Below are 57671 nucleotides of genomic sequence, written 5' to 3'. Positions count from 1 at the left end.
CGACATGGTTACACAGGCGAAGCGCTGGATAACCGCGCCAGGGCTGACGCCATGCTCGGTGCCAGGGGCAGGCGCGGAATCAAGACCGCCTGCCAGGCGTGATACAGGTCCGGCTTACCCGGCCAGATATCGGCGCTGGGGCAATTTTGCGGATCGAGTTCGTGATGCCAGCTGCCGTTGCAGCGATCGATGAAATGTTTGTCACAGAACTCCCAGAATCGCCGGTACCAGGCTTCGTACTTCGCCTCGTCGGTGCGCTTGAGCAAGGCGCTGGCAGCGGCCGCCGCTTCGGCGTGGACCCAGTGCAGGCGATGGCGAACCACGGCGCGGTTGTCCCAATCCAGGGTGTAGACAATGCCCGGCGCACCATCGACGCCCCAGCCGTGACGGCAGTTCTGGTCGAAGAGTTTTTGCGCGTCCTGGGCCAGCCAACCCGGGGTCAGCATGCCGATCTGGACCCGTGCGGCTTCAAGGTGCAGCAGCAGTCGCGCCCATTCGAAACCGTGGCCAGGGGTGGTGCCGTAGGGTCGGAAACCATCGGCAGGATTGTCCTGGTTGTATTCGCGCAACGGCTGCCAGTGACGATCGAAATGCTCCACCACCAGGTAGTCGTTGGCGGCGGCATGGCCGTGGATCACCCGTTCGACGATGTGCAGCGCGCGGGCCAGCCAGCGTGGGTCGTCGGTGGCATCGGCCAGGGCGAGGAAGGCTTCGGTGGCGTGCATGTTGCTGTTGGCGCCGCGATAGGCCTCTTCCTCGCTCCAGTCGCGGTTGAAGGATTCGCGCAGCGCGCCCTCCTCCTCACACCAGAAATGCTCATCGATGATCCGCACCGCTTCGTCCAGCAACGCCTGGGCGCCGGGACGCTGGGCCACTACCGCGGAACTGGCCGCCAGGGCAACGAAGGCATGCAGGTAGGCCGCCTTGCCCGCGCCGTCTTCATCAGGCCGCGTCGTGGCAAACCAGCCACCGTGCTCGGCGTCGCGCAAGGGGCCGCTCAGCGCCTGGACGCCGTGGTCCACCAGCTCGGCAAACCCCGGCAGGCCCTGGATGTGGGCCATGGCGAAGCTGTGGGTCATGCGCGCAGTGTTCATGGTCTCGGCCCGGGCATCGGCCGGCAGGTGGCCGCGCTCGTCCAGGTTGCCAAAGCCGTCCGCCAGCTTCGACGCCTTGGCGAACGCCAGCAACCGCAAGCCTTCGTCGGCAAGCCATTGCTGGTGGGCAGGGGCATTCAGCCAACTGCTGAAGGCCGGTTGGAAGGTGTCCATTGGGTGGTACCTTTTTTGTTGTTTTGACGCAGGGAGTCTAAACAAGGGATGGCGAGGGGCAGGTAACGAAAGGGGCGAGTTATGTCACCGAGTTGTGACATTTCCTTTGATGATCGTTCCCACGCTCCGCGTGGGAATGCATCAACGGACGCTCCGCGTTCGGCTTTAGATGGGACGCAGAGCGTCCCGGGCTGCATTCCCACGCAGAGCGTGGGAACGATCAGTCAACAGGGCTGGCTACTCCACACTGCGAGGCAACTGCAACGTCACCCGCAACCCGCCTTCACGCAGGTTCTGCAAGCTCACTTCGCCGCCATGGCTGTGGGCGATGTTGCGGGCGATGCCCAGGCCCAGGCCATAACCCTGCTGTTGCCCGGCGAGGCGAAAGTGCGGTTCGAAAACTTGCTCCAGACGCTGTTCCGGCACGCCGGGGCCTTCGTCGTCGACGTGCAGGATGAAGGCGGTTTCATCGTCATCGATGTGCAGGTGGGCGTTCTGGCCATACTTCAAGGCGTTGTCGATCAGGTTGCCGATGCAGCGCTTGAGGGCCAGCGGCTTGCCAGGATACGGCGCCAGCGCCCGGCCATCCTGGGTCACCCGGCCGTTGCCGTTGGGCGCCAGGTAAGGTTCGACCAGGCAATCGAGCACATGGTTGAGGTCCACCGGCTCGATGTTTTCGTGGATGTCGGTGTCCTTGACGCATTGCAGCGCGCCTTTGACCAGCAGCTCCAGCTCATCCAGGTCACGACCGAACTTGGCTTGCAGGTTTTCGTCCTCCAGCAACTCGACCCGCAGCCGCAAGCGGGTGATCGGTGTGCGCAAGTCGTGGGAAATCGCGCTGAACAACTGGCTGCGTTCCGTCAGGTAACGGCTGATGCGTTCGCGCATGGCATTGAACGCGCGCCCCACCTCCACCACTTCACTGCCGCCGCCCTCGGCCACCGGCTCCACCTCGGCGCCCAGGGACATGTCCCGCGCGGCCCGGGCCAAACGCTTGAGCGGTCGGCTCTGCCAGTGCACCAGCAAGCCGATGAACAGCAACAGCAAGCTGCTGGTGAGCACGATGAAACCGACCTGTTGCGTGGGCAGGTCTTGCTCTTCGAGGCTGGTGTAGGGTTCGGGCAACAGCGAAGCGATGTACAGCCACTCCCCCGGCGCCATCTGGATTTGCGTGACCAATACCGGCGGGTTCACCGGTTCCAGGGTCAAGGCGTAGTGAGCCCACGAACGGGGCAGTTCATCGAGCTTGAGCCCGGCGTTGAAAATTCGCAGGTCGTCGGGGCTGACAAAATTCACCGAGATGTCGGCGTTACTGCCCAATGAACGGCGCAGCACATCATCCACCGCCTTGAGCACCGCCAGTTTGCGCGGTGTGATCGGCAGCACGTCCATGCCCAGGGGCTTGTCGTTGAGGGTCACGACAAACCGCGTACCGCCCATGCTGCGCAATTGGTCCAGCACCAATGGCCGGTACGCCACCGGCAGCGAACGCAAATAACTGACGCTGGCGGTCATCGAATGGGCCAGGCTGCGGGCACTGGTGACCAGGCCTTCGAGTTGGGTGGCGCGCAGTTGCGAGACCCAGATCAGGCTGGACAGGGTCTGGGCGAACAACACCACCAGCAAGGTCAGCAGCAGCATCCGGCCCAGCAACGAGCGCGGCACCGGCACGCGTCGGGCGATTTTTTTGATCCAGTCAATGACCATTGCTGGCAACCACACTGGCCGCCAGTTGATAACCGCTGCCACGCACCGTGCGAATCAGCCGCGGTGGCTTGTCGGTGTCACGCAGGCGCTGGCGCAGGCGACTGACCGCCATGTCGACGATCCGGTCCAGGGGCATCAGCTCACGACCGCGGGTCGCATTGCCGATGGTGTCGCGGTCGAGGATTTCCTGGGGGTGATCGAGAAACAACTTGAGCAGGGCGAAATCGGCACCGGAGAGAATCACTTCTTCACCGTCGGTGTGGAACAGCCGATGGCTGACCATGTCCAGCCGCCATTCATCGAAGGCCAGCACTTCGCCGCCGGAGCGCTCCTGGCCGAATTGCGCCCGACGCAGCAGCGCCTTGATGCGCGCCTGCAATTCCCGTGGGCTGAAAGGCTTGCCCAAGTAATCATCGGCGCCCAGTTCAAGACCAATGACCCGGTCGGCCTCGTCGGAACTGGCGGTGAGCATGATGATCGGCACATGGGCCTGGCGCGGGTGCTGGCGAACCCAGCGGCAAAGGCTGAAGCCGTCCTCATCAGGCAGCATCACATCAAGGATCACCAGGTCGCTCGGTGCATCGTTCAGCGCCTGGCGAAACCCGGCGCCGTCGGGTGTGGTCCGCACCTGGAAACCCGCACGGCTGAGGTAGGTGTCCAGCAGTTCGCGAATCTCCTGGTCGTCGTCGACCAACAAAATCGATTTGTTCACTGAACTCACGGGCCTCGTCCTTGTTGTTTGGATGGGGGCGATTATGCCTGATGGACATCGAGTTTTTATCGCCTGTTCGGACCTTATCGCGAGCAAGCTTTGCTCCCACAGTGCTCCCCGCAAGATCAAGCACATCTTGTGGGAGCAAGGCTTGCCCGCGATGCAAGCGACGCGGTCTTAACTTTGCTCCAACGCCACACCCGCGCCCATCAGGCCCGAGTACGGCGCGGTCACCAGCCAGACCGGAATGCCCTTGAAGTAATCGCTCATGCAGCCCTTGTCGGCGAAGCAGCGAGCGAAACCACTTTCGAGGAAGAAATCGGCAAACCTTGGGACCACACCACCGACGATGTAAACACCACCGCGCCCGCCCAGTGTCAACACATTGTTGCCGGCCACGCGCCCCAGCCAGCGGCAGAACTGCTCGAGCACTTCCAGGGCAATCGGGTCGCCGGCCAGGCCGGCGGCGGTGATGGATTCGGGGGTGTCGAGCACCGGCACATGGCCGTCCACCGCGCAAATGGCCCGGTACACCCGAGGCAAACCGCTGCCACTCAGGACGGTTTCGGCGCTGACGTGGCCGATTTCGTTGTAGATGTGCTGCCACAGCTGGGTTTCCCGCGGGCTGCTCATGGGCAGGTCGACATGGCCGCCCTCCCCCGGCAACGCCGCGAAACGACCTTCGCCCAGGTCCAGCAACGTACCAACGCCCAGGCCGGTGCCCGGGCCGATCACCACTGCCGGGCGCAACGGCTCCGGGGTGCCTTCGCACACGACCCGGTATTCATCGGGACGCAAACGGGTCATGCCCAGGGCCATGGCCGAGAAGTCGTTGACCAGCAACAGCTTCTCCACTTGCAAGGTCTGGCAGAACGCCAGGTTGCTCAGGCGCCAGTGATTGTTGGTAAAGCGAAACTCATCGCCGCTCACCGGACCGGCCACCGACAGGCACACCGAACCGATCGCGCCCGGCTTCAGGCCCAGGCCACTCAGGTACACCTGGATGGCATCTTCCGGGCAGGCATAATCCGCCGTTGCCAGCACCTGGATGTTTTCCAGGGTGTGGTTTTTCCACAGCGCAAAGCGTGCGTTGGTCCCACCGATGTCACCGACCAAAGCCAATTTCAATTAAGCGTCTCCAGGGCAGAAGTGAAGGCGCTGGCGCCCTGCTCCGCCGAGCTGAAGGCCATGCGCATGAAACCGAACAGCTCGCGACCGGTGCCGATGTTGTTGCCCAACAGGCCCTTGGCCGGCGTGCGCGCGGCGAATTCCTCGGCGTCCACCTTCAATTCCAAGGTGCCTTTGACGCCATCGACACGGATGATATCGCCCTCCTGCACCCGGGCCAACGCACCGCCGACATAAGCTTCGGGGCTGACATGAATGGCCGCCGGGATTTTTCCCGACGCGCCGGACATGCGCCCATCGGTCACCAGCGCCACTTTGAAGCCACGGTCCTGCAGCACACCGAGGAACGGCGTCATCTTGTGCAGCTCCGGCATGCCGTTGGAGCGCGGGCCCTGGAAGCGCATCACTGCGACAAAATCCTTTTCCAGCAGGCCGGCCTTGAACGCGTCCGCCAGGTCCTGTTGGTCCTGGAAGACCATGGCCGGGGCTTCGACGACCTGGTTTTCCAGGGCCACAGCCGAAACCTTCATCACGCCACGGCCCAGGTTGCCTTCCATCACCCGCAGGCCGCCCTCAGGCGAGAACGCGCGAGCCACCGGGCGCAGGATGTTTTCGTCGAGGCTTTCGATCGGGCCGTCGCGCCACACCAGCTCGCCATCCTCGAGGAACGGTTCCTGGGTGTAGCGGCTCAGGCCATGGCCGAGCACGGTGTTGACGTTTTCGTGGAGCAAACCGGCTTCCAGCAATTCACGGATCAGGAACGACATGCCGCCCGCCGCCTGGAAGTGGTTGATGTCGGCCTTGCCGTTCGGGTAGACGTGGCTCAGGGTCGGCACCACCTCGGAGAGGTCGGCCATGTCCTGCCAGGTCAGCTGGATACCCGCCGCCATGGCGATGGCCGGCATGTGCAGGGTGTGGTTGGTGGAACCGCCAGTGGCGTGCAGCGCAACGATGGAGTTGACCAGCGAGCGTTCGTCGACGATTGCGCCGATGGGCATGAAGTTGCCGCTTTGCTTGGTCATGCGCGTCACCTGGAATGCCGCTTCACGGGTCAGGGCATCGCGCAGTGGCGTATTCGGGTTGACGAACGAGGCGCCCGGCAAGTGCAGGCCCATCACTTCCATCAACAACTGGTTGGTATTGGCGGTACCGTAGAAGGTGCAGGTGCCAGGGCTGTGGTAGGACTTCATCTCCGATTCCAGCAGCTCTTCGCGGGTGGCCTTGCCTTCGGCGTAGCGCTGGCGGACGTCGGCTTTTTCCTTGTTGGAAATGCCCGAGACCATCGGCCCGCCTGGCACGAAGATCGTCGGCAAGTGACCAAAGCGCAGCGCGCCCATCATCAGACCCGGGACGATCTTGTCGCAGATGCCGAGCATCAGTGCGCCGTCAAACATGTTGTGGGACAGCGCCACCGCCGTGGAGAGCGCGATCACTTCGCGGCTCGGCAGGCTCAGTTCCATCCCCGCCTCACCCTGGGTCACGCCGTCGCACATCGCGGGCGTGCCACCGGCGAACTGGCCGACCGAGCCGATCTCGCGCAGGGCTTTCTTGATCTGTTCCGGGAAGGTTTCGTAGGGCTGGTGGGCCGAGAGCATGTCGTTATAGGACGACACGATGGCGATGTTGGCGGCGTTCATCATCCGCAGGTGGTGCTTGTCTTCGGTGCCGCAGCCAGCCACGCCGTGAGCGAAGTTGGCGCACTGCAGCTTGCCGCGCATCGGCCCGTCGCTGGCTGCACCGTGGATCAATGCAAGGTAAGCCTGACGCGTGGCGCGGCTGCGGGCGATAAGCCGTTCGGTGACCTCAAGAACGCGGGGATGCATGTGTAGAACTCCAGGCTAACGGGGTGTGGCGACCTGATTGTCTATGCTGGTCAAAAGCCCGCTGCACGCTGTGTAAAAGGCGAGGCGACAGACGGTTTCTTGACCATTCGGACCAGTTGATTCAGGTCACTCGTTGTAGATAAAACAAAATATTGCCACTAAAAAGGCTTGTTTTCTATTTTTATGCGAATAATCTTGTAATTCCAACAACAAATCGACGGCGGCGCAGTTAATGACTCTTCGAATCGCAATTAATGGTTTTGGCCGCATCGGCCGCAACGTCCTCCGTGCACTGTATACCCAAGGCTATCGCCGCGACCTGCAGATCGTCGCCATCAACGACCTGGGTGACAGTGCAATCAATGCTCATCTGCTCAAGTTCGACACCGTCCACGGCACGTTCGATGCCGATGTGCAGCACGACCACGAAAGCCTGACGGTCAATGGCGACCGCATCTCGGTCAGCGCCATCCGCAACCCGGCCGAACTGCCTTGGGCGGCTGAAAAAATCGACGTCGTGTTCGAATGCACCGGCCTGTTCACCGATCGCTCCAAGGCCGCCGCGCATATCAGCGCCGGCGCCCGCAAGGTGATCATCTCGGCCCCGGCCAAGGGTGCCGATGCTACCGTCGTGTATGGCGTGAACCACGATATCCTGCGCCAGTCCCACCAGATCATCTCCAACGCTTCGTGCACCACCAACTGCCTGGCCCCGGTGGCCCAGGTGCTGCACCGCGAGCTGGGCATCGAAAGCGGCCTGATGACCACCATCCATGCCTACACCAACGACCAGAACCTGACCGACGTCTACCACAGCGACCCGTACCGCGCCCGTTCGGCCACCCAGAACATGATCCCGAGCAAGACCGGCGCCGCCGAAGCGGTGGGCCTGGTGCTGCCGGAACTGGCCGGCAAGCTGACCGGCATGGCAGTGCGCGTACCGGTGATCAACGTGTCCCTGGTCGACCTCACCGTGCAACTCAAGCGCGAAGCGTCGGCCGAAGAAGTCAACGAACTGCTGCGCCATGCCAGCCAGCATTCGAAGATCCTCGGCTACAACACCCTGCCGCTGGTCTCCAGTGACTTCAACCACAATCCGCTGTCGTCGATCTTCGACGCCAACCACACCAAGGCCAGCGGCAAGCTGCTCAAGGTACTGGCCTGGTATGACAACGAATGGGGCTTCTCCAACCGCATGCTGGATAACTGCCTGGCGTTGTGTAACGCCGAGTAACTGACTGCTGGCCAATGTGGAGCGAGCCTGTAAGAGCAAACCTTGGGAGCAGGCCAGTGGGAGCAAACCTGTGGGAGCAAAGCTTGCTCGCGATAGCGATTTCAAAGCCAGCACAGGTGCTGCATATGACGATGTCATCGCGAGCAAGCTTTGCTCCCACAGGTTCGCTCCCCACAGGTTTGCGCTCCTCACATGGGCTCGGCGTGATGAAATGAAGGCTTGACCTGCCGAGTAGATGATAAGCATTATCATCTACTCGAACCGGATCGGGCCCTACCGTGAGTCAATCGCGCTTTCATCTCGTCTTCCTCGCCCAGCGCACGCCGCTGCTGCGCACCCTCGAGCGCATGGTCAGCAACCCCAGTACCGCCGAAGACCTGCTTCAGGAAACCTACCTGCGCGTCACCCGCGCTTTGGGCGAACGCACGGTCGAACACCTCGAGCCCTTTGTTTTCCAGACCGCCCGCAACCTGGCGCTGGACCATCTGCGTGCCCGGCGCATCCAGTCGCGGACCTTGCTCGATGACGTACCGCCGGAGGTCGTCCACAACGTCGTCGCCCCCCAGAGCAGTGCCGAGGACGCCGCCCATGCCCAACAACTGCTTGAGCGCCTGAACGTCAGCCTCCAGGCCCTGAGTTCGCGACAGCAGCAGATCTTCATTCTCAGCCGCCTGCATGGCCACAGTTACCAGCAAATCGCCGAACGCCTGGGCGTGTCCCTGAGCACCGTGCAAAAGGAACTGAAACTGATCATGGCGATCTGTGTGGGTGTGGCTGAACGTAGCCACGGCGAGCAGTGACCCGCCTCACGCTTCAGGCCATAAGCTGCGTACACGCTTGCCACTTGCTGCGTACAGCTTGTAGCTTGAGCCCGTGCCGCTAATACCGAGAACCCACTGTGACGGACAATCACCGCTCTGCCGAGCCCACTGCGACGCAGGAAACCACCCATGCCATGGAGCAGGCGCTGGACTGGCTGATCCGGCTGGACAACCCCAGCGAGGAACAGACGCGGCAGTTCGACGCCTGGCTGGCAGCCGATCCACGCCACGGCGAGGCGTTCGCCCGGGCCCAGGCGATCTGGAACGGCCCGCAGGTGATGGAAAGTGCCCGCCAACTTGCAGCCGCGCCCAAGGTCACCGCGCTGTCGCGCCTGCGCGCCCACTGGAAACCCCTGGCCACCGCCGCCGTGCTGTTTCTCGGCCTGTTCAATTTCAGCGACCTGCCCCTGCGCTTGCAGGCCGACCACCTGACCGTGGTCGGTGAGCGCCAGCGCCTGCAGTTGGAGGACGGCTCCAAAGTCCTGCTCAACACCGACTCGGCCTTCTCCAGCACGTTCAACGAACAACGGCATGTCGCGCGCCTGTACAAGGGCGAGGCATTTTTCGAAGTCCCGGGCAACCGTAACCTGCCGCTGGAAATCGATGCCGGCCCGGTCACGGCCAGCGTCAGCGACACCACATTCGCCGTGCGTTACCTCGACGGCGTGGCGCAAGTCCAGGTGCAGCGCGGCGACGTGGACCTGCGGGCCACCCGCAACGACGCCCATGTGCGGCTGTCGGCCGGCGAAAGCATCCGCATCGGCCCCAACGGCTTCGACCGCCCGGCCCGGCTCGAGGCCAACACGGACCTGGCCTGGGTCCAGGGTCGGCTGGTGTTCGAAAACCGGCCACTGAGCCAGGTACTGGCCGAGCTGCGACGCTATTACCCCGGCTGGATCATCAACAGTAACGAACAATTGGCCAACGTCGCTGTGACTGGCAATTACCGCCTCGACCAGCCGCTGGACGTGGTCCGTTCGCTGGCCCATATCACCTCGGCGCGGCTTCAGGAGTTCCCGGCGCTGGTGATCCTGAACTAAATGAGAATTATTTTTACTCGATAGGCTTCGCTGATTCGTCTCGTTATAGCCAATGCAATTGATTCGCATCCAGCGATGTGAATCTGCACCTATAACAGATGCGACACGGAGCGCTATCGATGTCCTCTCGCCTTACTTGCCGGTTTCTTGCCCCCTCTTGCACGCTGTCACTGCTCACCGCCGCCCTTCTGATGGCCGGCACCGCGCCGCTCGCCCTGGCCGCCACCACCGTGCAACCCGCTGCACGCAACATGGGCGACTACACCTTTGCCATCGCCCGGCAGCCACTGGTCTCGGCGCTGAATGCATTCACCGTGGTCACCGGCTGGCAGGTCGGGATGCCCGCGGAACTGGCCGCAGGCGTCGCCTCGCCAGGGGTGAATGGCTCGCTGTCACCTGAAAAAGCCCTGGAGCGCCTGTTGGTGGGGACCAACCTGAGCTACCGCAAGCTGGGCGACAACAGCATCGTCCTGGAAAAACGCAGCGCCGGCAGCGCGCTGGAGTTGCAACAGGTGACCATCAGCGCCACCCGCCAGGAACAGGACATCACCAGCGTACCGAGCACGGTCACGGTCCACGACCGCCAGGAACTGGATCGCAACAACGTCAATACCCTCAAGGACCTGGTGCGCTATGAGCCGGGCGTATCGGTGGGCGGCGCGGGCCAGCGCGGCGGTATCAGCGGCTACAACATCCGCGGCATCGACGGCAACCGGATCCTGACCCAGGTCGACGGTGTGGAAATTCCCGGCGGCTTCTTCAACGGGCCTTACGCCAAGACCCAGCGCAACTACGTCGACCCGGAAATCATCAAGCGCGTGGAAATCCTCCGCGGTCCGGCCTCGGTGCTGTACGGCAGCAATGCCATTGGCGGTGCCGTCAGCTACTTCACTCTGGATCCGGACGACATCATCAAGCCGGGCGAGGACGTTGGCGCCCGCCTGAAGACCGGCTACAGCTCCGCCGATGAGAGCTGGCTCAAGTCCGCCACCGTCGCCGGTCGCAGCGGGCAGTTCGACGGCCTGTTGCACTACAGCCAACGCGACGGTCATGAAACCGAATCCTACGGCAGCCACAACGGCACCGGCCTGGACCGCACCGCGGCCAACCCGGAAGACGTGCGCGCCAACAACGTGCTGGCCAAGCTCGGCTGGAACTACAGCGATGACGCACGCCTTGGCCTGGTCTACGAGAAATACAAGGACGACCGCGACACCGACCTGAAAAGCGCCTATGGCGGCCCCTACTCCAACGGCCAGCCGGCGATCCCGAACTTTGTGCTGCCCGGCGGCATGTACCAGTGGCGCACCGGCAACGACACCATCACCCGCGAGCGTTTCGGCCTGGAGCACAGTTTCGCCCTCGACAGCCTGCTGGCCGATCACGTCAAGTGGAGCCTGAATCACCAGGTCGCCAAGACCGATGAGAGCACCGCCGAGTTCTACTTCCCCATCACCCGCCAGGTCCTGCGCACCCGGGAGACCCTCTACGAAGAGAAACAGTGGGTCTTCGACGCGCAACTGGACAAGGCCTTCAGGGTCGCCGACACCGATCACGCCCTGACCTACGGCACCACCCTCAAGCAACAGAAAGTCACCGGCTCGCGCAGCGGCAATGGCGTGTGCCTGGCGGTCGGCGTGGGTTGCTCCGCAGTGGGTGCCATCAGTACCCGGGACGTCCTGGAAAAGGTCAGTGACTTCCCGGACCCGACCATCAACACCTACAGCCTGTTCGCCCAGGACCAGATCAGTTGGGACCGCTGGACCTTCACGCCAGGCCTGCGCTACGACTACACCCGGCTCAAGCCGCACCTGACCGAGGAGTTCCTCAACACCGTAGACCCTACCGGCGGCGGTACAGTCAGCGACAAGAACAAGACCTGGCATCGCGTCTCACCGAAGTTCGGCCTGACCTATGCCTTGAGCGATGAGTACACCGGGTACGGCCAGTACGCCGAAGGTTTCCGCACACCGACCGCCAAGGCCCTGTACGGTCGTTTCGACAACCCCGACGTCGGCTACAGCGTAGAACCCAACCCCGATCTGGAGCCGGAAAAAAGCAAGAGCTACGAGACCGGCCTGCGCGGCCGTTTCGATTCCGGCTCGTTCGACGTGGCGGTGTTCTACAACAAGTACCGCGATTTCATCAACGAGGACGCCATCACCCCCGGCGCCGACCAGTTGACCTTCCAGAGCAACAACATCAAGCACGCCACCATCAAGGGCGCCGAGGCCAGGGGACGCCTGGAGCTGGAGGTGTTTGGCGCACCGAAGGGCTTGTACACCCAAGGCTCGGTGGCCTACGCGTACGGTCGTAACGACGACACTGGCGAACCGCTCAACAGCGTCAACCCGCTGACCGGCGTATTCGGCCTGGGCTACGACCAGGACCGCTACGGCACCTTGCTCAGTTGGACCCTGGTCAAGAAAAAGGACCGCGTCGACGACAGCAACTTCAACTCGCCCGATGGCGTGAGCAGCCAGTTCAAGACGCCAGGCTTCGGCATCCTCGACCTGAGCGGTTTCTACAAGGTGACCGACGACGTCACCGTCAGCGGCGGCCTCTACAACCTCACCGACAAGCAGTACTGGCTCTGGGATGACGTGCGCGGCTACGACAGCGTCGGCGAGGCGGCGGTGCTGAGCCCCGCCAACCTCGATCGCCTGACGGCGCCCGGGCGTAACTTCGCGGTGAACCTGATCTGGGATATCTGACTCGGTTGCCCAGGCCAAACAAATACCCGTGACGAGGAGAGTCATGTGGGAGCAAGGCTTGCCCGCGATGAAGGCGATGCGGTCTTTCAGAGATCGAGGCGCCTGTTTCGCGAGCAAGCTTTGCTCCCACAGCCCCTTGCCACACTGTTCCAACTCGAAGGAATTGTTCATGACCACACAACGCCCCACTTCTCGCTCCCAACGCCTGAACCAGATCACCCACGAGCCCCACAGCCGGCTCGACGCGCTGGTCAAGGCCCACGCCCCGTTCGAAACCCCGGCCAGCTTCGCCCGTTTCGTCGTTGCCCAGTACCTGTTCCAGTCGGAACTGGTGGCGCTGTACAACGACGCCGAACTGTCCGCCCTGATCCCCGACCTTCCGGCCCGATGCAGGGCGGAAGCGGCCAAGGCGGACCTTGCCGACCTGGACACCGAAGTCCCTGCGCCAGTGGCCGGTGCGGTGAAGAACCCGACCCAGGCCGAAGCCCTGGGCTGGCTGTTCGTCTCCGAGGGCTCCAAGCTCGGCGCCGCGTTCCTGATCAAGCGCGCCGTGGGCCTGGGGTTGAGCGAAACCTTCGGCGCCCGGCACCTGGCAGAACCTGCCGGTGGGCGCGCCGAAGGTTGGAAATCCTTCACCCGCACCCTCGACGGCCTGGCCTTTACCGAACAGCAGGAAGCCGAGGCGGACAAAGGCGCGCTGGATGCCTTCAACCGCTTTACGGTGCTGTTGGAACAGGCCTATGCGGCCGAGTTGGCCTGATTCACACCACCGTCCCTGTGGGAGCGGGCTTGCTCGCGAAGGCGGTGTGTCAGCCAACATAATCGTTAACTGATACACCGCCTTCGCGAGCAAGCCCGCTCCCACAGAGATTGTGCATGACTGAAAAACACTGATGAACCGCCCCTCGAAAATCACCCAACTGCTCTTCGCCCTGCTCGCCTACACCAGCCTGGCCATCGGCTTGATCGCCATCGTCGTGCCCGGCCTGCCGACCACCGAGTTCATCCTGTTGGCCGCCTGGGCCGCTACCCGCAGTTCGCCGCGCCTGAGCGCCTGGCTGGAGAACCATCGCCTGTTCGGGCCGATGCTGCACAACTGGCGCAACGGCAAGGTCATCCCGCGCCGGGCCAAGGTCGCTGCCACCACCAGCATGCTGCTCTGCGCAGGCTTGATGCTGGTGCTGCTCGACCACGCGTGGCCGGTTTACCTCGCGCTCGCCGGCATGGGCCTGGGCAACCTGTGGATCTGGTCGCGCCCGGAACAGACACAGGGCTCTTGTGGCGAGGGAGCTTGCTCCCGCTGGGCCGCAAAGCGGCCCCCAACGGATTTTTGAACTATGATCGCCCTCTCGTACTGGAGGGCTTTCGATGTCAGATCTGCTCACGTCCATGCAAACCGAACTCGGCTTGCCCACGACCCCAATCACCTTCACCGGCGACGGCGCGCTGCCCTCGGCATTCGCCGTCACGGCGCTGGCCAGCGCCAGCATCGCCGCAGCCGGCCAAGCCACCGCCGAGCTCATCCATCAGCAAACCGGCCGCCTGCCACCCGTCGAAGTCGACCAGCGCCTGGCGTCGTTCTGGTTCTCCACCTCCCTGCGCCCTATCGGCTGGAGCGTTCCACCGATGTGGGACCCGGTGGCCGGCGACTACGCCAGCGCCGACGGCTGGATTCGCCTGCACACCAACGCACCGCATCATCGCCTTGCGGCGGAAAAAGTCCTCGGCACCTGCACCGACCGCGCTGACATGGCGGCCAGGGTGGCCCGATGGAACAAGGCCGAGCTGGAGCAGGCCGTGGTCGACGCCGGCGGGTGCGCCGCCGAGATGCGTTCGTGGCAGGCCTGGCAAACCCACCCCCAAGGCCTGGCAGTCAATGCCGAGCCGCTGGTGCACCTGAGTGAAACGCCTGGAGAGCAGCGCAAACCCTGGCTCGGCTCCGTGACCCAGCCACTGGCGGGCCTCAAGGTGCTGGACCTGACCCGCGTGCTGGCCGGCCCCGTCGCCAGCCGCTTCCTCGCTGGCCTGGGGGCCGAGGTGCTGCGCATCGACCCGCCGACCTGGAACGAACCCGGCGTGGTGCCGGAAGTCACCCTGGGCAAACGCTGCGCCCGCCTCGACTTGCATCGAGCCGATGATCGCGCGGTATTCGAGGCACTGCTCAAGGACACCGACATCCTCTTGCACGGCTACCGTGCCGACGCCCTGGAGCATCTGGGCTACGGCACCGAGCAGCGTCGGCAGATGGCCCCGGGCCTGATCGACGTCAGCCTCAATGCCTACGGCTGGAGCGGCCCGTGGCAGAACCGGCGCGGCTTCGACAGCCTGGTGCAGATGAGCAGCGGCATTGCCGAAGCCGGCATGGGCTGGAAACACACCGACAAGCCGACACCGCTGCCGGTGCAAGCGCTGGATCACGGCACCGGCTATCTGCTGGCGGCCAGCGCCCTGGTGCTATTGTCCCGACGCCTGGCAAGCGGTCACGGCGGCTCGGCACGCATGTCACTGGCACGCACGGCGAAGCTGTTGATCGAACGTGGCGCTGGGGACTCGCCCCCATTGCGGGCCGAAGCCGAGGATGATCAGGGCCTGGTGGTCGAACAGACCCCGTGGGGACCGGCCCATCGCCTGCAGGTGCCCGTGAAAATCACCGGGACGCCACTGCAATGGAGCTTGCCGGCGGCGGAACTGGGCGCGCATCGGGCACGGTGGTGATGGCCCATGCCTGTGTGTCGACGACAGTTCATTGTGGCGAGGGGATTTATGTGGGAGCAAGGCTTGCCCGCGATGGCATCGCCTCGGTCTATCAGCTACACCGAGGTGTTTGCATCGCGGGCAAGCCTTGCTCCCACAGACCCCCTTCAACTCCCCCAAAAAAGGTGACCTTCGCCTCACAACGCCAAAAACCCACTGTACAACCCATACGCCGCGACGCCCGCCCCTGACATCACGCAAGCAAAAATCCCCTTTTCCACGTGGGTGAACAAGGGCTGTCCCTGTTCCCGCTTGGCCTGGGCAAACAGGATCACCCCGGGTGCATACAACAGCGCCGACAACAGCAGGTATTTCACGCCACCGGCATACAGCAGCCACACCGCGTAGCACAGTGCGACGCCACCGATGCACAGGTCTTTCATGCGCTGGGCCGAGCCCTGTTCGTAGGTTTCCCCCCGGGCGCAAAGCAGCACCGCATAGGCCGCCGACCACAGGTACGGCACCAGGATCATCGACGAGGCGAGGTAGATCAGGCTGGTGTAGGTGCCTGCGGAAAACAGAGTGATCAGCAAAAACAGTTGGATCATGCCATTGGTCAACCACAGCGCGTTGACCGGCGCATGGTTGGCATTTTCCTTGGTCAGGAACGCCGGCATGGTCTTGTCCCGGGCGGTGGCGTAGAGGATTTCAGCGCACAACAGCGCCCAGGACAGCAAGGCTCCCAACAGTGAAACCGCCAACCCCAGGCTGATCAGCAACGCGCCCCAAGGCCCGACAATGTGCTCCAGGACGCCGGCCAGGGATGGGTTCTGCAACTGCGCCAGTTCCGGCTGGCTCATGACCCCCAGGGACAACACATTCACCAGCACCAGCAGCGCCAATACCCCGAGAAAGCCGATCACCGTCGCACGCCCTACGTCCGCACGTCTTTCTGCCCGTGCCGAATAGACGCTGGCGCCTTCGATGCCGATGAACACGAACACCGTCACCAGCATCATGTGCCGCACCTGGTCCATCACACTGCCCAGGTCCGGACTCATCGCGCCCCAGATATCGCGGGTGAAAATCTCGGCCTTGAAGGCCACGGCGGCCATGACCACGAACATCAACAGCGGCACGACCTTGGCCACGGTGGTCACCAGGTTGATGAACGCCGCCTCCTTGATCCCGCGCAACACCAGGAAATGCACCGCCCACAGCAACAACGACGCACAGCCGATGGCCACCGGCGTGTTGCCTTGGCCGAACACCGGAAAGAAGTAGCCCAAGGTGCTGAACAGCAGCACGAAGTAACCGACATTGCCCATCCAGGCGCTGATCCAGTAGCCCCAGGCAGACGAGAAACCCATGTAGTCACCAAACCCGGCCTTGGCATAGGCGTACACGCCCGAGTCCAATTCCGGCTTGCGATTGGCCAGGGTCTGGAACACGAAGGCCAGGGTCAGCATGCCGACGGCGGTGATGGCCCAGCCGATCAGCACCGCACCAACATCGGCCCGAGCCGCCATGTTTTGCGGCAGGGAAAAAATCCCGCCACCGATCATTGACCCCACCACCAGCGCGATCAGTGCGCCCAGTGGCAACTTTTCAATCGGCTGCGGCATTTTTGCTCACTATTAAATTAAGTAAATAAAGCGACATAACGTTTTTGAATAACGTCACCCATACAAAGTCCAAAGCCTTATGACTCGGCCATTCTCCAATGGCCCTAATTAAAAAGACCATGCCTCCCCTATTATTATTGTCACGAACGCAGCCTACAAAATAGTTGCGACCCAACGGAAATCAACTAGCGTGAATAGTCCTGCGGCAAGAAAACCTTCACAAACCCTTTGCCAAAGGCCCTGAAGCGGGCCTTTCGAGCAACTTCAAGACGCCAACGGACGGTGTTAACTCCTTCATTAACAATGGAATGTTGTCATGCACTGATCCAGATCAGATATTCAACTTTCAAATCGACTTAGTCTGTTGACTCTCTTCTCCTGCACTGGAGTCTCGCAAATGTCTGATACCCCCGGAAAACTTCGATTGGGTGCGCTGGTTGCACTGGTGGTCGGCTCAATGATCGGCGGGGGAATCTTTTCCTTGCCACAAAACATGGCGGCCAGTGCCGATGTCGGTGCCGTGCTGATCGGCTGGGCGATTACCGCCGTCGGCATGCTGACCCTGGCCTTTGTGTTCCAGACCCTGGCCAACCGCAAACCCGATCTGGATGGCGGTGTGTATGCCTACGCCAAGGCCGGGTTTGGCGACTACATGGGTTTCTCATCCGCCTGGGGCTACTGGATCAGCGCCTGGCTGGGCAACGTCGGCTACTTCGTATTGTTGTTCAGCACCTTGGGCTACTTTTTCCCGATTTTTGGTGAAGGCAACACCGTAGCTGCGGTGATTGGCGCCTCGGTGTTGTTGTGGGCGGTGCATTGGCTGGTGCTGCGCGGCATCAAGGAAGCCGCGTTCATCAACCTGGTGACCACCGTCGCCAAGGTCGTGCCGCTGGTGCTGTTCGTGTTGATCGCGGTGTTCGCCTTCAAGCTCGAGATCTTCACCCGGGACATCTGGGGCACGATGAACCCGGACCTGGGCAGCGTGATGAACCAGGTGCGCAAGATGATGCTGGTCACCGTGTGGGTGTTCATCGGCATCGAGGGCGCGAGTATTTTTTCCGCCCGCGCCGAGAAACGCAGCGACGTGGGCAAGGCCACCGTCATCGGTTTCATCACCGTGCTGCTGTTCCTGGTACTGGTGAACGTGTTGTCCCTGGGCATCATGACCCAGCCTGAACTGGCGAAGTTGCAGAACCCGTCCATGGCCGCCGTGCTGGAGCATGTCGTGGGGCACTGGGGCGCGGTGCTGATCAGCGTCGGCCTGATCATCTCGCTGCTCGGCGCCCTGCTGTCCTGGGTATTGCTGTGCGCCGAGATCATGTTCGCCGCCGCCAAAGACCACACCATGCCCGAGTTCCTGCGCCGGGAGAACGCCAACCACGTACCGGCCAACGCCCTGTGGCTGACCAACGCGATGGTCCAGGTGTTTCTGGTCATCACCCTGTTTTCGGCCAGCACTTACCTGTCACTGATCTACCTCGCCACCTCGATGATCCTGGTGCCGTACCTGTGGTCGGCGGCCTACGCAGTGTTGCTGGCGGTGCGCGGCGAGACCTACGAAGGCTTCGCGGCCGAGCGCCGCAAGGACCTGGCCATCGGCGCCATCGCCCTGATCTATGCGGTGTGGCTGCTGTATGCCGGCGGGATCAAGTACCTGCTGCTCTCCGCCCTGCTCTATGCCCCCGGCGCGATCCTGTTCGCCAAGGCCAAGCGCGAGCTGGGCAAACCGATTTTCACCGCTGTCGAGAAGCTGATTTTCGCCGCAGTGGTCGCAGGCGCCCTGGTGGCGGCCTATGGGCTCTACGACGGCTTCCTGACCTTGTAGTTGGCTGATTGTTCTAACGGGAGGATTTGTAATGACCACGGAAAAAGTGAAATACGGCGTTCATTCCGAAGCCGGTAAATTACGTAAAGTCATGGTGTGTTCCCCAGGCCTGGCCCACCAGCGGCTGACCCCGAACAACTGCGACGAGCTGCTGTTCGACGATGTGATCTGGGTCAACCAGGCCAAGCGCGATCATTTCGACTTCGTCACCAAGATGCGCGAGCGTGACATCGACGTACTGGAAATGCACAACCTGCTGACCGACATCGTCGCCATCCCCGAAGCCCTGGACTGGATCCTGCAGCGCAAGATCACCGCCAACTCGGTGGGCCTGGGCCTGGTGAATGAAGTCGGTTCGTGGCTGCGCAGCCTGGAGCCGCGCCATATCGCCGAATTCCTGATCGGCGGCGTCTCGGCCGACGACCTGCCGGACAGCTTCGGTGGCAAGACCATCCAGATGTTCCGCGACTTCCTCGGGCATTCCAGTTTCATCCTGCCGCCGCTGCCCAACACCCAGTTCACCCGCGACACCACCTGCTGGATCTACGGCGGCGTGACCCTGAACCCGATGTATTGGCCGGCGCGCCGCCAGGAAACCCTGCTGGCCAGCGCCATCTACAAATTCCACCCCGAGTTCACCCAGGCTGACTTCCAGATCTGGTACGGCGACCCGGACCAGGATCACGGCAACGCCACCCTCGAAGGCGGCGACGTGATGCCCATTGGCAACGGCGTGGTGCTGATCGGCATGGGCGAACGTTCGTCCCGCCAGGCCATCGGCCAACTGGCGCTGAACCTGTTCAAGAACAAAGCCGTGGAGCGGGTGATTGTCGCCGGCTTGCCGAAATCCCGCGCCGCCATGCACTTGGACACCGTGTTCAGCTTCTGCGACCGCGACCTGGTCACGATTTTCCCGGAAGTGGTGAGCCAGATCGTCGCCTTCTCCCTGCGCCCTGACGAAAGCAAGCCCGGCGGCATCGACGTTCGCCGCGAGGACAGCAGCTTCCTCGACACCGTGGCCGCGGCCCTCAAGCTGTCGACACTGCGGGTGGTGGAAACCGGCGGCAACAGCTTCGCCGCCGAGCGCGAGCAATGGGACGACGGCAACAACGTGGTGGCCGTGGAACCGGGCGTGGTGATCGGCTACGACCGCAACACCTACACCAACACCCTGCTGCGCAAGGCCGGTGTGGAAGTCATCACCATCAGCGCCAGTGAACTGGGCCGGGGCCGGGGCGGTGGTCACTGCATGACCTGCCCGATCATCCGCGACCCGATCGATTACTAACCTTTGAGCCTGGGCCGGCACCGCTCTGCATCCCACGGCAGAGACCGGCCCCGGGGATAACCTACACCTGAGGAGATCCACATCATGGCGTTCAACATGCGCAACCGCAGCCTGCTGAGTCTGATGCACCACACCAACCGCGAGCTGCACTTTTTGCTGGACCTGTCCCGCGACCTCAAGCGTGCCAAGTACACCGGCACCGAACAGCCGCACCTCAAGGGCAAGAACATCGCGCTGATTTTCGAGAAGACCTCGACCCGCACCCGCTGCGCCTTCGAAGTCGCGGCCCATGACCAGGGGGCCCACGTCACCTACATCGACCCGGTGTCGTCGCAGATCGGGCACAAGGAAAGCATGAAAGACACCGCCCGGGTCCTGGGGCGGATGTTCGACGCCATCGAATACCGAGGCTTCGAACAGGAGATCGTCGAGGAACTGGCCAAGTTCGCCGGGGTGCCGGTGTTCAACGGCCTGACCGCCGAATTCCACCCCACCCAAATGATCGCCGACACCCTGACCATGCGCGAACACAGCGACAAGCCGCTGCATGACATCAGCTACGCCTACCTGGGCGATGCCCGCTACAACATGGGCAATTCGCTGCTGATGATCGGCGCCAAACTGGGCATGGACGTGCGCATCGGCGCGCCGAAAGCCTTGTGGCCGCATCAGGACTTCATCGACCAGTGCCAGGCCTTCGCCGCCGAAAGTGGCGCGCGCCTCACCATCACCGAAGACCCGAAGGAAGCCGTCAAGGGCGTGGACTTCATCCACACCGATATCTGGGTGTCCATGGGCGAGCCGGTGGAAGCCTGGGATGAGCGCATCGAGCAGTTGCTGCCGTACCAGGTCAACGCGCAGATGATGAAAGCCTCGGGCAACCCACGGGTGAAGTTCATGCACTGCCTGCCGGCGTTCCATAACAGCGAAACCAAGGTCGGCAAGGACATCGCCGCCCGTTATCCGAACCTGGCCAATGGCGTGGAAGTGACCGAAGAGGTCTTCGAATCGCCGGCCAACATCGCCTTCGAGCAAGCGGAAAACCGCATGCACACCATCAAGGCGATCCTGGTGTCGGCGTTGGCGGATATCTAGGACCTCGGAGCAGAACTGTGGGAGCAAGGTCTGTGGGAGCAAGACCTGTGAGAGCAAGACCTGTGGGAGCAAGACCTGTGAGAGCTGACCTGTGGGAGCAAGGCTTGCCCGCGATGGCATCGCCTCGATCCATCAGCTACACCGAGGTGCCTGCATCGCGGGCAAGCCTTGCTCCCACAGATCAGCTCCCACAGGTCAGCTCTCACAGGTCTTGCTCCCACAGGCAAGCTTCCACAAGGGAACAGCATTGTTCGTTCCATTTTTGAAAGGACAGCACCATGCGTATCGTCGTTGCCCTGGGCGGTAACGCCCTCCTGCGTCGGGGTGAACCCATGACCGCAGACAATCAACGCATCAACATCCGCACCGCGACCGAACAGATCGCGAAAATCCACCCAGGCAATCAACTGGTGATCGCCCACGGCAACGGCCCGCAGGTCGGCCTGCTGTCGTTGCAGGCGGCGGCCTACACCTCGGTCACGCCGTATCCGCTGGACGTGCTCGGCGCCGAAACCGAAGGCATGATCGGCTACATCATCGAACAGGAACTGGGCAATCTGCTGGACTTCGAAGTCCCCTTCGCCACGCTGCTGACCCAGGTTGAAGTGGACGCCAACGACCCGGCCTTCCAAAAACCCACCAAGCCCATTGGCCCGGTCTACAGCCAGGAAGAGGCGCAGAAACTGGCCGCCGAAAAAGGCTGGGCCATCGCCCCGGACGGCGACAAGTTCCGTCGCGTGGTCGCAAGCCCCAGGCCCAAGCGCATCTTTGAAATCCGCCCGATCAAATGGCTGCTGGAAAAGGGCAGCATCGTGATCTGCGCCGGCGGTGGCGGCATTCCGACGATGTACGACGCCGACGGCAAGCTGCAAGGCGTGGAAGCGGTGATCGACAAGGACCTGTGCTCGGCGCTGCTGGCCGAACAGCTGGAAAGCGATCTGCTGGTGATCGCCACCGACGTCAACGCCGCGTTCATCGACTTCGGCAAGCCGACCCAGAAAGCCATTGCCCAGGCCCACCCCGACGACATGGAAAAGCTCGGCTTCGCCGCCGGTTCCATGGGGCCGAAGGTCCAGGCCGCCTGCGAATTCGCGCGCAACACTGGCAAGGTCGCGGTGATCGGTTCACTCTCGGACATCGACGCGATCGTCCAGGGCAAGGCCGGCACCCGCATCAGCACGGCGACACCCGGCATTACTTATCGATAACAGGAAACTTGCAGGGCAGATCCAGGGTCTGCCCTACTCCCCATGCCTTCTAAGGAGAGTTGCTTATGGCCATGTTCGAACCCGGACACCTGCACATGGAGCGCCATGCGCTGAACAAGGACGATTTCAGCTACAACCTGTGCATCGACTACAAGGTCGATCAGGACGGCAAGGAGGGCACGGGCATGTCGTTCCGGGTGCATGGCACCATCGAGGACAAGACCCTGGACGAGACGTTCTTCCTGGCCAAGGACCAGGCCTTCGACTTCGCCCGCCATGCCACGCGCATCGCCCAGAAATACGGCTTGCCCAAGACCGCCAGCATCGGCTCGATGCACAAGTACTACGACGAAATGTTCGAAGACGTGCGCAAGCAACTGGACGTCAAGCCAGGCGATCCGATGAAGCCGGAGCACCTGGAATAACCCGGTTAAAAGCCCACCCCTATACCCTGTGGGAGCAAGACCTGTGGGAGCAAGGCTTGCCCGCGATGCAGGCACCTCGGTGTAGCTGATGGATCGAGGCGATGCCATCGCGGGCAAGCCTTGCTCCCACCGATCAGCTCCCACAGGCCTTGCTCCCACAGGTCTGCTCCCACCAACAGGGGAATATCAGTGTTCTGAATATCGGGTTACACACAAAGCCTGCCAGGCTGGCAACTCGCCACGGCTGACCTATTCTGAAAGTAGTACCCCCGGGTATTCGTTCAGAGGTCACCGCCATGAACATTAAAACAAGAAGACGCCTCGCCATTTTTGTCACCTGCGCCGCCACGCTAGCGCTGTATGGCACTGCGGCCTATCGGGTCGAGCAGGCCCGGCAACTGCCCCGTGAATACGCCAGTTGCAACTTCGAACGGTGCATCCCCCACAGTGCGACCCTGAACGCCCTGCGCTGAGGCGTGGTCAGTCGTCCTGTTGATCGGTCTTGAGCCGGTCCCGGAACGCCTTGGGCGAGATGCCGACGCGCCGGCGGAACAGCCGGGTGAAGTTGGTCGGGTCGGAAAACCCGAGCATTTCGGAAATCTCGTAGATGGTCATGCCGGTGTAGGTCAGCAGGCGCTTGGCTTCCAGCAACTGGCGCTCATGCATGATCTGCAACGCCGGTTGCCCCGCCAGTTCCCGACAGGTGCCGTTGAGGTGCGACACGGAAATACCCAGGCGATGGGCCAGGTCTTCGACCTTGACGTGCTCGCGATAGGTTTCTTCCACCAACTGAATGAACCCGTTGAGGTATTCCCGAGCCCGTTGCGGGCGCTGGGCCTGGGTGTGGCGCTGCATCACCTGGCGACTGACCCAGACCATGATCACGCTGACCAGCGCATGCATCAGCATTTCCCGCGCCGGTTGATGCCCCACGTACTCATTCTGCAGGGCGCTGAACAGGCTGTTGAGGTACTCGGCATTCTCCAGGGCGGGGTAGCTTTCGGCCTGGGCCAGGACGTTGACCGAATGCCCCAGTTGCGCTTGCAGGTGCGTGACCAGCGGCGCCGCCAGGGTCACCACATAACCTTCCACATCCTCGGAAAAACGAAAGCCATGGACCGACAGCGGCGGCAGGATCTGCACGGCCGGTTCGGTGAGTTGCGTGCGCCGGCCCTCGATTTCCAGTTCCGCCTGGCCCTTGAAGACAAACAACAGCTGGCACAGATCGGCATGCCGATGGGGTTTGATTTCCCATTGATGCTCGCGGCTGCGCTTGGAGATGGTCTCGCAGTGCAACAGGTCCGGCGTCGGCCATTCCTGGCTCTCACCGTAGAGCTTGAACACCGGGATCGAAGGCAGGTCAGGTTTTTTCATAACGTGGATCCGGGCCTGGGGTTGCGGGCGATAATCGCACCAATTGGCGAAAAGAACAGGTATCAGCTCAGTTTTCCCCTTCAATTGACAGCTCCGCAAGCGAAAAATGTAGGCACTCGATTTCTAATAATCAACACCGACCCTGGTCGCGTGCTTCGTGCGAGTCATAAGAACAATGAAAACCCTCAAGACCCAAGTCGCTATTATCGGTGCCGGCCCCTCTGGCTTGCTGCTCGGCCAGTTACTGCACAACGCCGGGATCGACACTGTCATCCTCGAACGCCAGACCCCGGAATACGTCCTGAGCCGCATCCGCGCCGGTGTGCTGGAGCAAGGCATGGTCGAACTGCTGCGCCAGGCCGGCGTTGGCCAGCGCATGGACGCCGAAGGCCTGCCCCATGACGGTTTTGAACTGGTGCTCAACGATCGGCGGGTGCACATCGACCTCAAGGGCCTGACCGGTGGTAAAAATGTCATGGTCTACGGCCAGACCGAGGTGACCCGTGACTTGATGGCCGCCCGCGAAGCCGCCGGCGCCCGGACCCTGTACCTGGCCAGCAATGCTCAACCCCACGACATGCAAACCGAAAACCCTTTCGTGACCTTCGAGCATGAAGGGGAAACCTGGCGCCTGGACTGCGACTACATTGCCGGTTGCGACGGTTTCCACGGTGTGGCGCGACAGTCCATTCCTGCGGAAAAACTCAAGGTCTTCGAACGGGTCTACCCGTTTGGCTGGCTCGGCGTGCTGGCCGACACCCCGCCGGTCCACGAAGAACTGGTCTACGCGCGCCACGCACGCGGTTTTGCCTTGTGCAGCATGCGCTCCAAGACCCGCACCCGTTATTACCTGCAAGTGCCCGCCGAGGAACAAGTGGCCGACTGGCCGGACGAGCGCTTCTGGGATGAACTGAAAAACCGCCTGCCCGCCGACCTGGCCGAAGCCCTGGTGACCGGCCCGTCCATCGAGAAAAGCATCGCCCCGCTGCGCAGCTTCGTGGTCGAGCCGATGCAGTATGGGCGGATGTTCCTGGTGGGCGATGCGGCGCACATCGTCCCGCCCACCGGCGCCAAGGGGCTGAACCTGGCGGCCAGCGATGTCAGCACGCTGTTCAACATCCTGCTCAAGGTCTATCGCGACGGCCGTGTGGATCTGCTGGAGAAGTATTCGGCCATCTGCCTGCGGCGCGTCTGGAAAGCCGAACGGTTCTCCTGGTGGATGACCTCGATGCTGCACCGCTTCGACGACGATGCCTTCAACCAGCGCATCAGCGAAGCCGAGCTGGAATATTTCCTCGACTCCGAAGCCGGCCGAAAAACCATTGCGGAAAATTACGTCGGGCTTCCTTACGAGGCTATCGAATAGCCGCCTATCGACTTAAACTGCGGGCGTCATCCCATTCGCCTCTTCGGCGCAATGCCTGCAGGTTCTGCCGTGACTCAGTTCAATACGCTCCAAGCCCCAAAACCGGCCATCCGCAGCGTGCTGGTGGCCCTGATGCTGGCGATTTTCCTCGGTGCGCTGGACCAGACCATCGTCGCCGTCTCGATGCCGGCCATTTCCGCACAATTCGCCGACGTCAGCCTGCTGGCCTGGGTGATTGCCGGCTACATGGTCGCCATGACCGTGGCGGTGCCGATCTACGGCAAGCTCGGTGACCTCTACGGTCGCCGGCCGCTGATGCTGTTCGGCATGGGCCTGTTCACCCTGGCCTCGCTGTTCTGTGGCCTGGCCCAAAACATGGAGCAACTGGTGCTGGCGCGGATTTTCCAGGGCATCGGCGCTGGCGGGATGATTTCGGTGAGCCAGGCGATCATCGGCGACATCATCGCGCCCCGCGAACGTGGCCGCTACCAGGGCTATTTCAGCAGCATGTACGCGGTGGCCAGCGTGGCCGGGCCGGTGCTCGGCGGCTACATGACCGAGTACCTGTCGTGGCGCTGGGTGTTCTGGATCAACCTGCCGCTGGGCCTGGTGGCCTGGTGGGTGGCTCGACGCAGCCTGGTCGGGCTGCCGGTGCCGCAACGCACGCCGATCATCGATTACCTGGGCACCGTGTTGCTGATCATCGGCCTGACGGCGCTGCTGCTGGGGATTACCCAGGTCGGCCAGGGTCATGCCTGGCACAGCCGTGAAGTGCTGGGATTGCTGGGTTGCGCAGGCGCGGCGCTGGGGGTGTTCGCCTGGCACGAGCGCCGGGCGCGGGAGCCGTTGTTGCCGATGCACCTGTTCGCCAACCGCGATGCGGTGCTGTGTTGGTGCACGGTGTTCTTCACCAGCTTCCAGGCGATTTCCCTGACGGTGCTGGTGCCGTTGCGCTTCCAGAGCGTGACCGGCGCGGGCGCCGACAGTGCGGCGTTGCACTTGCTGCCGCTGGCGATAGGACTGCCGATCGGCGCGTATTGCGCCGGACGCCGGACCTCGGTCACGGGGCGCTACAAGCCGATGATCCTGAGCGGCGCCCTGCTCTTCCCGTTCGCTATCCTCGGCATGGCTTTCACCCCGCCCGCCGCGCTCTGGCTGAGCAGCCTGTTCATGCTGCTCAGCGGCATCGCCTCCGGCATGCAGTTTCCCACTTCGCTGGTGGGCGCGCAGAACGCCGTACACCAACAGGACATCGGCGTCGCCACCAGCACCACCAACCTGTTCCGCTCCCTTGGCGGCGCGGTGGGTGTGGCACTGATATCAGCGTTGCTGCTGGCCTTGCTGCAAGATTCAAGCTTCGCCCAGCTCGCCAGTTCGTCGCTGATCGGTGAAGGGCATTCCGGCAACGTCTTGCTGGACGGCCTGAACGCCGCCCCAGGCGAGGCGCAGAACGCCTTGCGCCAGGCATTGCAGGCGACGTTCCGGCATTTGCTGGTGATCAGCGCGGCGGTGTCGCTGTTGGGATTGGCGGCCGCGGTGACGATGCCCAATCGCCTGTTGCGTGGGCGGGATGAGAAGGCTCGGTAGCACATGATCGTTCCCACGCTCTGCGTGGGCATGCAGCCCGGGACGCTCCGCGTCCCTGCAGAGCCGAACGCAGAGCGTCCGTTGAGGCGTTCCCACGCAGAGCGTGGGAACGATCAATCGCCTTCATCGCGGGCAAGCCTTGCTCCCACAGATGCTGTCAAGCCGTCGCCACAACACCTTCGGGCACCACCACCGCGCTCATCCCGTCCTTCATGCGCTTGGCATCGCGCACAAAACAACGTGACGCCAGGAACAGGAACACCATGGTCAGGAACAGCGCCACCGGGATCAGGTACATCGCATCATGCAGGCCGATGGCCTTGAACGCTTCGGTCATCTGGTCGACCCCGGCCGCGGCCATGGCCGTGCGGGCGAAGTAGTCGGACAAAGCGCCCACCACCACCGGGCCCAATCCGCCACCGAGCAAGTACAGGCCGGCGAAGAACAGCGCCATCGCCGTGGCCCGCAGGCGCGGCTCGACCACGTCCTGGATCGCCGTGTACACGCAGGTATAAAAGGTATAGGCGAACAACCAGCCGACACTGAACACCGCGACGAACACACCGATTTCAATTCGCCCGGCATGCAATGCCCAGGCAGTGGTGAGCGTCGAGATCACCAGGCTGAACGCGGCGAACAGCAAGCGACCGCTGGGCACGCGCTGGTGAATCTTGTCGGCGATCCAGCCGCCAAGGGTCAAGCCGAACAACCCGGTCACGCCCACCATGATCCCGGTCGCCACGGCCGCCTCGTGCAACGGCATCAGGAAATAGCGTTGCAGCATCGGCACCAGGAATGAGTTGCAGGCATAGGTGGCGAAGTTGAAGCACAGCCCGGCCAACACAAGCCACAGGAAGGTGGGGATCGCCAACACTCGACGGATCGGCCGGTCGATCTTTTCCTGGGACACCTGCACGGTTTCCGCCGCGCCGCGCTTGGGCTCCTTGATGAAGAACATGAACACCGCCAGCACCAGGCCTGGCACAGCCGCGATAAAGAACGGCGCGCGCCAGCTGTCGAAGGCCTTGACCATCGCGCCGATGGTGAAGAACGCCAGCAGCAAGCCAATCGGCAGGCCCAGCATGAAAATGCCCATGGCCCGCGCCCGGCGATGGGCCGGGAACAGATCGCCGATCAGTGAGTTGGCCGCTGGCGCATAACTCGCCTCACCGATCCCCACGCCCATACGCACCACCAGGAACGCCCAGAAACTGCCCACCAGGCCGTTGACCGCCGTCAGCGCGCTCCAGGTCGCCAGGCCCCAGCCCATCAACTTGCCGCGCGAACCGGTATCGGCCATGCGTCCCAATGGCAACCCGGCAATGGCGTAGACGAGGGTGAAAGCGGTGCCGATGATGCCGATCTGGAAGTCGCTGAGGCTCCACTCCATGCGAATCGGCTCGATGATGATCGCCGGGATCGTGCGGTCGAAGAAGTTGAACAGGTTGGCCAGGAACAACAGGAACAGAATGCGCCAGGCATTCGCCGCTTGGGTCGAGTTCTGCATGGGTCCGTCTCTTTTATTGTTATGGAGCATTAGCGGAATCTGCAATCTAGACAGCGGCGCGCAGGCTGTCTCCAATCATTCGCAAGGCTGATACCCACCCATGGCGAGCGGCACGTTTCTTGATAACGGTCAATTTCCTGCAACAATTGCCATCATTTCGCCCATTCTTGATTAAAGATCGTCTCCCGGTGGCCGATTCAACCTATCAGGAAAGAATCTCTCGAGCGGCCCCCAGGCTATAGCCCTGGACGCTCGGGCCGACCTTCGCGCCATCCAGGACGCGAGCTCCCATCCGCGATGGTTCGATGACAGCGCTCGTCGAGCCAACCAGTTCAGGCATATGGCGCACAATGACTTCCAAAAAAACAGCCACTGCGGTATCCGATCTGACCCTGAGCCCGGCCGCCAATGGCCCTGAAGCCTCGAAACCATCGAGCAGCTCGCGTCCCCTGTCGACTCAGCAGTATCTGTATTTCACCGAAACCAACACCGACCGGATCCTCGACAACCTCGATGGCCTGCGCGACGCGGTGTTCCCGCGCCCGCCCCATCTGGTAGAGGACGAGAGCGACCGCGCCCAGCAGGAGTTCCCGTCGGTGTGCCTGATCGGCCTGGGTCGCTGCGGCTCCAACATCGCCCTGGACGTGGCGGAGCTGGTGTACAACGCCCGCAAGTTCTACCTCAACGAATTCAACGCCGAAGACAAGGCCTACAGCGACAAGGGCTACAGCCCCGCGCAGTGGATCCGCAACAACCTGCGCCTGGGCAACAGCAAGGCCAGCAAGCCGGTGTTCCTGGTGGAACCGCTGGTGATGCTCGGCGACCTGGACAAGGACATCGCCGGGCGCATCCGTTTCTCGCGCAAGGGCGAGAAGAGCGGCTTTTTGCGCGACTACAGCAAAATGAAGATCATGGACCTGTCGGAAGTCCATGCCGGTGGCGCCGGTAACGCGCCGATCCTGGGCCAGTACCTGGCCAAGATCATCCTGAACAAGGACACCCAGCGGTTCTCCAGCCCCGACTGGAAAATGATCCACTCGTACCTGATCGACAGCTGCGGCATCAAGGCCAACCAGTCGCGCCTGTACTTCTCGATCTTCAGTGCCGGCGGCGGTACCGGTTCGGGCATGGCCTCGGAATTCGGCCTGGCCCAGCAGTACTCGTACATGAACAAGACGTTCGACACCAAGCCGATGGACGAACACGACAGCAAGAGCGGTCACTCCTTCGTCTTCGAACCGATTTTCACCAGCGGCATCTGTGTGCTGCCGAACATTTCCGACCACCGCAGTGAAATGTCCGAGGCGTTGCACATCAACGCCGGACGCCTGCTGTGCAAGTACCTGTCGGAAGAATGGGATTTCTCGTACAACTTCGCCAACGAAGACAGCAGCGAAGCCAGCGTCATGGGCCGTATCCGCCCGTGGAACGCGATGATGCTGATCTCCAACGACATCATGCGCTACGCCGAAGAAAGCGATGACGGCAACATCCAGAACATTGATGTCAATGCCATGGAGAAGCACGCCAACCAGTACATCTCCCAGCAGATCTTCAACATCCTGACGGCCCAGGCGGTCACCACCGACTACGACCAGAACTACTTCCGCCGTGCCGGCATCGACATTGGCGAAACCATTCGCCTGGACGCCAACGACCTGTTCATGAGCCTGGCCGGCCCGGTGGCAATTGCCTACGCCGAGTCCGTCGTCCCGGAAACCCCGGCGCCGAGCGGCGACAAGTTCAAGGTGTTCGAGAAAGAACCGCCGCGCCTGAACATCGACGACCTGTTCTTCCGCTCCATCGACCTGCCGCACTTCAACAAGGTCACCCAGGCCATCGAAGGCATCAGCCTGTTGCCGATCGAATCCAAGCGCTACCGGGCGTCGCTGGAGCAGTACAAGAATTCCGGCTACGACGCCGCCGCCCTGCATGACCTGCACTTCTTCAAGAACTGCTCGTCGGTGGTGTCCATCGTTTCCTTGCCCAAGGACTACAAGCTGTCCTACATGGACCTGAACCGGCTCAAGACCCACCTCAACAGCCTGTTCCCCAACACCACCCTCAAGCGCTACGCGTTGGTGATCGGCGCGTCGGCCAACCTGTCGCTCACCACGCTGATCGCCAAGAGCCCGTGCCTGTCGGATGATTTCCTGACCCTGATCGTGGCCTTCATCAAACGCTGCTTCGCCCGCACCCCGTACCGCTTCGACGACACCCTGGACAACTCGATCCTGGACTTCATCATCAATGAAGACTTCGACGAAGAACGTATCGACGACCTGCTCAACGAATTCGAAAACCCGGCGAAGATCCTCGACACCAACTGGTACGCGATCAAGCCGATGTACGAGAAGAAGTATCGCGAGCTGATCAACGACAAGGACAAGTTCGTCTCGATCAACGACATCCGCCTGTCCCGCGACTGCGTGAAGAAATCCATCAAGTACCTGCGTGAGATCTACCGTCACCGCATTGGCAAGACCAAGGTTATTTCTCTTAATAACCATACTGGCAAGAGTTACTGAGGCTGGCTTTAAGACCCTGTCGCCCCAAATCGCGAGCAGGCTCGCTCCCACAATGGGCCTGCGTTCACAAAGCCCCTGTGGGAGCGAGCCTGCTCGCGAAGGCGGCCTATGCAACACCTCGAAACAACATCCAGAAACAATTGAGCAGCCCAAAGGCTGCTCCATAAACTGTTCCCGTTACGTATACGTCACCCTCCCCTGTGGCGTTTCGCCACGGCAGGACGCCATCACGCTACTCACCTACACACTTTCAGCGGACAAAAAACCTGAACCAACTTGGTGCATCGATCAGTTCGACGCCCTTTCCTGGATCATAATCCAGGGCGAAACCACCACCGCCCAAAGCGGCGGATCGCGCTCCAGAAAATCCAGCGCCCGCGTTTCAGACAGCTTGGCAAGCTGGTCGGCAGCCAGCCAGGCGGCGACTTTGGTACCTTCGTCCTGGGCGACGGCCTCGGCGGCGGCGATCAAATCCAGTGCCGGATCGACCCACAATAGGGCACCCTTGGCAAAGAACGGCTCCAGCTCTTTCCAGGTGATGGATGCGGTTTCACCAAGCAGTTTGGCATAGAGGGTGCTAGGTTCTTGATTCATGGGACCTGTCCGGAAAAGAAATCGGCGCGAATGATAACGTCGGTGGTCTGGCAGAAAAACCCGGTAGCAATTGCGGTACCGAATGAAAAGCGCAGGAAAGCCAAGGATTGCCGATATGACCGGACAAAACCCCGCCGCTATTCTGTCTTTTTCTTTCAATTAAGCGACACCCTCAGGTTTTGCCCCCAAGCGCCAGCTTCCCTTGCCAACAATCGGCGCTCTACACTGTACCGGTACAGTTGCCGGGGGCATTTTCCGCGAGGGTATCCAAGATATCTGACCCGGTTCTGCTGCTACGGCGCCAGGACTATAAAAACTACAACAGCATGAGTGGAGCACTATGACTAAGGCTACTAAGCAGATTTCCAAACTGTTTGCCGCTATGGTTCTGGCCGGGGTTGCCAGCCATTCGTTCGCCGCCGACACCATCAAGATCGGCATCGCCGGCCCTAAAACCGGCCCCGTAGCCCAATACGGCGACATGCAGTTCAGCGGCGCGAAAATGGCCATCGAACAGATCAACGCCAAGGGCGGCGTCGACGGCAAGCAACTTGTCGCCGTTGAATACGATGACGCCTGTGATCCAAAACAAGCGGTAGCGGTCGCGAACAAAGTCGTCAACGACGGCATCAAGTTCGTGGTTGGCCACCTGTGCTCCAGCTCCACCCAGCCCGCTTCGGATATCTACGAAGACGAAGGCGTGATCATGATCACCCCGGCCGCTACCAGCCCGGACATCACCGCTCGCGGCTACAAGATGATCTTCCGCACCATCGGCCTGGACAGCGCCCAAGGCCCTGCGGCCGGCAACTACATCGCCGACCACGTCAAGCCGAAAGTCGTTGCGGTCCTGCACGACAAGCAGCAGTACGGTGAAGGCATCGCCAGCGCCGTGAAGAAAACCCTCGAAGGCAAAGGCGTGAAAGTGGCCGTCTTCGAAGGCGTGAACGCCGGCGACAAAGACTTCTCCTCGATGATCGCCAAGCTCAAGCAAGCCAACGTCGACTTCGTCTACTACGGCGGCTACCACCCGGAGCTGGGCCTGATCCTGCGTCAATCCCAGGAAAAAGGCCTGAAGGCCAAGTTCATGGGTCCGGAAGGCGTGGGTAACGACTCCATCTCGCAGATCGCCAAGGAATCTTCCGAAGGCTTGCTGGTAACCCTGCCGAAATCTTTCGACCAGGACCCTGCCAACATCGCCCTGGCTGACGCCTTCAAGGCCAAGAAAGAAGACCCGAGCGGTCCGTTCGTGTTCCCGTCCTACTCCGCAGTGACCGTGATCGCCGACGCTATCAAGGCTGCCAAGAGCGAAGACGCAGGCAAAGTGGCTGAAGCCATCCACGCCGGCACCTTCAAGACCCCAACCGGTGACCTGAGCTTCGACGCGAAGGGCGACCTGAAGGACTTCAAGTTCGTGGTCTACGAGTGGCACTTCGGCAAACCTAAAACCGAAGCTTCGCCTCAGTAAGGCCTGGCCTGACTGACTGCCAATAAAGCCCACGGCGTGCCGTGGGCTTTGTTTTAAATGTATTGGGCCGCGCTGGCGTGATCCGCCAGTCTCCCCACCTGAAAATCTCAAAACCGTCATCAGCGGTTCGCTGGCAAACCTCGTGTTCGAAGTGGATGCAGATCCACGGGACCCGGGCGGGAAAATGACTCCACCAGTGAAATGCGTATCAGGTTTTTAGGAGCGCTGTAATGCCTGACATCTATCACTTCTTCCAGCAGCTGGTTAACGGCCTGACCGTTGGCAGCACGTATGCCCTGATCGCCATCGGCTATACGATGGTTTACGGCATCATTGGAATGATCAACTTCGCCCACGGCGAGGTGTACATGATCGGCTCCTACGTGGCGTTCATCGCCATCGCCGGGCTGGCCATGATGGGACTCGACAGTGTCCCGCTGTTGATGACCGCGGCTTTCATCGCGAGCATCGTCGTCACCAGTTCCTATGGCTACAGCATCGAACGGATCGCCTACCGCCCCCTGCGCGGCAGCAACCGTCTGATCCCGCTGATTTCCGCCATCGGCATGTCGATTTTCCTGCAGAACACGGTACTGCTTTCGCAAGACTCCAAGGACAAATCCATACCCAACCTGATTCCGGGCAACTTTGCCATCGGACCAGGCGGGGCACATGAAGTGCTGATTTCCTACATGCAAATCGTGGTGTTCGTGGTGACCCTGGTCGCCATGCTCGGCCTGACGCTGTTCATCTCCCGTTCCCGCCTGGGCCGCGCCTGCCGCGCCTGTGCCGAGGACATCAAGATGGCCAACCTGCTGGGCATCAACACCAACAACATCATCGCCCTGACCTTCGTCATCGGTGCGGCCCTGGCGGCCATCGCCGCGGTGCTGTTGAGCATGCAATACGGCGTGATCAACCCCAACGCCGGCTTCCTCGTAGGCCTGAAAGCCTTCACCGCCGCGGTACTGGGCGGCATCGGCAGCATTCCCGGCGCGATGCTCGGCGGGCTGGTGCTGGGCGTGGCGGAAGCCTTTGGCGCCGACATCTTCGGCGACCAGTACAAGGACGTCGTGGCATTCGGCTTGTTGGTTCTGGTTCTGTTATTCCGGCCGACCGGCATCCTGGGCCGCCCGGAGGTTGAAAAAGTATGACTAGGCATCTCAAATCGGCGCTCTTCAGCGCCCTGCTGGTCTGGGCCGTGGCCTACCCGGTACTGGGTCTTAAACTGACCATCGTCGGCATCAACCTGGAAGTGCATGGCACCAGCCCGGCCATCCTGGCGAGCATCGCCGTGTGTTCGCTGCTGATGTTCGTGCGCGTACTGTTCAGCACGCAGATCAGCGCCATGTGGAAGTCCTCGCCCGGCCTGCCGGTGATCCCGGCCAAGGCCAGCAACTTCCTGACCCTGCCGTCGACCCAGCGCTGGATCGTGCTAGGCCTGATCGTCGTGGCCCTGGTGTGGCCGTTCTTCGGCTCTCGCGGCGCGGTGGACATCGCCACGCTGATCCTGATCTACGTGATGCTCGGCCTGGGCCTGAACATCGTCGTAGGCCTGGCCGGCCTGCTGGACCTGGGTTACGTCGGCTTCTACGCCGTCGGCGCCTACAGCTATGCGCTGCTGTCCCACTACTTCGGCCTGAGCTTCTGGATCTGCCTGCCGATCGCCGGGATGATGGCCGCCACCTTCGGTTTCCTGCTGGGGTTCCCGGTCCTGCGCTTGCGCGGTGACTACCTGGCCATCGTGACCCTGGGTTTTGGCGAGATCATCCGTCTGTTCCTGCGCAACCTGACCGACATCACCGGTGGCCCGAACGGCATCAGCAACATCGAGAAACCGACGTTCTTCGGCCTGACCTTCGAACGTAAAGCCGCCGAAGGCCTGCAGACCTTCCACGAGTACTTCGGCCTGGAATACAACTCGATCAACAAGGTGATCTTCCTCTACCTGGTTGCGCTGTTGCTGGCCCTGGCCGCGCTGTTCGTCATCAACCGCCTGCTGCGCATGCCGATCGGCCGCGCCTGGGAGGCATTGCGTGAAGACGAAATCGCCTGCCGTGCGCTGGGTCTCAACCCAACCGTGATCAAACTGTCGGCCTTCACCCTCGGCGCTGCGTTCGCCGGTTTTGCCGGTAGCTTCTTCGCCGCCCGCCAGGGCCTGGTGACGCCGGAGTCCTTCACCTTCATCGAGTCGGCGATCATCCTCGCCATCGTGGTGCTGGGCGGAATGGGCTCGCAGCTGGGCGTGATCCTGGCGGCCATCGTGATGATCCTGCTGCCCGAAATGATGCGTGAATTCAGCGAATACCGCATGTTGATGTTCGGCGCCTTGATGGTGCTGATGATGATCTGGCGTCCTCAAGGTCTGCTGCCGATGCAACGCCCCGAACTTAAACTAAGAGCGGAGCTGCGCAAATGAGCCGCGAGATCCTCAAGGTTGAAAATCTAAGCATGCGCTTCGGCGGCTTGCTGGCGGTCAACGGCGTGGCCCTGACCGTGAAAGAAAAACAGGTCGTTGCGCTGATCGGGCCGAACGGCGCGGGCAAGACCACCGTGTTCAACTGCCTGACCGGCTTCTATCAGCCCACCGGCGGCACCATCGTGCTGGACGGCGAGCCGATCCAGGGCCTGCCCGGCCATCAGATCGCTCGCAAGGGTGTGGTGCGCACCTTCCAGAACGTGCGGCTGTTCAAGGACATGACGGCGGTCGAAAACCTGCTGATCGCCCAGCACCGTCACCTGAACACCAACTTCTTTGCCGGCCTGTTCAAGACCCCGGCGTTCCGCAAAAGCGAACGCGAGGCCATGGAGTACGCCGAGTACTGGCTGGAGAAGGTCAACCTCAAGGAGTTCGCCAACCGTACCGCCGGGACCCTGGCCTACGGTCAGCAACGACGCCTGGAAATCGCCCGCTGCATGATGACCCGTCCGCGGATCCTCATGCTCGACGAGCCCGCCGCCGGCCTGAACCCCAAGGAAACCGAAGACCTGAAAGCCCTGATCGGCGTGCTGCGTGAGGAGCACAACGTCACTGTGCTGCTGATCGAGCACGACATGAAGCTGGTCATGAGCATTTCCGACCACATCGTCGTGATCAACCAGGGCACCCCCCTGGCCAACGGCTCGCCAGAGCAGATCCGCGACAATCCTGAAGTGATCAAAGCCTACCTGGGGGAAGCGTAAATGCTGCAATTCGAAAACGTTTCCACCTTCTACGGCAAGATCCAGGCCCTGCACAGCGTCAACGTCGAAGTCCGCCAGGGCGAAATCGTCACGCTGATCGGTGCCAACGGCGCCGGCAAATCCACCCTGCTGATGACGCTCTGCGGTTCGCCCCAGGCCCACAGCGGCAGCATCCGCTACATGGGTGAGGAGTTGGTGGGCCAGGACTCGTCGCACATCATGCGCAAGAGCATCGCGGTGGTGCCGGAAGGCCGTCGGGTATTTGCCCGACTGACCGTAGAAGAAAACCTCGCCATGGGCGGTTTTTTCACCGACAAGGGCGACTTTCAGGAACAAATGGACAAGGTCCTGCACCTTTTCCCACGCCTGAAAGAACGCTTTACCCAGCGCGGCGGCACCATGTCCGGCGGCGAACAGCAAATGCTCGCCATCGGCCGTGCGCTGATGAGCAAGCCCAAGCTGCTGCTGCTCGACGAGCCTTCCCTGGGCCTGGCACCGATCATCATCCAGCAGATCTTCGACATCATCGAACAACTGCGCAAGGACGGCGTGACGGTGTTCCTGGTGGAGCAGAACGCCAACCAGGCGCTGAAAATCGCCGACCGGGCGTACGTGCTGGAGAACGGTCGCGTGGTGATGCAAGGCACCGGTGAAGCCCTGCTGACCGACCCGAAAGTACGCGAGGCGTACCTGGGCGGTTGAGTCTGCAGCAATAAAAAACGGCCTTCGGGCCGTTTTTTTTGCCCAATGTAGGAGCTGTCGAGCAAAGCGAGGCTGCGATCTTGTCCAGGACAATTGAGTCTAAAGCAAAAGATCAAGATCAAAAGATCGCAGGCTTCGCCAGCTCCTACAGGTCTCAGCGCGAGCTTGCTCCCTCGCCACAGGTTCCAGGATCACTAAAAAAATCATGCGCCCGCTGTAACGCTTTCCCATCTCCCCTCTCTAGTTCAGTAGACCGGCGCTAACGCCGGTTCATTTCCCTGAATGACTGGAGAATCATCATGACTGCTTCGACCCGCACCCTGTCCGCCACCGCCCTGATCCTGGCCCTGGGTTCCGCCCTGAGCATGACAGCCGTCTCGACCGTCCACGCAGCCGACGACACCATGGAAAAATGCTTCGGCGTTGCCCTCAAAGGCAAGAACGACTGCGCCGCCGGTGCCGGCACCACCTGCGCCGGTACGGCAAAAATGGACTATCAGGGCAACGCCTGGAAATCGGTACCCAAAGGCACTTGCACCACCATGGAAAGCAAAACCTCCCCGACTGGTTTCGGCCAGCTCGAAGCGTTCAAAGCCAAGTCCTGATCGCATCTGCCTGAGGCCCGCCAGCATGTTGAATCCCCCCTCCCTCGCCACTGATAGCCGGCTGCCGCCAAGGGCAGGGTTGGGGCTCAAGAGCGAGCATTTTCGTGAGGTGCTCCAAACCCGACCGGACCTGGGCTTTTTCGAGGTGCACGCGGAAAACTACATGGTGGCCGGCGGGCCGCTTCATCACTTCCTGGGGCGGATACGCGAACAGTACCCGCTGTCGCTGCACGGCGTCGGCCTGTCGATCGGTGGGGAGGGGCCGCTGGATGTTGCGCATTTACAGCGCCTGGCCGCATTGGTCGAACGCTATCAGCCCCAATCCTTTTCCGAACACCTGGCCTGGTCCAGCCACGGCCCGGTGTTCCTCAATGACCTGCTGCCCCTGGCCTACGACGAAGCGACCCTCGACCGGGTCTGCGAACACGTCGACCAGGTGCAGTCGAGCCTCAAACGTACGCTGTTGCTGGAAAACCCGGCCACCTACCTGGCGTTCGAGGCCTCGACCCTAGACGAGCCACACTTCATCAGCGAAGTGATCCGGCGCACCGGCTGCGGCCTGCTGCTGGATGTGAACAACGTCTACGTTTCGTGCGTCAACCACTGCCGCGATCCATTGGCCTACCTCGACGCCCTGCCCCTGCAAGCGACCGGTGAAATTCACCTGGCCGGCTTTGCCGAGGACACCGACAGCCTCGGCGCACGCCTGCTGATAGACAACCACGGCGCGCCCATCGACAACGAGGTCTGGCAACTGTATCTCCAGGTACTGGAGCGGACCGGGCCGGTAGCCACGCTGATCGAGCGCGACAACCACATCCCTCCCTGGGGGGTACTGCTGGCCGAGGCGCGCCAGGCCGATCAACTTTTAGCCACCGCCGGCGCCCGGCCATGAGCGGCCAGCGCACATTCGCCGCCGCCCTGCTCGACCCGCGCAAGGCTTGTCCCCCCGGCCTGATCAGCGCCAACGGCGCCGACCCGCAGAGCCGCTTCGCGGTATACCGCAACAACGTGCTCGGCTCATTGATCAACGCCTTGGCCGACAATTACCCGGTGGTGGCGCAACTGGTGGGCGAGGAATTTTTCCGAGGCATGGCTGGGGTCTACGTTCAGTCGGCGCCACCGCAAAGCCCGGTGATGAGCGACTACGGGGATGATTTTGCCGGGTTCATCGAACGCTTCGAACCCGCCGCCTGCGTGCCGTACCTGGCGGACGTCGCCCGACTGGAGCGACTGCACGTGAAAGCCTGGCATGCCGCCGACGCCGAGCCCATGGCCGCAGAACAGATCGTCGAGGCGCTGTCGTCCCCCACACAGACAAGGCACCTGAAGGTCGGTCTGCACCCGTCACTACGGCTGCTGCAATCGCCCTTCGCCGTGGTGACGATCTGGGCCGCCCATCAGCACCAGATGCCCGTGCCATTCGAAGCGTTCTCTGCGCAAAACGCCTTGGTGCTGCGCCACGGTCTCGACGTGGAAGTGTTTGCGATCAGTCACGCGGCCTATGGGTTCATCACGGCCCTGCAACAGGGGGTGTCCCTGACCGCGGCCATTGAAGCCTCGATCGACCTCGACCTCGAACACACCCTGGCCGGGCTCATCCGCCACCAGGCCATCACTCACCTCCTGGCTGAAGAGATATCCCCATGAACGCCCTGATTGCCGGTTCCATCCAATGGCTGGAGAAAATCCCCTACAGCCTGATCTCCTTCATCGCGCGCTTCTCGATTGCCGCGGTGTTCTGGAAGTCCGGCCAGACCAAAATCGAAGGCCTGGCCATCGACTTGTTCGACGGCACTTTCCAGATCGGCCTGCCGCGGCTGGCGGACTCGACCATTCCCCTGTTCAAAAGCGAATACGCCCTGCCGCTGCTGTCGCCGGAACTGGCCGCGTACCTGGCGGCCTCTGCCGAGCATGTGTTCCCGGTCCTGATCCTGTTTGGCCTGGCTACCCGCTTTTCAGCGCTGGCCTTGCTGGGCATGACCGTGACCATCCAGCTGTTCGTCTACCCGGACGCCTACCCGACCCATGGCACCTGGGCGGCGGTATTGCTCTACCTGATGGCCCGTGGGCCGGGGGTACTGTCCATCGACCACCTGATTGCCAAGCGTTACACCCGCTGACTGACCCTGGGACACCTGTGGGAGCGGGCTTGCTCGCGAAGGCGGCGGCAAATCCAGCATTTATGCAAGCTGACCCACCGCCTTCGCGAGCAAGCCCGCTCCCACAAGGGGGTGTCCAATGGTGTCAAATGGCTGGGCTATCGCTGCAGCCGATCCAACGCCTCGCCGCTGCGCTTGAACCAGTCGATCAAGTAGTCGGCGAGCACCTGAGTGCGCTTGGGTAGGCCGCCCTGGTACGGGTGCACCAGGTACATCGGCATGCGCCGGGTCTGGTAGTCGCGCAGCAGCCAGTGCAGGCGTCCATCGGCCAACTCTTCATGCAGCAAATACGACGGCAGCCGGGCGATTCCGGCGCCGGCCAGGGCGGCTTTTTTCAGCAGGCTGTAGTGATTGCTGGCGAACGGTCCCGACACCCGGACCCGCAGCAGCTCGTGTTGCTGGTGGTAAAGCCATTCTTCCCGACCGCTGTAGTGGCTGTTCAGCAAGCAGCGATGTTCGGCCAGGGCCTGGGGCGTCTCGGGTTCGCCATAGTGTTCGAGGTAGGCCGGACTGGCGCAGGTCATTTCGTGCCACGCCAGCAATGGCCGGGCCACCAGCCGCTCATCGATAGCGGCGTCGGAGCGGATCGCCAGGTCGAAACCATCGCGGGTCAGGTCACGGTAACCGTTGTTGAGCTCCAGTTCGATCTGTACGTGGGGATACGTACGAGCGAACTCCATCAGCAAGCCCTCGAAGAACGTTTCACCCAACGAAACCGGAACCGTCATACGCACCGGCCCAGAAATATCGTCCTTCAAACGCGCCAATGCCTGACGTGCCCGTTCCACCTGCACCAACAGCGCCTGGGCCTGGGGCAACAACGCCGCCCCTGCCGCCGTAAGGCTCAAGCGCCGCGTGGTGCGTTGCAGCAACAGCACCGAAAACCGGCTCTCCAACAGGCTGATGCGCTTGGACAACTGGCCCTTGCTGCACCCTAACTGCTGGGCCGCCTGGGTGAAGCTGCCGGCCTCCATCAACACGGCAAACGCCGCCAGGTCATCCATTTCGCTCATTGGATTGTTTCCAAATGAAAACCAAAGGTTTCCTATTAGCATGATTATCAATGGAAAGAACCTCTCTAGACTGAAAACTCATTCAACCCATTGAGGAACAGCTCATGAAAATCCTGTTGATCGGCGCCAACGGCACTATCGGTTCGGCCATTGATAACGAACTGTCGCCGCGCCACGAGATCATTCGGATCGGCCGCCACAGCGGTGACCTGCAGGTGGATATCAGCGACAGCGCCTCGATTCGCGCCCTGTTCGCAAAGACCGGTCGTTTTGATGCCCTGGTCTGCGCCGCCGGCAATGTCACCTTTGCGCCCCTGGCCGACATGAGCGAAGACAGCTTTGCCCTGGGTTTGAAAGACAAGCTGATGGGCCAGGTCAACCTGCTGCTGATCGGTCGCGAATTCGCCAACGACGGTGCATCCTTCACCTTCACCACTGGCGTGCTCAGCCACGATCCGATCAAGAGTGGTGCGTCGGCGGCCCTGGTCAATGGCGCCCTGGACAGTTTCGTGCGCGCCGCGGCAATCGAGTTGCCACGGGGCTTGCGGGTCAACTCGGTGAGCCCGAACGTATTGCTGGAAGCCATGGACAAGTACGCCCCGTACTTTCGCGGCTACAAACCGGTCCCGGCCATCGATGTTGCATTGGCCTACGCCAAGAGTGTCGAAGGCCTGCAAACCGGTCAGACCTTTCACGTGGGCTAGCCGACGCTCTACCCGTAGGAGCTGCCGCAGGCTGCGATCTTTTGATCTTTCGCTTGCGGTGCAAGTGTCTGGGAAAAGATCGCAGCCTCGTTGCACTCGACAGCTCCTACACAGCTCCTACACGGCTCCTACGGGTTGTGATGTGGGATCAGTCTGAGTAACGTGGCGGCACTTGTCTGGAGACCCAATGATGCGTGCCGCCCGCTCCCTGCTGTTTGTCGCCCTCCTGCCGCTCTTCAGCGGCTGCCAATTGCTCGACGCCCCTCGTCAGAGTGCCTCCCACGCCGGCCAGACGCGCATGCAGGGCGAGCTCACGGCGGCCGATGGCAAGCTGGTGTTCCAGCCGTGCCAGGAACAGCGCCGCTACATCGTCAACGACAGCGGTGGCACCAGCGTGCTGCAACAGGCCGCCAGCCTGGCCGATGACCAAGGCAAGCTATTTGCCGATGTGCGCGGTCGTATCGTCTCCAGCGCAGCAGCCGGCACCGACAGCCAGTTGGACCTGGAGCAGTTGTACCGCCTGGAACGCTCGGGCAGCGCTTGCGATGACGGCAATTTCAAACTGCTGGTCTTGCGTGCCGCCGGTCATGGTCCGGAGTGGAACCTCAAGGCCAGCGGCAAGGGCATGGTGCTTGAGCGTGAAGGCCAACCGACGCTGGCGGTGCCCTACCTTGAAGAACAACTGGGCGACGGCCGCTTCAACCTCAGCACCGAAGCCAACGGCCAGAAGGTCGAGCTCTGGCTGGCCGCCCAGCGCTGCGTCGACAGCACCACCGGCAGCGTGCAACACATGAGCGCCGAATTGCGGGTCAACGGTCAGGTCCAGCGTGGCTGCGCCTACTTTGGTGGTGCGCGCAACGACTGATTCACAGCTTTTGGCTTATAATCGCCGGTTCACGCCCTGGTGCAGTTGTGCATCCCGCGAACCGGATCCCACCATGTTACGAATCACCGAACTCAAGCTGCCGATCGACCACCCCGAAGAAGACCTGCGCCCTGCCATCCTGCAGCGCCTGGGCATCGCCAGCGATGACCTGCTCGACTTCACCTTGTTCAAGCGCAGCTACGACGCGCGCAAGAAATCCTCCGAACTGTGCTTCATCTACACCATCGACCTGACGGTGCGCGACGAAGCCAGCCTGCTGCGCAAGTTCGCCGATGACCGTAACGTCAACGAGGCGCCGGATGTCGGCTACAAAGTGGTGGGCCAGGCACCGGCTGACCTGAGCGAGCGGCCGATCGTGGTCGGCTTCGGCCCGTGCGGGATCTTCGCCGCCCTGCTGCTGGCACAGATGGGCTTCAAGCCAATCATCCTCGAGCGTGGCCCGGAAGTGCGCCAGCGCACCAAGGACACCTGGGGCCTGTGGCGCAAAAGCGTGCTCAACCCCGAATCCAACGTGCAGTTCGGTGAAGGCGGCGCAGGGACGTTTTCCGACGGCAAGCTCTATAGCCAGATCAAGGATCCGAAATTCCTTGGCCGCAAGGTTTTGCACGAATTCGTCAAGGCCGGGGCGCCGGAAGAAATCCTCTACGTCAGCAAGCCGCACATCGGCACGTTCCGTCTGACCGGCGTGGTGGAAACCATGCGTGAGCAGATTCGCGCCCTGGGTGGCGAAGTGCGCTTCCAGCAGCGGGTTACCGATGTGCTGATCGAGGACGGCCAACTGGTCGGCGTCGAACTGGCCAGCGGCGAACAGATTCATTCGAAACATGTGATCCTGGCCCTGGGCCACAGCGCCCGGGACACCTTCCGCATGCTCCACAGCCGCGGCGTGTACATGGAAGCCAAGCCGTTCTCGGTGGGTTTCCGTATCGAACACCCGCAATCGCTGATCGACAGCGCACGCCTGGGCAAGTACGCCGGCCATCCGAAACTCGGCGCCGCCGATTACAAACTGGTGCACCACGCCAAGAATGGCCGGTCGGTGTACAGCTTCTGCATGTGCCCGGGCGGCACCGTGGTGGCGGCGACGTCCGAGCCGAACCGCGTCGTGACCAACGGCATGAGCCAGTATTCGCGCAATGAGCGCAACGCCAACTCCGGCATTGTCGTCGGCATTACGCCGGAAGTGGATTATCCGGGTGGCCCGCTGGCCGGGATCGAGCTGCAAGAACGCCTGGAGTCCCACGCCTTCGTGCTCGGCGGCAGCAACTACGAAGCCCCGGCGCAACTGGTGGGTGATTTCATCGCCGGCAAGCCGTCTACGGCACTGGGCAGCGTCGAACCTTCCTACAAGCCAGGGGTGTCCCTGGGCGACTTGGCCCTGGCCCTGCCGGACTTCGCCATCGAAGCGATCCGCGAAGCCCTGCCGGCGTTCGAGAAACAGATTCGCGGTTACTCGCTGCACGACGCCGTGCTGACCGGCATCGAAACCCGCACCTCATCGCCCCTGCGCATTACCCGCAACGAATCGCTGCAGAGCCTGAACGTCAAGGGCCTTTTCCCGGCCGGTGAAGGCGCCGGTTACGCGGGCGGGATCCTGTCGGCGGGCGTGGACGGAATCCGGATTGCCGAGGCGGTGGCGCGGGATATCCTCGGCCTCGAGGCCTGAAGGGCCAATGACTCAGCCTAAGTAGACAGCATGACCCTGTGGGAGCGAGCTTGCTCGCGATGGCGGCCTGGCATTCAACACAGATGTTGACTGATCCACCGCTATCGCGAGCAAGCTCGCTCCCACAAGGGACCTCAGTGATTCAGATATTGGCCCGCAACACACTCTCAGGCAGCACCTCGCCCCGCTCCACACTGGCCGCCACGATGTCCATCAGCTCACTCAACTCATACCCCTGGGCCTTGAGCCACGCCGGGTCGTAATAGGTCGTGGCGTAGCGCTCGCCACCGTCGCACAAAATCGCCACGATCGACCCCGACTCACCCGCATCCACCATCTGCCGGGCCGCCATGAGGGCGCCGATCAGATTGGTGCCGCTGGACCCGCCGACCCGTCGTCCCAAGCGCTGGGCCAGGTAATGCATGGCCGCCAATGACAAGGCGTCCGGGACCTTGACCATCGCATCGATGACTTTCGGCAAGAACGACGCCTCGACCCGTGGCCGGCCGATACCCTCGATGCGTGAACCGCAATCCAGGCGCAGGCTGGCATCGCCGCTGCGGTAATAGTCGAAGAACACTGAACGCTCGGCGTCGGCACACAGCACGCGGGTGCCGTGCTGGCGGTAACGGACGTAGCGCCCCAGGGTGGCGGTGGTGCCGCCGGTGCCGGGGCTTGAAATCAACCAGCTCGGCTCCGGGTGCCGCTCGAAGCGCATCTGCTGGAAGATCGATTCGGCAATGTTGTTATTGGCCCGCCAGTCCGTGGCGCGCTCGGCATAGGTGAATTGGTCGATGAAGTGCCCATCATGCTCGTGGGCCAGGCGCTCGGATTCGGCGTAGATCTGCGTAGGATCGTCCACCAGGTGGCTCTGGCCGCCATAGAAAGCGATCTGTGCGATTTTTTCCCGGGAGGTGGTCGCCGGCATCACCGCAATGAACGGCAGGCCCAGCAACCTGGCGAAATAGGCCTCGGAAATCGCTGTCGAGCCGCTGGAGGCCTCGATCACCGGCGCACCGGGCTTGAGCCAGCCATTACACAACGCATAGAGAAACAGCGAACGCGCCAGCCGATGCTTGAGGCTGCCGGTGGGATGGCTGGATTCATCCTTGAAATACAGTTCGATGCCCGGCAGGCCAGGCAGCGGCAGCGGAATCAGGTGGGTATCGGCGCTGCGCTGGAAGTCAGCCTCGATGATGCGAATCGCTTCGCGCGCCCACTGGCGGTGGTCGTTCATGGTGTTTTCTCACTGGCTCGGTTCGACGCAGGGAAACCTGGTGGTCATGCAGGCGCAACGTGGTCTCGGAAAAACCAGTCGCAAGCTTAGGAAAAAACCTACATCGCGCACAGGTACAGCTAAGGTCCAATATGGCCCATAACTGCCCGACTGCGTGGCGCTGGCGTTGTAACGACATATAACAAAAAAGAATATAACTTTTGTTTTAACAACTAACAGTACGGGTTAGGGTGTGCCATCTTTTTGATTCAATGAATGGAGAGCGATCGTGGCTCTACGCAATTCTCTGACACGTTTTTTCCAACTGGAGGCTGCCAGCGGCCTGCTGCTGATCGCCGCCGCCGTGTTGGCCCTGGCCATCAATAACTCGCCCCTTTCCTGGCTGTACAACGGCCTGCTGGACACGCCGGTGGTCGCCCAGGTCGGCGCATTGAAGATCGCCAAACCCTTGCTGCTGTGGATCAACGACGGCCTGATGGCGATGTTCTTCCTGCTCATCGGCCTCGAGGTCAAGCGTGAGGTCCTCGATGGGCAACTGTCGAAACCTTCGCAAATCGTCCTGCCGGGCGCAGCAGCGATCGGCGGCATGGTGGTACCGGCCCTGATCTACTGGTTCCTCAACCGCGACAATCCGGCCGCCCTCGCTGGCTGGGCGATTCCGACGGCCACCGACATCGCATTCGCCCTCGGCGTGCTGGCCTTGCTCGGCAAACGGGTGCCGGTGTCGCTCAAGCTGTTCCTGATGACCCTGGCGATCATCGACGACCTGGGCGCCATTATCATCATCGCGATTTTTTACTCCGGCGCCCTGTCGACCTTGTCGCTCATGCTGGCAGCCGCCTGCATCACTGCGCTGGTGGCGATGAACCGGATGGGTGTGGTCAAGCTCGGGCCCTATATGGTCATTGGCCTGATCCTCTGGGTCTGCGTACTCAAGAGCGGTGTCCATGCCACGCTGGCCGGGGTGACTCTGGCGTTCTGCATCCCGCTGCGCACGAAAAACGCCGAGACTTCGCCACTGCTAACCCTGGAGCATGCCCTGCATCCCTGGGTGGCCTACGGCATTCTGCCGCTGTTCGCCTTCGCCAATGCCGGCCTGTCCCTGAGTGGCATCACTGTCGAGAGTTTCACCCATGACGTGCCGATGGGCATCGCCATTGGCCTGCTGCTGGGCAAGACCATCGGCGTCTTCGGCCTGACCTGGCTGGCCGTGAAGATCGGCATCGCCAGCCTGCCCGCTGGCGCCAATTGGGGCCAGGTATTGGGTGTGGCGATTCTGTGCGGTATCGGGTTCACCATGAGCCTGTTCGTTGGGTCCCTCGCGTTCGAGCCGGGTGTGAGTGATTACGCCGGCATGGACCGGATGGGGATTCTCACGGGTTCGATCCTGGCGGCGTTGCTCGGTTATGCGGTGACGGCGGCGGCCAGTCGCAAGCAGCCTGCATTGCCAAGCTGATTCCTGGCTGCCAGGAGGGGTGTGCATATCCGTTGCTGCGGTAACGGCTGCTTAAGGTTCCGCCCTTACGGCGGCTCACTTTTGAAAAGCGCAAAAGTAAGCAAAACGCTTCTGCCCCACCACTCGGTGCCTCGCTTAGGCTCGGCATGCCCTCACTCCTGCATTGCTCCGTGGGCCGCCGCGAAGGGCCATCCATGGCCCAGCGCGGCTATCCCGGCATCCATGCCGGGATACCCACTCCACAATGCCTGCGTTCGGCCATCGTGGTTAACGGGGCGCCGAGATCAACGTCCACCACGAGGCGGCCTAGTAGCCGACCTGGTTTTGGGTGAACGTGTTTCTCCTGTGGGAGCGAGCTTGCTCGCGATGATGCCAGCAAGCCCAGCATCCATGTGACTGAACCACCGCCATCGCGAGCAAGCTCGCTCCCACATTCAATCTTCAGCGGACACAAAATTCATATCCAACACAGCCCCCCTGTGGGAGCGGGCTTGCTCGCGATGAGGCCAGCAAATCCAACATCCATGTGACTGAACCACCGCCATCGCGAGCAAGCTCGCTCCCACATTCAATCTTCAGCGGACACAAAATTCATATCCAACACAGACCTCCTGTGGGAGCGAGCTTGCTCGCGATGAGGTCAGCAAGCCCAGCATCCATGTGACTGAACCACCGCCATCGCGAGCGAGCTCGCTCCCACATTGGATCTTCAGCAGGCGCCCTATTCGTGTGCACCCGGAGCCCGCTCCCACAGGAGAAACGCGGTCCCACCCAGAACCAGGTCGGCTATTAGGCCGCCTCGGTTCTGTTTTTGATCTGGGGCGCCCCGTTAACCACGATGGCTGAACGAAGGCCTTGCGCAGTGGGCACCTCGGCATGGATGCCGAGGTAGCCGCGCTGGGCCATGGATGGCCCTTCGCGGCGGGCCCACGGAGCAAGGCCTTCGTTCAGGCATGCCGAGCCTAGGCGAGGCACCGAGTGGTGGGGCAAGAGCGTTTTGCTTACTTTTGCGCTTTTCAAAAGTGAGCCGCCGTCAGGGCGGAACCCTAAGTGGCCGTTACCGCAGCAACGGATATGTACCCAATCCAATCCAACCCAATCCAACCCCAAAAGAAAACGGCGCTTTCCATTCCCGGAATAAGCGCCGTTTTCTCTTACCGACTCAAGCTTAGTGCGATACGCGACTCGTACCATCCACAGTGGAAATACGAACCCGCTCACCCACACGGAATACCTCGTTCTCCTGAACCTGCTGCACATAGGCACGCATGCTACCGTCATCTTCACGCACGGTGATTTCCACACCCTGGGTACGGGTCAAACCTTCTTCAGTAGCAGAACCAATCAGGCCACCAGCTACCGCGCCAATCACAGCGGCGACAATACTGCCACGGCCACCGCCGATGGCGCTGCCGCCAACACCACCGACCACCGCACCAGCCGCACCGCCGATGGGGGTCTTGGTGCCTTCGATCTTGACCGGACGCAAGGACTCGATGGTCCCCATGCGAATCGTCTGCACGCGACGCGCTTCGTCACGGGAGTAGGAGTCACCGGTCAGGCTCGACTGACAGCCAGTGAGCAACATCGCCATCGTGGAAAAGGAAGCAACCAGCAAAACAGACTTACGCATAGCATCAAACTCCAAAAGACAGGGATTCATTAAACTCCGCAGCTTGACGCCTGTCACGGCCTCGCCGGGATAAAATTGTTTTCATTCAGGTGGGATACAGGCGCACCCGAAAAATTCACCAAACAGTAGCGCCAATTTCCGAAACCTGCGTCATCAACCCGGGGATTTTTCATGGATTATTTCATCATCGTCGCGGTCACCGTGGCCGGTTTGTACTTCCACTGGTGGCTGTACGTACGAATCAAACGCTGGATGGACCGCGATCTGGCGCTGTCCCTGGCGGGGCAGGATGAGCAGAAAAAGACCTACATGCTGCAACAATTGGCCCGTGCCCAGGAACAAGGAGTCAAGCGTCGGGACTTGCCGCAATGGCTTAAAACCGCTGCGGCAGGTTACCCCGACACTAAGGCGCCAGACGCTCGCGCGTCCAGTTCGCCCCTTGCAGGCGGTAGTTGAGGCGATCGTGCAGGCGGCTCGGACGACCCTGCCAGAACTCGATGCGCTCGGGCAGCAAACGATAACCACCCCAATGCTCCGGGCAGTGCGGTTGGCTGTCGCTGAAGCGTTGTTCGGTGGCCTTGAGCAAGTCGTCCAGCTCAGAGCGCCCCGAAATCACTCGGCTCTGGGGTGAAGCCCAGGCGCCGAGACGGCTGCCCAGCGGGCGAACCTGGTAATAGGCGTCCGACTCCTGCGCCGTGACCTTCACCACTTTGCCCTCGATCCGCACCTGGCGCTCCAGGGCTGGCCAGAAAAACGTCATGGCCGCAAATGGATTCGCGGCCAGTTGCTGGCCCTTGGCGCTGTCGTAGTTGGTGAAGAACGTGAAGCCCAGGGCATCCAACCCCTTGAGCAGCAGGATCCGGCAGTGCGGGCGCCCTTCTGCATCCACCGTCGCCAGGGTCATGGCGTTGGCCTCCACCGGCGCCTGCTCGGTTTTCACCGCGTCGGCGAACCAGTGGTGGAACAGTGCAAACGGCTCGGCCGGGGCTTGCGCCTCGGTCAAGCCATCGCGGGTGTAGTCGCGGCGCATATCAGCCAGCGGTTGGGTCATGGCGCATTCCTTGTGGTTAGCCCATCACTGCTTGGGGGTGTCGGCGGCCGCAACTTTCTTGGTATTGGTGGCGGCTTTGGCCGGTTGGGTTTTCTTCGCCGCAGTAGAGGCCTTGGCTGGGGCTTTCTTGGCAGGCGCCTTGGCCACGGCTTTTTTGGCCGGTGCTTTTTTGCTGGTCGGGGTCACGGCTTTTTTAGCCGCAGGCGCTGGGGCCGGGGCCGCGGGTTTCACGTCCTGGGCCGCCACCAGCGTCACTGGCGCAGGTGCCGGCATGTTGTATTTGCTCAGCAGCGCAACCATGGTGTTGGCCGGCGTGACCAGCAGTTCCACACGACGGTTCAAGGCACGACCTTCCACACTGTCGTTGGCCGCACGTGGCGCCACTGCGCCCATGCCGCGCAGCATCAGGCGATCACGTTGCAGGCCGCTGAGACGGAAAATCGCTGCCACGGACTGGGCACGCTCCTGGCTGAGTTTCAGGTTCGCGGGTGCGGCGCCCGAGGTGTCGGCGTGGCCGAGGATCAGCACGGCGGTCTTCGGGTCGGCTTCAAGGATCTTCGCCACACGGGTGAACGGGCCGAGGGTCACGGGCAGCAGCATGGCTGGGCGGTCCGGGTTGAAGGAGCCGTCGACCGGCGCGGTGACCACCAGCACATTGTCGCGGCGCTCGAGTTGGAGCTTGCTGTCCTTGATGGCGGTGCGCAGCTTCGGCTCGTAGTCGTCGAGCCAGGCCTGGGTGACTTTCGGATCGGGCATCGGCACCGCCTTGGCGGTTTCCTGATCCTTGCCGCCAAACGGCCACCACCACTTGCCGTTGCTTTCGGCTTCGGCCTTGGCAACGGCCGGTGCCTTGGCTTCGGGCTTGTCTTGAGGCTTGACGGTTTCTTTCTTCGCGACGTCGGCAGCGTCATCGGAAGAGAACGGCCACCACCCGCTCGTGGTGCTCTCGGCCTTGGCTCGCGGGGCGACGGCGGCCGGTTTCAGAGGCGCCGCTGGCGCCGTTTCCTTGGCCACGACCTTGTCGGAAGAGCCGAACGACCACCAGCTACCGCCGCCCTCGGCATCATTTTGTGGGGTTTGTGCGCAACCGGTAATAGCGAAGCACAGCGCCAGAGCGAGGGTTTTATTCGATGACATTGGATATCCACAAAATGATGTAAATGGAAAAACAAAGGCCATGTTTTGGCCGTATAAACAGACGTTTGGAAACTGAAAAGGACACGAGGTTCCGGTGCCCGCCGCCTTCAATGGCGCTTTATAGACAAGTGGCAAGTACCCTCGCAAGGTTCTGCGCGCGCGGGTCCATCAATACGTAAGGCCCGAGCGTGTTGGTCACGAAGCCAAAAGCCACATCATGTTCCGGGTCGGCAAACCCCATGGAGCCCCCGGCCCCCGGATGACCGAACGCCCGTGGGCCGAGGCCGTAGGTCGCATTCGGCACATCCGGCTGGTCGAGCATGCAACCCAGGCCGAAACGGGTCTGGGTCAACAACGTCTTGTCCTCGCCGAAGCTGTGCTGGCGAGTCAGTTCGTCGAGCATTTCACCTTCCAGCAGGCTGCCGTCCAGCAGCCCCGCATAGAACCCGGCCAGGCTGCGGGCGTTACCGTGGCCGTTGGCCGCCGGTTGCTGCATGCGCCGCCATTCCGGCTTGTTGGTACTGGTCATGATCGACGGCGGATTGGTAAAGGCCCGGGTGGTCATGGCCGTCGGCTCGCGCATCGTCACCTGCAGCAGGCGTTGGGCCGCGGCATCGCCGACGTTGCCTTTGCCACGGGCGATGTGGGCCACGCGATGAAACTCCTCGTCGGCCAGGCCAACGTGAAAATCCAGGCCCAACGGCTTGGCAATACGGGCCACGATGGACTCCCCCGGACCGCGCCCATCGACCCTGCGCAACAGCTCGCCGATCAGCCAGCCATAGGTGATCGCGGCATAACCGTGGCCCTCACCCGGCGTCCACCAGGGTGTTTCTGCCGCCAGGGCATCGACCATGGCTTGCCAGTCATAAAGCGCTTCGGGCGGCAGTAATTCACGTAGCGCCGGCAACCCGGCCTGATGGCAGAGCAACTGGCGCAGGGTAATGGATTGCTTGCCGGCGGCAGCAAACTCGGGCCAATAGCGGGCTACCGGGGCATCCAGCTGCAACTTGCCTTCGGCCACCAGTTGCAGGGCGGTGACGGCGGTGAAGGTCTTGGTGCAGGAAAACAGGTTGGCGATGGTGTCGCTGTGCCAGGCTTCATGGCCATCCTTGTCGGCGGTACCGGCCCACAGATCGATCACCGTGCGACCCCCCACCTGGATGCACAACGCCGCGCCGCGCTCCTGGGGATTATCGAACAGCGCCGCGAACGCTTCACGCACCGCCTCGAACTGAAGTTCATAATGGCCTTGAATCTGCACCCGTAACTCCCTTGAAACAAACACTTTTAAGGTGGCTGGCATTGTTTCAGCCATTCAGGTTTTTGGGAACCGTCGCAAGACGGCTGGCTAAGCATGCCCCCGTGGCAAGAAGAACCTGTGGGAGCAAGGCTTGCCCGCGATGAGGTCTGTGAGGTCTTTCTGAGACCGAGGTACCTTCATCGCGGGCAAGCCTTGCTCCCACAAATACATTGCCTCACCGTGAAGTTGCAGCAGCCTCAGGAAATCTCCCGCCGAAACGGCGGCAGCGCGTTGAGGATCGCCTTGCCATAGCGCTGGGTTACCAGCCTGCGGTCGAGCAAGGTGATGGTGCCGCGGTCTTCTTCGGTGCGCAGCAACCTGCCACACGCCTGGACCAGCTTCAGCGAAGCGTCCGGTACGGAGATTTCCATGAACGGGTTGCCGCCTCGGGCTTCGATCCACTCGGCCAGCGCGGCTTCCACCGGGTCATCGGGGACCGAGAACGGAATCTTGGCGATCACCACGTGCTCGCAATAGGCACCCGGCAAGTCCACGCCTTCGGCAAAACTCGCCAGGCCGAACAGCACGCTGGAATCGCCGCCATCGACCCGCGCCTTGTGTTTGTTCAGGGTTTCCTGCTTCGACAGGTTGCCCTGGATGAACACCTGCTTGCGCCAGTCACGGTCAAGGCCGTCGAACACGTCCTGCATCTGTTTGCGCGAGGAAAACAGCACCAGGGTGCCCCGTGAGCCTTCCACCAGTTCTGGCAGGTCGCGGATGATCGCGGCGGTGTGAGCGGCAGCGTCACGCGGGTCGGCCTTGAGGTCCGGCACCCGCAGCACGCCAGCATCGGCGTGATGGAAGGGGCTCGGGACCACGGCGGTCACGGCTTTCTTCGGCAGGCCGGCGCGCATGCGGAAACGGTCGAACGTGCCCAGGGCGGTCAGCGTGGCGGAGGTTACCAGCGCGCCGTAGGCCACGTTCCACAGGTTGCGACGCAGCATTTCCGCCGCCAGGATCGGGCTGGCATTGACCTCGATATCGAACAGCGAACCGCTTTCGGCCAGGGTCAGCCACCGCGCCATTGGCGGGTTGTCTTCCGGGTCCTCGGCGGTGAAGGCCGTCCACAGTTCCCAATTGCCTTGTGAGCGGGACAACAGGCTACCGAACAGCGGGTACCACTCTTCGGCCTGGTTGCTGGCGATACCGATGTTGACCTCACCATCCATGCCTTCCTTGAGCAGGTCGGTCAGGCGCGTGAACAGATCGGTCAGGCGTGCGAAACCTTTCTTGAGCTCTACGCCCATTTCGCGCATGTGCTCGGGGATCACCCCGCCGACAAACCGGTGGCGTGGCCGCTCGCGGCCCTCGACGTCTTCGCCGGGCTTGAAGTCGGCCACTTGCTCGCAAGCGGTGAACATGAACTGCTGGTTCGTCTTGATTTCCCGCGCCAGCTCCGGCACTTGCTCGATGAACTTGCCCAGGTCACCCGGCAATGGATGCTGGGCCAACAGTTTGGTGAGGTTCTTGGCGGTGGTTTCCAGCCAGTCGGCGGTGGAGCGCAGCCGGGTGTAATGGGCGAAATGCCCGATGGCCTTGTCCGGCAGGTGGTGGCCTTCGTCGAACACGTAGATCGTGTCGCGCGGGTCCGGCAGCACCGCACCGCCGCCCAGGGCCAGGTCAGCCAGGACCATGTCGTGGTTGGTGACGATGACGTCGACCTTGCCCATGCCTTCGCGGGCCTTGTAGAAGGCGCACTGGCCGAAGTTCGGGCAATGGCGGTTGGTGCACTGGCTATGGTCGGTCGTCAGGCGGGACCAGTCGGCGTCTTCCAGGGCCGTGGACCAGCTGTCGCGGTCGCCGTCCCATTTATTGCCGGCCAGCTTCTCGATCATGCTGGTGAACAGCTTCTGGCTGGCCTCATCGACTTCGATCTTGAAGCCTTCTTCTTCGAAAAGCTGAGCCGTGGCGGTCTGCGCGTGGCCTTCCTGGAGCAACATGTCGAGCTTGGACAGGCACATGTAGCGCCCACGGCCCTTGGCCAGCGCGAACGTGAAGTTCAGGCCGCTGTTGCGCATCAGGTCGGGCAGGTCCTTGTAGACGATCTGCTCCTGCAGGGCGACGGTGGCCGTGGCGATCACCAGGCGTTTGCCAGCGGCCTTGGCCGTGGGAATCGCCGCCAGGCTGTAGGCCACGGTCTTGCCGGTACCGGTGCCGGCCTCCACCGCCACGATGGCGGGCTCGCCACTGCGCCGGCCTTCGTCGTCGGTGTCGATGTCACCCAGGACTTTTGCCACTTCGGCAATCATCAGGCGCTGGCCATATCGCGGCTTGAGGCTCTTGGCTTCGAGAAAACGCGAATAGGCGCCCTGGATCGTGGTTTTGAGTTCGGTGCTGATCATGAATGGTCGGGCGCAAAAAACGCTGGATAAATTTTCAGTGGTTCGGATCGGCGGCTATCATACCCCGCTAATGAATCCTGCGCAGAACGGAGTAACCCAATGACACCCTTTGCCCTCGTCTACACCCTGCATTTACTGGCGGCCCTGGTCTGGGTCGGCGGCATGTTCTTCGCCTGGATGATCCTGCGCCCCGCCGCAATGACGGCGCTTGAGGGCCCTGCCCGGCTCAAGTTGTGGGTAGAAGTGTTTCAGCGTTTTTTTGTCTGGGTCTGGGTCGCGGTGGTGCTTTTACCGATCAGCGGTGTAGGCCTGATCCATATGCGCTTCGCCGGTTTCGAAACCGCGCCGCGGTATGTGCAAGTGATGATGGGGTTGTATGTGGTGATGACGGCGCTGTTTATCCGCATCCAGGGCCTGCAACTGCCGACATTGCGTAACGCCGTGACGGCGCAGGACTGGCCGGCGGGTGCGGCGGTGCTGGGGAAGATTCGCAGGCTGGTGGGGATCAACCTGTTGATCGGGTTGCTGGTGGTAGCGATTGGCGCGGCGCGGCCGATGTTCTGAAAAAATCGGCGGCATCACACAGAACCTGTGGGAGCGGGCTTGCTCGCGAAGGCGGTGGGTCAGTCAATGCTGATTAACCTGACACGCCCTCTTCGCGAGCAAGCCCGCTCCCACATTAGGTTCGTCATACGTTCAGAACCGCTGCACCGTCACCGTCCCCGCCGCTCCGGCAGGCCCTGGCTGGCCATCGGCGCCCGGACGGCCGCTTTTGCCGCCGTCGGCGGTATAGACCAGGCAGCCCTTGGCCTTGCCCCCCGCCCCAGGCTTGCCACCAGGACCCGCCGTGCCACCCGCACCGCCATCCACCGTCACTTTGATCTGCTCGGCAGGATAGGCGTTGGGCAGTTCAAGGCGTACCAGAGCACCGGCCGCGCCCGGCTGGCCATCGCTGCCATTGCTGCCGTCGGCCCCGCGACCGGCCGAACCCCAGGTGCAGCCCGGCGCCTGGCCGTTGGCACCGTCAAGACCGACGAAACCCGGCGCACCGGCACCACCGCGGGCATCCACCGACAACAGCGGCGCATTCAACGCCTTGAACTGCAGGTTGAGATCACGCCCCCGCCGCGCCGCCTTGGTGTAGGTACCCGGTGCGCCGCGTGCAGTGATCTGGCTGCCCTCGGCCAGCTCAGCCTGGGCCACTTTCATTTCCAATACCTGCTGCGCCGGCACGATGGCGATCCGCGCCTCACGCCCCAGGTGCAATTGGTCGATGGTCAGTTCAGTGACATTGGAAGGCACCAGCAGCGTGCCGTAGTCGGCCACGTCCAGTCGCTCAAGGACCAGGGTGCCGGTGGTGTTGGGCAGGCGCATCAACGAATGGCTTTCTACCTGGACCACCTGGGCCGAAGCCCACGGGCATACGAGTGCGGCGAGCAGACACAATTTACGCATGGGAAGCCTCTGGCGCGGTCGGGAGGGTTTGCAGGTGGAAGATGCCGAACAGCAGCACTCTGAGGCGATCACGGCCAGGCGCGGGGCGGCCACGGAAACGGGCCCTGAACAACAGCAGTTCCAGCAGATGGACCACCAGCAAAAACGCGCCAGCGACATTGACCAGCAGGTGCAGCGGATGGACGAACGGCACGACCAGATTGACCAGCACCACCAGCCAGAACAGCAGGGTCAGCAAGCGCCCCAGCCCCCAAAACACCTTCATACGCCCCCCTGATCGGGAATTATTCTTTGCGCGCACAGTAACGGCTTGCGCGCAGGATAAGCCAGAGGGCCAGGCAAATTTAATCTGACCCGAGCCCCGGATCGCCTTACCGACGACCCGGCAGCCCTGGCCCGTGCTTCAACGCTGGATATGCAGTTCAACCCGACGGTTCTGCGCCCGCCCTTCGTCGGTCTCATTGTCGGCCACCGGCTCGCTTTCGCCTTTGCCTTCGCTGGTGAGTTTGTCGGGGGCCAGCCCCTGCGCCAGCAAATACTCCACGACGCTGCTGGCCCGACGCTCGGACAGCCCCTGGTTATAGGCATCACTGCCGACACCGTCGGTGTGGCCCACCACCCGGATGCTGGCGACATTGGCATGGCCGAGTTTGCTCATCAGCCCATCGAGCTGGCTGCGAGCTTCTGCGGTGAGATCGGACTTGTCGAAATCGAACAGCACCTTGCCGGCGTCGTTGAGGGTGATGACCTCGCTAGCCGGGGCCTGCGGTTCGACCGGTGGCGCGCTGGCCGGGTATTGCGGCATCGGACAGCCGTGATGTTCGACAGGGGTATTGGCCGGGGTATCGGGACAACGGTCGCGGCGGTCGAACACACCGTCGTCATCTTCATCGCCATCCTGGGCGTAGCAGATCAAGCCACCGCCCAGTAGCCCCAACGCGGCGCCACCGGCGGCCCAGCCGCTGCTTTCAATGGCGCCCAACCCGCCACCGACGAGACCGCCGATCAGGCTACAGATTGGCCAGGTGCGTTGGTTGAGAGGTGCGCTACCGTCGCTGTGAGTGGCGCAGCCGGACAACAGACTGCTCGCCAGCAGTACCGGTAAGGCGGCCCTGATTAGAACGTTCATGGTGAAGGCTCCTGTGTCACCGGCCCATACCGGTCACACAGGAGTAAAGACCCGCATCCGCAACTCTACAAGCCGCGAATGGCAAGGGTTTCAGCGGTTTATCCTGATTTCCGTGCGACGGTTCATCGCGCGGCCGTCGGCGGTCTTGTTATCGGCCACCGGCTGGCTCTCTCCGGCACCGGACACCGAGACAAAACTGGCACGCGGTACGCCGTTTTCGACCAGGTATTGCACCACCGAGTTGGCCCGTTTCTCCGACAACCGTTGGTTATAGGCATCGCTGCCGACACTGTCGGTATGGCCGGTGACCCGCAGTTGCGCGGTGGACGTTTCCTGTTTCAGCCGGGTGGCGACCGTGCTCAGCACATCCTTGTCGGCCGGGGTCAGCGTGGCTTTGTTGAACTCAAAGTGCACATCGCGGATCACGATGGTTTCTTCCTTGACCACCACGGCCTCTTCAACCACTGGCGCTGGGACAGGTGGCGGGCAGCCGTCAGCATCGACCTGCACGCCCTTCGGTGTGCCCGGGCACTTGTCGCGGCTGTCCGGCACGCCATCGCCATCTTCGTCGCCATCGCCGTGCACCCAGCAATAAGCTGCCGCCATGCCGCCAACGTACAGCGCGCCGCCGCCCGCCCAAGAAGTACTTTCTATGGCGCCTAATCCCGCACCGATCGCACCGCCGACTGCTGCACAGGTCGGCCAGTCGGTTTTCTGCAAACCTGCACAACCAGTCAACACACTGGTTAGCAGAACCAGGGGTAACGCTGTCCGAACTATGCTCATCGGGTTTCTCCTTGAGAGATCGGCCTTGCGCCGATTCAGGGGAGTAAAGACCCGTCTTCGAATCTGCGCCAGCCTGAGCAATCGCGGGTTTTAGCCCCGTGTTTGCGACGTTTGCGCACATTCTTGGACAAACCGCTCTAGGCCACGATGTCCGGGCAGGCTATCGTGGTGGTTCTGACTGAGGAACTTC

At 62.1% G+C, this 57671-nt stretch carries 51 protein-coding genes; 31 read left to right on the top strand and 20 right to left on the bottom strand.

The window, feature by feature from the left end; genetic code table 11:
* Positions 1–8 precede the first annotated feature (8 nt).
* The 5 genes from B0E42_RS06440 to edd form a co-directional block, all read right to left on the bottom strand.
* Positions 9–1268, bottom strand: coding sequence for an AGE family epimerase/isomerase (locus B0E42_RS06440; protein WP_077506020.1), 1260 nt, complete (start codon positions 1266–1268; stop codon positions 9–11).
* 237 nt (positions 1269–1505) lie between these two features.
* The gene (locus tag B0E42_RS06435) at positions 1506–2975 is read right to left on the bottom strand and encodes an ATP-binding protein (protein ID WP_018611031.1); all 1470 of its coding nucleotides are present in this window, start codon (positions 2973–2975) and stop codon (positions 1506–1508) included.
* Positions 2965–3696, bottom strand: coding sequence for a response regulator (locus B0E42_RS06430; protein WP_003184616.1), 732 nt, complete (start codon positions 3694–3696; stop codon positions 2965–2967). Before B0E42_RS06430 ends, B0E42_RS06435 begins: the two co-directional genes overlap by 11 nt.
* Positions 3697–3864: 168 nt before the next feature.
* Positions 3865–4815, bottom strand: coding sequence for a glucokinase (locus tag B0E42_RS06425; protein WP_018611034.1), 951 nt, complete (start codon positions 4813–4815; stop codon positions 3865–3867).
* Positions 4812–6638 carry a phosphogluconate dehydratase gene (edd, locus tag B0E42_RS06420; RefSeq protein ID WP_018611036.1) on the bottom strand — a complete coding sequence of 609 codons (1827 nt, stop codon included), beginning with the start codon at positions 6636–6638 and terminating at the stop codon, positions 4812–4814. Before edd ends, B0E42_RS06425 begins: the two co-directional genes overlap by 4 nt.
* A 232-nt stretch (positions 6639–6870) precedes the next feature.
* Between edd and gap the strand changes: the two genes are divergently transcribed.
* The 7 genes from gap to B0E42_RS06385 all read left to right on the top strand — a co-directional run bounded on the left by gap (position 6871) and on the right by B0E42_RS06385 (position 15162).
* On the top strand, positions 6871–7872 hold the full coding sequence (gene gap, locus B0E42_RS06415) for a type I glyceraldehyde-3-phosphate dehydrogenase (protein ID WP_003198523.1): 1002 nt from the start codon (positions 6871–6873) through the stop codon (positions 7870–7872).
* Between the two features lie 278 nt (positions 7873–8150).
* On the top strand, positions 8151–8672 hold the full coding sequence (locus B0E42_RS06410; RefSeq protein WP_018611039.1) for an RNA polymerase sigma factor: 522 nt from the start codon (positions 8151–8153) through the stop codon (positions 8670–8672).
* Positions 8673–8770: 98 nt separating this feature from the next.
* Complete coding sequence (locus tag B0E42_RS06405) at positions 8771–9733, top strand: FecR domain-containing protein (RefSeq protein WP_077506018.1); 963 nt, start codon at positions 8771–8773, stop codon at positions 9731–9733.
* A gap of 119 nt (positions 9734–9852) precedes the next feature.
* Positions 9853–12447 carry a TonB-dependent receptor gene (locus B0E42_RS06400; protein WP_077506016.1) on the top strand — a complete coding sequence of 865 codons (2595 nt, stop codon included), beginning with the start codon at positions 9853–9855 and terminating at the stop codon, positions 12445–12447.
* A gap of 169 nt (positions 12448–12616) precedes the next feature.
* Positions 12617–13207: a biliverdin-producing heme oxygenase gene (locus B0E42_RS06395; RefSeq protein ID WP_053178351.1), complete on the top strand. Its 591-nt coding sequence runs from the start codon at positions 12617–12619 to the stop codon at positions 13205–13207.
* A 133-nt stretch (positions 13208–13340) separates the two neighbouring features.
* Positions 13341–13781 carry a YbaN family protein gene (locus B0E42_RS06390; RefSeq protein WP_077506014.1) on the top strand — a complete coding sequence of 147 codons (441 nt, stop codon included), beginning with the start codon at positions 13341–13343 and terminating at the stop codon, positions 13779–13781.
* Between the two features lie 34 nt (positions 13782–13815).
* Positions 13816–15162 carry a CoA transferase gene (locus tag B0E42_RS06385; protein ID WP_077506012.1) on the top strand — a complete coding sequence of 449 codons (1347 nt, stop codon included), beginning with the start codon at positions 13816–13818 and terminating at the stop codon, positions 15160–15162.
* 176 nt (positions 15163–15338) lie between these two features.
* Here B0E42_RS06385 and arcD (B0E42_RS06380) read toward each other — a convergent pair whose 3' ends face one another.
* Complete coding sequence (gene arcD, locus B0E42_RS06380; RefSeq protein WP_077506010.1) at positions 15339–16766, bottom strand: arginine-ornithine antiporter; 1428 nt, start codon at positions 16764–16766, stop codon at positions 15339–15341.
* Positions 16767–17163: 397 nt separating this feature from the next.
* Here arcD (B0E42_RS06380) and arcD (B0E42_RS06375) point away from each other — a divergent pair, with 397 nt between their 5' ends.
* From arcD (B0E42_RS06375) to B0E42_RS31025, 6 genes are all read left to right on the top strand, one after another.
* On the top strand, positions 17164–18591 hold the full coding sequence (arcD, locus tag B0E42_RS06375) for an arginine-ornithine antiporter (protein ID WP_024619174.1): 1428 nt from the start codon (positions 17164–17166) through the stop codon (positions 18589–18591).
* A 31-nt stretch (positions 18592–18622) separates the two neighbouring features.
* Positions 18623–19879, top strand: a complete 1257-nt coding sequence (gene arcA / locus B0E42_RS06370; protein WP_018610729.1) for an arginine deiminase — start codon at positions 18623–18625, stop codon at positions 19877–19879.
* Between the two features lie 84 nt (positions 19880–19963).
* Positions 19964–20974: an ornithine carbamoyltransferase gene (locus B0E42_RS06365; protein ID WP_014336901.1), complete on the top strand. Its 1011-nt coding sequence runs from the start codon at positions 19964–19966 to the stop codon at positions 20972–20974.
* 278 nt (positions 20975–21252) lie between these two features.
* Positions 21253–22182: a carbamate kinase gene (arcC, locus tag B0E42_RS06360; RefSeq protein ID WP_014336900.1), complete on the top strand. Its 930-nt coding sequence runs from the start codon at positions 21253–21255 to the stop codon at positions 22180–22182.
* A gap of 65 nt (positions 22183–22247) precedes the next feature.
* Positions 22248–22607: a DUF5064 family protein gene (locus tag B0E42_RS06355; protein WP_018610734.1), complete on the top strand. Its 360-nt coding sequence runs from the start codon at positions 22248–22250 to the stop codon at positions 22605–22607.
* Positions 22608–22903: 296 nt separating this feature from the next.
* Entirely contained in the window at positions 22904–23080 is a 177-nt protein-coding gene (locus B0E42_RS31025; RefSeq protein WP_162843733.1) for a hypothetical protein, read from the top strand.
* A gap of 7 nt (positions 23081–23087) precedes the next feature.
* On the opposite strand, the gene B0E42_RS06350 is transcribed toward B0E42_RS31025, so the two are convergent.
* Positions 23088–23981, bottom strand: coding sequence for a helix-turn-helix domain-containing protein (locus B0E42_RS06350; protein ID WP_024619171.1), 894 nt, complete (start codon positions 23979–23981; stop codon positions 23088–23090).
* Between the two features lie 175 nt (positions 23982–24156).
* Here B0E42_RS06350 and pobA point away from each other — a divergent pair, with 175 nt between their 5' ends.
* Both pobA and B0E42_RS06340 read left to right on the top strand, forming a co-directional pair.
* Positions 24157–25347, top strand: coding sequence for a 4-hydroxybenzoate 3-monooxygenase (gene pobA, locus B0E42_RS06345; protein ID WP_053178347.1), 1191 nt, complete (start codon positions 24157–24159; stop codon positions 25345–25347).
* Positions 25348–25398: 51 nt separating this feature from the next.
* Complete coding sequence (locus B0E42_RS06340; protein ID WP_139353101.1) at positions 25399–26934, top strand: MDR family MFS transporter; 1536 nt, start codon at positions 25399–25401, stop codon at positions 26932–26934.
* Between the two features lie 157 nt (positions 26935–27091).
* On the opposite strand, the gene B0E42_RS06330 is transcribed toward B0E42_RS06340, so the two are convergent.
* Positions 27092–28441 carry an MFS transporter gene (locus B0E42_RS06330; RefSeq protein WP_077506004.1) on the bottom strand — a complete coding sequence of 450 codons (1350 nt, stop codon included), beginning with the start codon at positions 28439–28441 and terminating at the stop codon, positions 27092–27094.
* A 350-nt stretch (positions 28442–28791) separates the two neighbouring features.
* Between B0E42_RS06330 and B0E42_RS06325 the strand changes: the two genes are divergently transcribed.
* Positions 28792–30969, top strand: coding sequence for a hypothetical protein (locus B0E42_RS06325; protein WP_024619167.1), 2178 nt, complete (start codon positions 28792–28794; stop codon positions 30967–30969).
* Positions 30970–31257: 288 nt separating this feature from the next.
* Here the strand turns inward: B0E42_RS06325 and B0E42_RS06320 are convergent, their stop codons facing one another.
* On the bottom strand, positions 31258–31563 hold the full coding sequence (locus B0E42_RS06320; RefSeq protein WP_014336893.1) for a DUF2288 domain-containing protein: 306 nt from the start codon (positions 31561–31563) through the stop codon (positions 31258–31260).
* A gap of 340 nt (positions 31564–31903) precedes the next feature.
* Between B0E42_RS06320 and B0E42_RS06315 the strand changes: the two genes are divergently transcribed.
* The 9 genes from B0E42_RS06315 to B0E42_RS06275 all read left to right on the top strand — a co-directional run bounded on the left by B0E42_RS06315 (position 31904) and on the right by B0E42_RS06275 (position 39644).
* Positions 31904–33031: a branched-chain amino acid ABC transporter substrate-binding protein gene (locus B0E42_RS06315; RefSeq protein ID WP_014336892.1), complete on the top strand. Its 1128-nt coding sequence runs from the start codon at positions 31904–31906 to the stop codon at positions 33029–33031.
* Between the two features lie 230 nt (positions 33032–33261).
* Positions 33262–34185, top strand: coding sequence for a high-affinity branched-chain amino acid ABC transporter permease LivH (livH, locus tag B0E42_RS06310; RefSeq protein ID WP_014336891.1), 924 nt, complete (start codon positions 33262–33264; stop codon positions 34183–34185).
* Positions 34182–35450 (top strand): high-affinity branched-chain amino acid ABC transporter permease LivM, encoded by a 1269-nt coding sequence (locus B0E42_RS06305; protein ID WP_018610816.1) that lies wholly within the window; start codon positions 34182–34184, stop codon positions 35448–35450. Before livH ends, B0E42_RS06305 begins: the two co-directional genes overlap by 4 nt.
* The gene (livG, locus tag B0E42_RS06300; protein ID WP_014336890.1) at positions 35447–36214 is read left to right on the top strand and encodes a high-affinity branched-chain amino acid ABC transporter ATP-binding protein LivG; all 768 of its coding nucleotides are present in this window, start codon (positions 35447–35449) and stop codon (positions 36212–36214) included. Before B0E42_RS06305 ends, livG begins: the two co-directional genes overlap by 4 nt.
* Entirely contained in the window at positions 36215–36916 is a 702-nt protein-coding gene (locus B0E42_RS06295; RefSeq protein WP_014336889.1) for an ABC transporter ATP-binding protein, read from the top strand.
* A 299-nt stretch (positions 36917–37215) separates the two neighbouring features.
* Positions 37216–37521, top strand: coding sequence for a DUF2282 domain-containing protein (locus B0E42_RS06290; protein ID WP_014336888.1), 306 nt, complete (start codon positions 37216–37218; stop codon positions 37519–37521).
* Positions 37522–37546: 25 nt separating this feature from the next.
* A complete protein-coding gene (locus tag B0E42_RS06285; protein WP_053178344.1) occupies positions 37547–38416 on the top strand; it encodes a DUF692 domain-containing protein in 870 nt (289 codons plus the stop codon).
* Positions 38413–39171, top strand: a complete 759-nt coding sequence (locus B0E42_RS06280) for a DUF2063 domain-containing protein (RefSeq protein ID WP_077506002.1) — start codon at positions 38413–38415, stop codon at positions 39169–39171. Before B0E42_RS06285 ends, B0E42_RS06280 begins: the two co-directional genes overlap by 4 nt.
* The gene (locus tag B0E42_RS06275) at positions 39168–39644 is read left to right on the top strand and encodes a DoxX family protein (RefSeq protein ID WP_077506000.1); all 477 of its coding nucleotides are present in this window, start codon (positions 39168–39170) and stop codon (positions 39642–39644) included. The genes B0E42_RS06280 and B0E42_RS06275 overlap by 4 nt, the downstream gene beginning before the upstream one ends.
* Before the next feature lie 137 nt (positions 39645–39781).
* On the opposite strand, the gene B0E42_RS06270 is transcribed toward B0E42_RS06275, so the two are convergent.
* Positions 39782–40696 carry a LysR family transcriptional regulator gene (locus B0E42_RS06270; protein WP_018610812.1) on the bottom strand — a complete coding sequence of 305 codons (915 nt, stop codon included), beginning with the start codon at positions 40694–40696 and terminating at the stop codon, positions 39782–39784.
* Positions 40697–40800: 104 nt separating this feature from the next.
* Here B0E42_RS06270 and B0E42_RS06265 point away from each other — a divergent pair, with 104 nt between their 5' ends.
* The 3 genes from B0E42_RS06265 (at position 40801) to B0E42_RS06255 (ending at position 43952) form a co-directional block, all read left to right on the top strand.
* Positions 40801–41400: a short chain dehydrogenase gene (locus B0E42_RS06265; protein WP_077505998.1), complete on the top strand. Its 600-nt coding sequence runs from the start codon at positions 40801–40803 to the stop codon at positions 41398–41400.
* 190 nt (positions 41401–41590) lie between these two features.
* Complete coding sequence (locus B0E42_RS06260) at positions 41591–42265, top strand: COG3650 family protein (protein ID WP_053178394.1); 675 nt, start codon at positions 41591–41593, stop codon at positions 42263–42265.
* A gap of 73 nt (positions 42266–42338) precedes the next feature.
* Positions 42339–43952: an NAD(P)/FAD-dependent oxidoreductase gene (locus B0E42_RS06255; protein ID WP_018610809.1), complete on the top strand. Its 1614-nt coding sequence runs from the start codon at positions 42339–42341 to the stop codon at positions 43950–43952.
* 142 nt (positions 43953–44094) lie between these two features.
* On the opposite strand, the gene B0E42_RS06250 is transcribed toward B0E42_RS06255, so the two are convergent.
* Entirely contained in the window at positions 44095–45189 is a 1095-nt protein-coding gene (locus B0E42_RS06250) for a PLP-dependent cysteine synthase family protein (protein ID WP_077505996.1), read from the bottom strand.
* Positions 45190–45457: 268 nt separating this feature from the next.
* Between B0E42_RS06250 and nhaA the strand changes: the two genes are divergently transcribed.
* Positions 45458–46645 carry a Na+/H+ antiporter NhaA gene (gene nhaA, locus B0E42_RS06245; RefSeq protein WP_018610807.1) on the top strand — a complete coding sequence of 396 codons (1188 nt, stop codon included), beginning with the start codon at positions 45458–45460 and terminating at the stop codon, positions 46643–46645.
* Positions 46646–47813: 1168 nt separating this feature from the next.
* Here the strand turns inward: nhaA and B0E42_RS06235 are convergent.
* The gene (locus B0E42_RS06235) at positions 47814–48278 is read right to left on the bottom strand and encodes a glycine zipper 2TM domain-containing protein (protein ID WP_003184697.1); all 465 of its coding nucleotides are present in this window, start codon (positions 48276–48278) and stop codon (positions 47814–47816) included.
* Positions 48279–48449: 171 nt separating this feature from the next.
* On the opposite strand from B0E42_RS06235, the gene B0E42_RS06230 reads away from it, so the two are divergent.
* Positions 48450–48734: a hypothetical protein gene (locus tag B0E42_RS06230; RefSeq protein WP_018610806.1), complete on the top strand. Its 285-nt coding sequence runs from the start codon at positions 48450–48452 to the stop codon at positions 48732–48734.
* On the opposite strand, the gene pdxH is transcribed toward B0E42_RS06230, so the two are convergent.
* The 4 genes from pdxH to dinG form a co-directional block, all read right to left on the bottom strand.
* Positions 48682–49329 carry a pyridoxamine 5'-phosphate oxidase gene (gene pdxH, locus B0E42_RS06225; RefSeq protein WP_018610805.1) on the bottom strand — a complete coding sequence of 216 codons (648 nt, stop codon included), beginning with the start codon at positions 49327–49329 and terminating at the stop codon, positions 48682–48684. The two genes, B0E42_RS06230 and pdxH, sit on opposite strands and share 53 nt — an antisense overlap.
* A 24-nt stretch (positions 49330–49353) precedes the next feature.
* Positions 49354–50466: an OmpA family protein gene (locus B0E42_RS06220; RefSeq protein WP_077505992.1), complete on the bottom strand. Its 1113-nt coding sequence runs from the start codon at positions 50464–50466 to the stop codon at positions 49354–49356.
* Between the two features lie 118 nt (positions 50467–50584).
* Positions 50585–51730 carry an EstA family serine hydrolase gene (locus tag B0E42_RS06215; protein ID WP_018610803.1) on the bottom strand — a complete coding sequence of 382 codons (1146 nt, stop codon included), beginning with the start codon at positions 51728–51730 and terminating at the stop codon, positions 50585–50587.
* 236 nt (positions 51731–51966) lie between these two features.
* Positions 51967–54111 (bottom strand): ATP-dependent DNA helicase DinG, encoded by a 2145-nt coding sequence (gene dinG, locus B0E42_RS06210; RefSeq protein ID WP_018610802.1) that lies wholly within the window; start codon positions 54109–54111, stop codon positions 51967–51969.
* A gap of 99 nt (positions 54112–54210) precedes the next feature.
* Here dinG and B0E42_RS06205 point away from each other — a divergent pair, with 99 nt between their 5' ends.
* The gene (locus tag B0E42_RS06205) at positions 54211–54675 is read left to right on the top strand and encodes a CopD family protein (protein WP_018610801.1); all 465 of its coding nucleotides are present in this window, start codon (positions 54211–54213) and stop codon (positions 54673–54675) included.
* A 132-nt stretch (positions 54676–54807) separates the two neighbouring features.
* On the opposite strand, the gene B0E42_RS06200 is transcribed toward B0E42_RS06205, so the two are convergent.
* The 4 genes from B0E42_RS06200 to B0E42_RS06185 form a co-directional block, all read right to left on the bottom strand.
* Positions 54808–55566 (bottom strand): collagen-like triple helix repeat-containing protein, encoded by a 759-nt coding sequence (locus B0E42_RS06200; protein WP_077505990.1) that lies wholly within the window; start codon positions 55564–55566, stop codon positions 54808–54810.
* A complete protein-coding gene (locus tag B0E42_RS06195) occupies positions 55559–55831 on the bottom strand; it encodes a DUF1145 domain-containing protein (protein WP_077505988.1) in 273 nt (90 codons plus the stop codon). Before B0E42_RS06195 ends, B0E42_RS06200 begins: the two co-directional genes overlap by 8 nt.
* 138 nt (positions 55832–55969) lie before the next feature.
* Positions 55970–56695, bottom strand: a complete 726-nt coding sequence (locus B0E42_RS06190) for an OmpA family protein (RefSeq protein ID WP_018607764.1) — start codon at positions 56693–56695, stop codon at positions 55970–55972.
* Positions 56696–56785: 90 nt separating this feature from the next.
* Entirely contained in the window at positions 56786–57481 is a 696-nt protein-coding gene (locus B0E42_RS06185) for an OmpA family protein (RefSeq protein WP_024619901.1), read from the bottom strand.
* Positions 57482–57671 lie beyond the last annotated feature (190 nt).

It is taken from the genome of Pseudomonas sp. A25(2017) (assembly GCF_002001065.1).
In the GTDB taxonomy this organism is placed as follows: Bacteria; Pseudomonadota; Gammaproteobacteria; order Pseudomonadales; family Pseudomonadaceae; genus Aquipseudomonas; species Aquipseudomonas kilonensis.
The sequence above is the reverse complement of the archived record's forward strand: the minus strand, read 5'-3'. Positions and strand labels throughout refer to the sequence as shown.

What these genes read in the sequence shown, in the direction of transcription:
- B0E42_RS06440 (WP_077506020.1), bottom strand. Translation starts at nt 1,268, where the DNA reads ATGGACACCTTCCAACCGGCCTTCAGCAGTTGGCTGAATGCCCCTGCC.
- B0E42_RS06435 (WP_018611031.1), bottom strand. Translation starts at nt 2,975, where the DNA reads ATGGTCATTGACTGGATCAAAAAAATCGCCCGACGCGTGCCGGTGCCG.
- edd (WP_018611036.1), bottom strand. Translation starts at nt 6,638, where the DNA reads ATGCATCCCCGCGTTCTTGAGGTCACCGAACGGCTTATCGCCCGCAGC.
- gap (WP_003198523.1), top strand. Translation starts at nt 6,871, where the DNA reads ATGACTCTTCGAATCGCAATTAATGGTTTTGGCCGCATCGGCCGCAAC.
- B0E42_RS06400 (WP_077506016.1), top strand. Translation starts at nt 9,853, where the DNA reads ATGTCCTCTCGCCTTACTTGCCGGTTTCTTGCCCCCTCTTGCACGCTG.
- B0E42_RS06395 (WP_053178351.1), top strand. Translation starts at nt 12,617, where the DNA reads ATGACCACACAACGCCCCACTTCTCGCTCCCAACGCCTGAACCAGATC.
- B0E42_RS06390 (WP_077506014.1), top strand. Translation starts at nt 13,341, where the DNA reads ATGAACCGCCCCTCGAAAATCACCCAACTGCTCTTCGCCCTGCTCGCC.
- B0E42_RS06385 (WP_077506012.1), top strand. Translation starts at nt 13,816, where the DNA reads ATGTCAGATCTGCTCACGTCCATGCAAACCGAACTCGGCTTGCCCACG.
- arcD (WP_077506010.1), bottom strand. Translation starts at nt 16,766, where the DNA reads ATGCCGCAGCCGATTGAAAAGTTGCCACTGGGCGCACTGATCGCGCTG.
- arcD (WP_024619174.1), top strand. Translation starts at nt 17,164, where the DNA reads ATGTCTGATACCCCCGGAAAACTTCGATTGGGTGCGCTGGTTGCACTG.
- arcA (WP_018610729.1), top strand. Translation starts at nt 18,623, where the DNA reads ATGACCACGGAAAAAGTGAAATACGGCGTTCATTCCGAAGCCGGTAAA.
- B0E42_RS06365 (WP_014336901.1), top strand. Translation starts at nt 19,964, where the DNA reads ATGGCGTTCAACATGCGCAACCGCAGCCTGCTGAGTCTGATGCACCAC.
- arcC (WP_014336900.1), top strand. Translation starts at nt 21,253, where the DNA reads ATGCGTATCGTCGTTGCCCTGGGCGGTAACGCCCTCCTGCGTCGGGGT.
- B0E42_RS06355 (WP_018610734.1), top strand. Translation starts at nt 22,248, where the DNA reads ATGGCCATGTTCGAACCCGGACACCTGCACATGGAGCGCCATGCGCTG.
- B0E42_RS31025 (WP_162843733.1), top strand. Translation starts at nt 22,904, where the DNA reads ATGAACATTAAAACAAGAAGACGCCTCGCCATTTTTGTCACCTGCGCC.
- B0E42_RS06350 (WP_024619171.1), bottom strand. Translation starts at nt 23,981, where the DNA reads ATGAAAAAACCTGACCTGCCTTCGATCCCGGTGTTCAAGCTCTACGGT.
- pobA (WP_053178347.1), top strand. Translation starts at nt 24,157, where the DNA reads ATGAAAACCCTCAAGACCCAAGTCGCTATTATCGGTGCCGGCCCCTCT.
- B0E42_RS06340 (WP_139353101.1), top strand. Translation starts at nt 25,399, where the DNA reads ATGCCTGCAGGTTCTGCCGTGACTCAGTTCAATACGCTCCAAGCCCCA.
- B0E42_RS06330 (WP_077506004.1), bottom strand. Translation starts at nt 28,441, where the DNA reads ATGCAGAACTCGACCCAAGCGGCGAATGCCTGGCGCATTCTGTTCCTG.
- B0E42_RS06325 (WP_024619167.1), top strand. Translation starts at nt 28,792, where the DNA reads ATGACTTCCAAAAAAACAGCCACTGCGGTATCCGATCTGACCCTGAGC.
- B0E42_RS06320 (WP_014336893.1), bottom strand. Translation starts at nt 31,563, where the DNA reads ATGAATCAAGAACCTAGCACCCTCTATGCCAAACTGCTTGGTGAAACC.
- B0E42_RS06315 (WP_014336892.1), top strand. Translation starts at nt 31,904, where the DNA reads ATGACTAAGGCTACTAAGCAGATTTCCAAACTGTTTGCCGCTATGGTT.
- livH (WP_014336891.1), top strand. Translation starts at nt 33,262, where the DNA reads ATGCCTGACATCTATCACTTCTTCCAGCAGCTGGTTAACGGCCTGACC.
- B0E42_RS06305 (WP_018610816.1), top strand. Translation starts at nt 34,182, where the DNA reads ATGACTAGGCATCTCAAATCGGCGCTCTTCAGCGCCCTGCTGGTCTGG.
- livG (WP_014336890.1), top strand. Translation starts at nt 35,447, where the DNA reads ATGAGCCGCGAGATCCTCAAGGTTGAAAATCTAAGCATGCGCTTCGGC.
- B0E42_RS06295 (WP_014336889.1), top strand. Translation starts at nt 36,215, where the DNA reads ATGCTGCAATTCGAAAACGTTTCCACCTTCTACGGCAAGATCCAGGCC.
- B0E42_RS06290 (WP_014336888.1), top strand. Translation starts at nt 37,216, where the DNA reads ATGACTGCTTCGACCCGCACCCTGTCCGCCACCGCCCTGATCCTGGCC.
- B0E42_RS06285 (WP_053178344.1), top strand. Translation starts at nt 37,547, where the DNA reads ATGTTGAATCCCCCCTCCCTCGCCACTGATAGCCGGCTGCCGCCAAGG.
- B0E42_RS06280 (WP_077506002.1), top strand. Translation starts at nt 38,413, where the DNA reads ATGAGCGGCCAGCGCACATTCGCCGCCGCCCTGCTCGACCCGCGCAAG.
- B0E42_RS06275 (WP_077506000.1), top strand. Translation starts at nt 39,168, where the DNA reads ATGAACGCCCTGATTGCCGGTTCCATCCAATGGCTGGAGAAAATCCCC.
- B0E42_RS06270 (WP_018610812.1), bottom strand. Translation starts at nt 40,696, where the DNA reads ATGAGCGAAATGGATGACCTGGCGGCGTTTGCCGTGTTGATGGAGGCC.
- B0E42_RS06265 (WP_077505998.1), top strand. Translation starts at nt 40,801, where the DNA reads ATGAAAATCCTGTTGATCGGCGCCAACGGCACTATCGGTTCGGCCATT.
- B0E42_RS06260 (WP_053178394.1), top strand. Translation starts at nt 41,591, where the DNA reads ATGCGTGCCGCCCGCTCCCTGCTGTTTGTCGCCCTCCTGCCGCTCTTC.
- B0E42_RS06255 (WP_018610809.1), top strand. Translation starts at nt 42,339, where the DNA reads ATGTTACGAATCACCGAACTCAAGCTGCCGATCGACCACCCCGAAGAA.
- B0E42_RS06250 (WP_077505996.1), bottom strand. Translation starts at nt 45,189, where the DNA reads ATGAACGACCACCGCCAGTGGGCGCGCGAAGCGATTCGCATCATCGAG.
- B0E42_RS06235 (WP_003184697.1), bottom strand. Translation starts at nt 48,278, where the DNA reads ATGCGTAAGTCTGTTTTGCTGGTTGCTTCCTTTTCCACGATGGCGATG.
- B0E42_RS06230 (WP_018610806.1), top strand. Translation starts at nt 48,450, where the DNA reads ATGGATTATTTCATCATCGTCGCGGTCACCGTGGCCGGTTTGTACTTC.
- pdxH (WP_018610805.1), bottom strand. Translation starts at nt 49,329, where the DNA reads ATGACCCAACCGCTGGCTGATATGCGCCGCGACTACACCCGCGATGGC.
- B0E42_RS06220 (WP_077505992.1), bottom strand. Translation starts at nt 50,466, where the DNA reads ATGTCATCGAATAAAACCCTCGCTCTGGCGCTGTGCTTCGCTATTACC.
- dinG (WP_018610802.1), bottom strand. Translation starts at nt 54,111, where the DNA reads ATGATCAGCACCGAACTCAAAACCACGATCCAGGGCGCCTATTCGCGT.
- B0E42_RS06205 (WP_018610801.1), top strand. Translation starts at nt 54,211, where the DNA reads ATGACACCCTTTGCCCTCGTCTACACCCTGCATTTACTGGCGGCCCTG.
- B0E42_RS06200 (WP_077505990.1), bottom strand. Translation starts at nt 55,566, where the DNA reads ATGCGTAAATTGTGTCTGCTCGCCGCACTCGTATGCCCGTGGGCTTCG.
- B0E42_RS06195 (WP_077505988.1), bottom strand. Translation starts at nt 55,831, where the DNA reads ATGAAGGTGTTTTGGGGGCTGGGGCGCTTGCTGACCCTGCTGTTCTGG.
- B0E42_RS06190 (WP_018607764.1), bottom strand. Translation starts at nt 56,695, where the DNA reads ATGAACGTTCTAATCAGGGCCGCCTTACCGGTACTGCTGGCGAGCAGT.
- B0E42_RS06185 (WP_024619901.1), bottom strand. Translation starts at nt 57,481, where the DNA reads ATGAGCATAGTTCGGACAGCGTTACCCCTGGTTCTGCTAACCAGTGTG.